Here is a 55837-nt window from a genome sequence, read left to right as displayed (position 1 = left end):
CGGTTTTGCAGCGCCGGAAGTGCGCGGCAATCCCAAGGCTCGTCAGGAATGGGCGGTCGAACAGGTGAAGATGGCGATCACCGCTTCGAAACATCTCGGCATCAAGGCGCATGCGACCTTCTCAGGCGCGCTTGTCTGGCCGTATCTCTATCCGTTTCCGCAGCGTCCGGCCGGTCTGGTGGAGACTGCCTTCGACGAACTGGCGAAACGCTGGACACCGATTTTGAACCATGCCGACGAAAATGGCGTCGATGTTTGCTACGAGATCCATCCGAGCGAAGATCTGCATGACGGCATTACCTTCGAGATGTTCCTGGAACGCGTGAAAAACCATCCGCGCGCCAACATGCTCTACGACCCATCGCATTATGTGCTGCAGTGCCTCGATTATCTCGACAACATCGACATCTACAAGGACCGGATCAAGATGTTCCACGTCAAGGACGCGGAATTCAATCCGACCGGACGGCAGGGCGTTTATGGCGGTTTCCAGAGCTGGGTGAACCGCGCCGGCCGCTTCCGCTCGCCGGGTGACGGGCAGGTGGATTTTGGCGCAATCTTCTCGAAAATGGCGGCCAACGATTTCGATGGCTGGGCCGTGGTCGAGTGGGAATGCGCGCTGAAACATCCGGAAGATGGAGCGCGGGAAGGGGCCGAATTCGTCAAGGCGCATATCATCCGCGTGACCGAATACGCGTTTGACGATTTTGCCGCGGGCGGTACGGACGAGGCGGCCAACAGGCGGATGTTGGGGCTTTAGGGGCCGGTTGGCCTTCACACAGAAGTTGTGGCTTGTGGTTTGCCCCTCACCCTAACCCTCTCCCCGTCATTACGGGGAGAGGGAACGTGCCTCGATTGGGACGGAGAGATTGCGGCTTGTGTCCTTCTCCCCGCTAGCGGGGAGAAGGTGCCGGCAGGCGGATGAGGGGCAGCTCCGCAGAACATTTCAAGGAGAGATTTCATGGCAATCGAAGGAAAACAGGAAGATACCCGCGAGCCGCGGATCCGGCTCGGCATGGTGGGCGGTGGTTCGGGCGCCTTTATCGGTGCCGTGCATCGCATGGCGGCGCGGCTGGATGATCAGTTCGAGCTCGTCGCGGGAGCGTTGTCGTCGACGCCGGAAAAGGCGTTGGTCTCGGGGCGGGAACTCGGGCTCGATGCGTCGCGCACCTATGGTTCCTACAAGGATATGGCGATCCGTGAAGCGCGGTTGAAGGACGGCATCGAGGTGGTGTCGATCGTCACGCCCAACCATGTGCATTTCGAAGCTGCCCGCGAGTTTCTGAAGCGCGGCATTCATGTCATCTGCGACAAGCCGCTGACCTCCAATCTGGCTGACGCCAAGAAGCTGAAGAAGCTTGCCGACGAAAGCGATGCGCTGTTCATCCTGACGCATAACTATACCGGTTATCCGATGGTGCGGCAGGCGCGCGAGATGATCGCCAATGGCGATCTCGGCAAGCTGCGCGTGGTGCAGGTCGAATATGCGCAGGATTGGCTGACCGAGGCTGCCGAACAGACCGGTGCAAAACAGGCGGTGTGGCGCACCGATCCGGCGCAGTCGGGTGCCGGCGGCTCGACCGGCGATATCGGCACGCATGCCTATAACCTTGCATCCTTCGTTACCGGACTGACCCTGGAGAGCCTTGCGGCTGATCTCGACAGTTTCGTGCCGGGCCGGAGATTGGATGACAATGCCCATGTGATGCTGCGTTTTGCCGAAGGCGCGAAGGGCATGCTCTGGTGCAGCCAGGTGGCGCCAGGCAACGAGAACGGGCTGAAGCTGCGCGTCTATGGCGAAAAGGGTGGGCTGGAATGGGCGCAGGAGAACCCGAATTATCTCTGGTTCACGCCATTCGGTGACCAGAAACGGTTGATCACCCGCAATGGCGCGGGAGCAGGGGCCGCGGCGGGGCGCGTCTCGCGCATCCCGTCGGGTCATCCCGAAGGCTATCTGGAAGCTTTCGCAACGATCTACACGGAGGCCGCGCGTGCCATCCATGCGAAGAAGAAGGGTACGAAGCTCGACAAGGCGGTGATCTATCCGACCGTGGATGACGGTGTGAAGGGTGTCACTTTCGTTGAGGCCTGCGTTGCGTCTTCGAAACGGAACGGCGCTTGGGTCAAGCTCTGATTGTGCTCGGACTCGGATGGCAGGACTTACCGGTTCTGCCATTCGCCTTGCTTTGGTCGGTTTCAGCCGATAGATGACTGATCGTCAGCAATACCAACAGGATGTGTGCCGCAATGGATTTCATCTCGATCGCAACGCCGCTTTGCCTTGCAATCCAGGGAAATCATATCCATGCCTGCTTCCATCACACTTTCCAATCTTACGTGGTCCACGCCTGACGGCCGCAATCTTTTCTCCAATATCGATCTGAGCTTTTCGGCTGAACGCGCCGGGCTTGTCGGCCGCAATGGCGTCGGCAAAACGACTATCCTGAAGCTCATCGCCGGGCAGATTCAGCCGCAGACCGGCTCTATTTCCGTTCATGGCAGCATCGGCATGATGCGCCAGAGCGTGCAGCTCGATGATGACCAGACGATCGCGGCTCTCTTCGACGCAACTGCCGATCTTGCGCTGCTGAAAAGGGCGGTTGCCGGTGACGCAACTATCGAGGAGATAGGTATCGTCGATTGGTTCGTCGAGGAACGTATTGCCTCCGCACTTTCCGGTGCCGGTCTCGATGTGAGGCCGGAGACTCATCTTTCATCCCTTTCCGGTGGGCAGCGCACTCGGGCGGGACTTGCCGCGCTCATTTTTCACAAGCCGGATTTTCTGCTGCTGGACGAGCTGACCAACAATCTCGACAGGGACGGGCGTAATGCCGTTATCGATCTTCTGTCGCGCTGGAGGGCCGGGGCGATCGTGGTCAGCCATGACCGTGAGCTTCTCGACGGCATGGATGCGATCATCGAACTGACGACGCTTGGCGCCAGGCGGTATGGAGGCAACTGGAGCCGGTTTCGGGAGCGCAAGGCGCTGGAACTGGCGGCAGCCGAACAGGATCTGGCGGATGCGGAAAAGACGTTCGACGAGATCGCCCGCACTGCCCAGGTTCAGGCGGAACGCAAGGCGCGCGGGGATCGTGCCGGCAAGCGCAAGGCTGATCGAGGCGACATGCCGCGCATCGTGGCTGGCGGATTGAAGATGCAAAGCGAGGTCACCAGCGGCGAGAATGCCCGGCTGGCGGCGCGGCGCAAGCAGCGGGCATCGGAAGCGATAACGGAAGCGCGGCAGAGGATCGAGATCCTGCAGCCGTTTTCGGCGCATATCGCTTCGACCGGGCTTCCCGTGGCCAAGACCGTGTTGCGGCTCGATCATGTGAGCGTCGGCTATGGCGAAGGGGCACCCGTTCTGTCGGACATTTCTTTCGATCTGGTCGGGCCGGAACGGGTCGCCATTGTCGGTTCCAACGGTTCAGGCAAGACGACGCTGATCCGGGCAATAACGGGTGCGATCGCGCCATCCGAGGGCACCGTGTCCATCTTCACGGATTATGCATTGCTTGATCAGACTGTCAGCCTGCTCGATGCGGGAACGAAGATCCGGGACAATTTTCGTCGCCTTAATCCGGATGCCGACGAGAATACTTGCAGGGCGGCTTTGGCCCGCTTCATGTTTCGGGCGGACGCGGCATTGCAGGTGGTCTCAACGTTGAGCGGTGGCCAGATGCTGAGGGCGGGGCTAGCATGCGTGCTCGGCGGGAAAAATCCTCCGCCATTGCTCATTCTGGATGAGCCGACCAATCATCTGGATCTCGATTCCATCGCGACGGTGGAGCGCGGACTTTCGGCTTATGACGGAGCGCTTCTGGTCATCAGTCATGACGAGGTGTTTCTGGATGCGATCGGCATCACGTGCAGGCTGGAATTGCCTGCGCGAACAAAAGGCTGAGGGGGTGCCTCAGCCTTTTCGACGTTCTTACTTGCTCTTCATCTTGGCATCGACGCTGACCGGGCCGGGACCGGCGGCGAAGATATAGAGGAAGATGAAGCAGAACAGGATGGCCGCTACGCCGCCGTTTTGCGCCGGATAGATGCCGCGCGGAAAATGGCCGATGAAATAGGCGAAGGCCATCAGGCCGGAAAGGACGAAGGCTGCATAACGCGTCTTGAAGCCGATGAGTACGCATAAGCCGAGCACCAGTTCCAGCATGCCGGCGATCCAGGACATCGAACCTACCGGCGGCACGCTCTGGGCAGCCGGGAAATGCAGGATCTTCTGGGTGCCGTAGCTGAACAGGACCAATGCCGAAATGGCACGGAGCAGGCTCAGGAAATACGGCTGGGAGCGGTCGAGGTTTTGCAACATGGGTGTTTCCATTTGATTCCAATGGAACGCTTCATCCTTCGCCAAATATTGCAGCGCAACACAACTCGGTTGAAATCGTCGTGATCAGTCGGAAATCTCAACGAAACATTGAACCCAGTCGCAGAACGAGCTTACGATCGAAGAGATTGGATTTGTCGTACATCCAGGTCAGGGCTTCTGTCGTTGACCAAGCCTTCTTGTAGGGGCGTACGGTAGTCAGCGCGTCGAAGACATCGCAGACGGTGCAGATGCGAACAGCGGTGCTGATCTGTTCGGCCTTCAGGCCAAGCGGATAACCGCTCCCATCCAGTGTCTCGTGATGCAGGCGGCAGACATCGAGGATGAGATCCGACACGCCGCCGAGCTTCTTCATGTGGCGATATCCGATTTCGGGATGGTTGCGGATCACACGCTTTTCGGCAGCGTTCAGTTCGCCCGGCTTATTGAGAATAGCATTGGGGATAAGCAGCTTGCCCAAATCGTGCAAAATGCCGGCTCGGCCGATCTCGTCGACCAGGGCTTCGTCGAATTCCAGCAGGACCGCCATCTGCGCCATCAGGCCGGCAACGGAGACCGAATGTAGATAGGTTCCCTTGTCCTTGGTTTTCAAGCGTGTGACCTGCATGAAGAGGTCGGGGGCGGCTTCGACGGCCCGGCGAGCCAAGGCAGCCGATTGGGTGATCTGCTCCATGTCGACCCTGCCGGAGACCATGTCCGTCACGCCTTGGCGCATGGTGGTCATGGCGTAGTCTACCGCCCTGTCGGTATGGGTTGCCGTTGGCTTGTCGAGTGAGGCAAGTTTCGCGTAACGCGGCGGCGCGCGTTCGAGGAGAGCTGTTGCGTCGATACGGCTTTTCTGGCGACTGACAAGGATGTCTGTAGCGGAGGAGTGGAGGATCGCCTTCATATCCTCTTCGGAGTCGAGCATGAACCGCCGCCGGGAGAACTCACTGCTCGGGCATTCGACCGATTCTATAAAAAGGCCGGGCTGGACAAGATTTTTCGGTAATCGAAGTATCACGCCACTCAATTCCTCGAATTGTGAGGATATTTGGCGCTATCGAGAATGAATAAATCACCTATTTGGGTGATGCCGCAGCTTTATTTTTGTCTGTTGGTGAAGAGTTTATTAGCGGAGGTTGCGGTTTCGTCGTGGGTGAATCCGAATCCTTCACTTCAGATGCTTTCTCTCGTCGCTGTGATGGGAAACAGTTGCCTGACGCGAGGTGAGTAGCTCCGCCACCTTAAGATGGCGGAGCCGGATGCAATCAGTGCGTTGCCGCGTCGCGAACAGCCTTGACCTCGGCCGCCGAAACGCTTGGTGCCTTGTTGTGCCAGCCTTGTCGCAGGAAGGTGGCAAGCGTTGCGACCTCTTCGTCGGACAGGCGGTTGTCGTAGCCCTGCATGCGCAGCTTCATCGGGCGGTCAGCCGTTGAAGGCAATTCCGCGCCGTGAAGGATGACGCTGATCAGGCCCTTGGGCGATTTTGCCGTGACGAGCGAGTTGCCGTCCAGTTCCGGGAAGGTCTCGCCGGCGCCCTTGCCATTGACGATATGGCAGGCAGCGCAGTTGTCGAGATAGAGGCGGGGGCCGAGCGGCATGTCGGGCTTGGCGTCCGTCAGCAGCTTTTCCGTCTCGGTTACCTCAGGCTTTGCCGAAGCGGCCGAAACATTTGCCGGCGCGGTCCCGATCTTCTTGAGATAGGTGGCGATCGCCATGTTGTCCTCATGCGTAAGGTACTGGAGCGAGTCGCGCACGACCAGCATCATTTCGCCGGTTGCCGAGGAATGGGCGTTGCGGGCAGTCGCGAGATAGGCAGCGGTCTGCTCGGTGGTCCATTTCTGCGGGCCGCTGTCCGGACCGCGAAGGTCAGGTGCGGTGTAACCGTCGATCTCGCCACCGGAGAGGAAGGCCTTCGACGTGTCGTCGATACCATCCTGCGCCATGAACAGGTTGCGCGGGCTGTGGCAGGCGGCGCAGTGGCCAGCACCTTCCACGAGATATTTTCCGCGGTTGAACTGCTCGTCCGCGCCCTGAACCGGCTTGAAACCGGCCGGATAGCTGGCAGCGAGCCAGTTCCAGGCTCGCAGGCCGAAGCGCATGTTGAACGGGAAGGCGAGCTTGGTTTCCTCGACCTTGCTGGAGACCGGTTCGACCTGATGCATGAAGTAGTCGTAGAGGGCGACAATGTCCTCTTCCGACATCTTGCGATAGTTTTCATACGGCATGGCCGGGTAGAGGTGCGTACCGTTCGGGGTCACGCCATCGTAAAGGGCCGCGCGGAAATCCGCGAGCGACCAGTTGCCGATGCCGGTTTCCTTGTCAGGCGTGATGTTGGTGGTCCAGATCGTGCCCATCGGGCTTTCGATGGCGCGGCCACCGGCGAAGGGCTTGCCACCCTCCGACGTGTGACAGGCCATGCAGTCGCCTGCGCGCATGACATATTCACCCTGGCCTTTGGCCGGCTTGAAGTCTGCAGCGAGCTGGGTGACCGGGCCGGTACGCTGCACCGGCACGAAGATGAAGGCGAGAAGGGCAGCAACACCCAGAACGACGAGGACGCCGAGAACGCGAATGAGTTTTTTCATTGTTTCTCTCCTCACACCAGCGGACGCGGGTTCGGCAGGTAATCCTTGCGGATATGTTCTGCCGCCCAATAGGCGAGGCCACCGACCATGCCGGTCGGGTTGTACTGCGTGTTCTGCGGGAAGGTGTTGGCACCCATGACGAACAGGTTATGGCAATCCCAGGACTGCAGGTAGCGGTTCAGAACCGAGGTCTTCGGATCGTCGCCGGTGACAGTGCCGCCGGTATTGTGCGTGGTCTGGTAAGGACGGACGTCGAACATGGCGCCTTCCTTCTTGAAACCTTCCTGCAACGTCGTCGGGTTCATCGACTTGGCGACCGGTTCCATCTTCTGCTTCATGAACTGCGTCTGGCGAATTTCATTCGGATGCCAGTTATAGGTCATGCGCAGCATCGGACGGCCGTGGCGGTCCTTATAGGTCGGGTCGAGGTCGAGATAGTGACCGCGATAGGACATGACGGAGCCGTGGGCGCCGATGTTCATCGCATGGCCGTACCATTCGCCGATGCCCTTCTTCCAGCCTGCGCCCCAGCTCGGAGTGCCTGCCGGCAGCGGCATCGTGTGGCCGGGCTGACCGTTGGTCTGGCCTGCACGCCAATAGGCGCCGCCGACAAAACCTTCCTTGGCGAAGTCGATATTGTCGATACCGAAATCGTCGATGCAGAAGCCGTTGGCGCCGGTGCCGATGAATGGGTTGAAGTTCTCGTCCTTGAAGAACAGCGTGTAGCCACCGGTGATCTGGTAGGCATAGTTCCGACCGACGACACCTTCGTTGGTGTTGGGGTCATAAGGCTGGCCGATACCCGAAACGAGCATCAGGTGGACGTTGTTGAGCGCAAACGCGGTCAGGATGACCAGATCGGCCGGCTGGAAAACTTCCTCGCCGGTCTTGTGGTCGAAATAGGTGACGCCGGTGACGGTCTTGCCGTCGGCGGCCTTCTCGACACGCAGAACTTCCGAATTGACGCGGTATTCAAAATTCTTCTTGCGCTTCAGGGCATCGATGATGGCCGTCTGCGGGGAAGACTTCGAATAGTTGTAGCAGCCGTAACGTTCGCAGAAACCACAATGGTTACACGGGCCCATCTGCATGTTGTATTCGTTCTTGTAGTCCTTGGAGGCAATGCCGCCCGGCGACGGGAACGGATGGTAACCGGCAGCCTTGGCAGCGTCGCGGAATTTGACGCCATCCCAGGTCGAAGGCATGGCCGGCATCGGGTATTCGTCCGAACGCGGTGCCTCGAACGGGTTGCCGCCCTCGACGATCTTGCCGTTGATATTGCCGGCCGTACCGGAAATGCCGGCAACCTTTTCGAAGCGGTCGAAATGCGGCTCGAGCTCTTCATAGGTCATCGGGTAGTCCTGGATCGTCATGTCTTCCGTCATGACGCCTGCGCCGAACTTTTCGATCACGTAGGACTTCAGGCGATATTCCGACTGCATCGGACGCCAGTTGAGGCCGTTCCAGTGGGTGCCAGCGCCGCCGACGCCGGTGCCGAGCAGGAAGGTGCCGAGGCTGCGGTAGGGCAGGGCTTCTTCGTCCAGCGAACGGCGGATGGTGACCGTCGTATTGGCCGGCTTTTCCATCATGCCGTAACGGATGCCGTATTTCAGCTCGTCGATCATGTTCGGATACTGGAAGTCGGGAACGGTCGCCTGATCGTGACCGCGTTCCAGCGCCAGAACCTCTAGGCCTTCATTGGCAAGCTCGATGCCCATGATCGCGCCTGTCCAGCCGAAGCCGACCAGAACAACGTCTTTTTTCTTCTCTGTACGTGCCATGATCGTTAGCCCCTTTCGCCGGAGATCGAGACGGGGCCAAGCGGATACTTGACGTTATGCTTGCCAACCCACTCCTTGTAGGAGCCGCGGGCACCCGGGAAGCCGATATATTTCCACGCCGCCATGCCATGGTTGCCGCCATACATCGGGTCGGAGAAATATCCTTCCTTGGTGTTGGCCAAGAGGATACCGAAAAATTCGCGCAGTTCCGGCTTGATCTTCATCTCGTCCTTCTGGAGCGAGGTCAGAGCCTTGTCCTGGGTTTCAGCATCCAGTTCGGCAAAGATCTTGCCTTGGGTGGTCTTGCACCAGTCGTCGAAGAGCGGGATTGCCTGCTGGTAGATTTCCAGCGGGCTGAGAGGCGTTTGCCAGCCGCGCAGCGGGCTTGCCGCCGGCTGATAGGGGCCGACCATGTACCAGTCGGAAGCCTTGCCGTAATCGCCGGCCAGCTGCTTGTCGATGAAGACGGGAACGCGCGTTTCGATCGCGCCGGGGCCATCGCCGTCCGACGGGATAAGTCTTGCTACCGCTGCCATGACGAAAACCCACTCACTGGGCTTGAGACAGTCCGGTTTGTATTCTGTGAGGGCGACGGGTTCAGGTTTCTGTTCGGCCTTGGCCGGAACGGCGATACCGGCAATAGCAGCGGTCGCCGCCGAGGCTTTCAGGAAACCTCGACGGGACGGCAGGCCCGGAATATCTCTCATTGTTCACTCCTTCGTGGCTGAGGGGGACAGCCATTGAAATCCAAGCGAGGCCTCCGAGACGGGGAGGGCGTCACTATGACACCTGCGCTCTATCGCCGCAGACGGAGTGCTTCAAGGATCGAAAGGCTAAATTTCGCCCAATTTTCGCCAGGATTGAGAATGTTTTTCTACAAATGAATATCTATCGCTAAAATTGTACGTCTTATTGATTGTATTTTGGAATTTGTAACTCATTTTTGCGGCAAAAAATCTATCTTTACGTGTGTTGCGCCAGACTTATGCGGTGCTTGAGAGGGTACGGGCAGCCACCTGTGGATGTTTTGCCGGTGCCTTTGCGCGGCATCGTTGCCCCTGCAAAGCGCCGTAATATCTGTTATGGAGGTCGGCATCATCAGGACGCGAGTTCTGATTTCCGTTGCCCGATGCGCCATCATAAAGAGGACAGCCTGCTCATGACCGATCCGAAGATTTTCGCGGCGCGTTTCCCCGGTGACTTTCTCTTCGGAGTGGCAACTGCCGCCTTCCAGATCGAAGGTGCGACCAAGGTCGACGGGCGCAAGCCGTCGATCTGGGATGCTTTCTCCAACATGCCGGGGCGGGTGTTCAACCGCGACAACGGAGATGTCGCCTGTAACCACTACAATCGCCTGGAAGAAGATCTTGATCTGATCAAGGAAATGGGCGTTGAGGCCTATCGGTTCTCTATTGCCTGGCCGCGCATCATTCCGGAAGGCACCGGCCGCATTAACGAAAAGGGTCTGGATTTCTATGATCGGCTGGTCGATGGCTGCAAGGCGCGCGGTATCAAGACCTATGCGACGCTGTATCACTGGGATCTGCCGCTTTCACTGATGGGAGATGGGGGCTGGACGGCACGTACCACCGCTTACGCTTTCCAGCGTTACGCTAAGGTCGTCATGGCCCGGCTTGGTGACCGGCTGGACGCTGTCGCGACGTTCAACGAGCCGTGGTGCTCCGTATGGCTTTCGCATCTTTACGGCGTGCACGCGCCGGGCGAGCGCAACATGGAGGCGGCACTGGCCGCCATGCACACGACCAATCTTGCACATGGTCTTGCCGTCGAAGCGATCCGGCATGTGACGCCGAACGTGCCGGTCGGGCTGGTGCTCAACGCCCATTCCGTCATTCCCGGTTCCGAGACCCCCGAGGACAAGGCTGCGGCCGAGCGGGCCTTTGATTTCCATAACGGGGCCTTTTTCGGCCCGGTGTTCAAGGGGGAATATCCTGCATCCCTCATCGAGGCGCTCGACAGCCAGATGCCGAAAATCGAGGAGGGCGATCTTGCGATCATCAGCCAGAAACTCGACTGGTGGGGGCTCAACTATTACACACCGATGCGCGTGACCAACGATTCGGCCCAGGAAGCGATCTACCCCGCCACGCAGGGAGCGCCCTTCGTCAGCCAGAAGGTGACGGATATCGGTTGGGAAATCTACGCGCCGGCGATGAAGTCGCTGGTGGAGGATCTTTACCGTCGTTACGACCTGCCGGACTGCTACGTGACCGAGAACGGCGCTGCCTATAATATGGGGCCGCAGAAGGGCGAGATCAATGACCAGCCGCGACTGGATTATTATGTCGAACATCTCTCGGTCGTGGCGGATCTCGTTTCGGACGGTTATCCGGTGAAGGGTTATTTCGCCTGGAGCCTGATGGACAATTTCGAATGGGCTGAAGGTTACCGCATGCGCTTCGGCCTCGTTTACGTCGATTACGAAACCCAGGAACGGACGATCAAAAAGAGCGGAAAATGGTATCGCGAACTGGCGTCGCAATTTCCCGGCGGAAATCATCGGGTGGCTTGATAAAAGCCAGACGTAATAGGGGCTTAGGAAGAGTTTTTCGCTCGCTCGCCAATAATTGAAATTCCATCCCTAGGAATTAGGGTAGGGCCGGGGCATTGATCTGCCACCAACAAGGCTGCTAGGCCTTTTCCAAGAGAAAGCCGATCGAAATGCTCCGGAAAGTCACCTGTCATCGAATGTGCCGTCTGGGCGCGTGATCGAGCGGTATTCTCGCCGCCAAGAATGACCTGACTTAACTCGTGAGTTTCAAATGACCATCCAACATGCCGCGACAGCTGTCGCGCCGTCCGTCCGAGCGGAGGGAATAGACCAGGGGGCGTCTTCCGGCACTCCCATGGTTTCCTTCGAGGGCGTTACGAAGCGCTTTGGCGGTACGGGCGGCCAGCCCGCTTTCACGGCCCTTGACGGGATCGATTTCACCGTTGCACACGGCGCGATCACCGGCATTATCGGCCGCTCGGGCGCCGGCAAGTCGACGCTTATTCGTCTGGTCAATGGGCTTGAGAAGCCATCATCCGGCAAGGTCATCGTTGATGGTACGGAAGTCGGCGGTCTGCCTGAATCAGGCCTGCGGGATCTGCGTCGCCAGATCGGCATGATCTTCCAGCACTTCAATCTTCTGTCGTCGCGCACGGCCTATGACAATGTCGCGCTGCCGCTGGAAATTGCCGGCGTCGATGCCAGGACGATCAAGGCCAAGGTCGGGCCGCTGCTCGATCTCGTCGGTCTCGGCGACAAGGCCCGCAGCTATCCTTCCGAACTCTCGGGCGGCCAGAAGCAGCGTGTTGGCATTGCCCGCGCGCTGGCGACCGATCCGAAGCTTCTGCTTTCTGATGAAGCCACTTCGGCACTCGACCCGGAAACGACCCAGTCGATCCTCGAGCTTCTGAAGCGCATCAATGCCGAGCTTGGCCTGACCGTGCTTCTCATCACCCACGAGATGGAAGTGGTGAAGACGATCGCGACCGATGTTGCGGTGATCGACAAGGGCCTGATCGTCGAATCGGGCCGGGTCTTCGACGTCTATGCCGGCCCGAAACACGATACGACGCGGACACTGCTCGCTTCGTCTCTGGCGCTGCCGGAATGGCTGCGGACAGGTATCAAGCATTCCCCTTCGGCAGGCGACCGGGCGCTGGTGCGGCTTGTCTTCTTCGGAGAGACCGCTTTCCAGCCACTGACTGGCCGGCTCGTTGCCGAGCTTGGTTCCGACGTCAACATTCTCGCAGGCGGGATCGAGGAGATCGGCGGCAAGCCTTTCGGTTCCCTGGTCGTATCCTATTCCGCCGACCCCGCCGTCATCGAGCGGGCCAATCGCTTCTATGCCGAAACCGGCCTTTCCACGGAGGTGCTCGGTTATGTCGCCTGATATGATGCTGAACCTGATCCTGAAATCACTTGGTCAAACGCTGCAGATGGTTGCCGCCGCCGGAGTGATCGGTTCGCTGATCGGTCTGCCGATCGGCATCTTCCTGGCTACCAGCGGTCGGGGTGAGCTGTTCCCGGCTCCGACGATCAACCGCATCGTCGGCCTGATCATCAATGCGGCGCGCTCCACGCCCTTCATCATTCTCGTTGTTGCGATCATTCCGTTCACGCGACTGATTACAGGCACGTCGATCGGTACCTATGCGGCGATCGTGCCGCTGACGATCGCGACCATTCCCTTCTTCGCACGTCTCGTCGAGGCGGCGATCCGGGAGATCGACAAGGGGCTGATCGAGGCGGCCCGCGCCATGGGCGCGACACCGACGCAGATCGTCTTCAAGGTCCTGCTTGCGGAAGCCCGCCCTTCACTGATGGCGGCACTCACCATGACCATGGTCAGCCTTATCGGCTATTCGGCAATGGTCGGTGCTGTTGGCGGCGGCGGTCTCGGCGACCTTGGCATCCGCTACGGCTACCAGCGCTTCATGCCGGAAATGATGCTCGCCGTTGTCGTCGTGCTGATCGTACTCGTCCAGCTCGTCCAGAGCGCCGGCGATGCACTAGCCCGTCGTTTCGATAAACGTAACCGCAAGAACTGAGTGTTTCAGAGGGACAAGATAATGAAGAAACTGATTGTTGCGGCCACTCTTGCCGCTCTCTTCTCCACCGGTGCGGCGCTTGCTGAAACCAAGAAGGTCGGCGTGACGCCCGGTCCGCATGCGCAGATCGTCGAAAAGGTAAAGGAAGTCGCCGCCAAGAAGGGACTTCAACTCGATGTCGTTGAGTTCTCCGATTATGTCGTGCCGAACCAGGCGCTGTCGGATGGCGATATCGACATCAACTCGTTCCAGCACCAGCCTTATCTGGACAACCAGGTGAAGGAGCGGAAGCTCGATCTCGTGAGCGTGGCGAAGTCGGTCAACTTCCCGATGGCCGGTTACTCGAAGAAGATCAAGGCTCTGTCCGAGCTGAAGGACGGCGCATCGGTTGCCATCCCAAACGACCCGAGCAACGGTGCGCGCGCGCTTCTGCTGCTGGCCGACCAGAAGCTGATCACGCTCAAGGACGGTATCGGCGTGAAGGCCTCGGTTGCCGACATTAGCGAGAACCCGAAGAAGCTCAACATCGTCGAACTGGATGCCGCCCAGCTGCCGCGCTCGCTCGATGACGTCGATCTCGCCGCCATCACCACCAATTACGCGCTTGCCGCCGGCCTCAACCCGAAGACCGACGGGATTTTCCAGGAAAGCACCAAGGCTCCTTATGTCGGCGTCATCGCCGTTCGCGCCAAGGACAAGGATGCCGACTGGGTGAAGACCTTCGTCGAGAGCTATCACAGCGCGGAAGTGTCGGCCTTCATCGAAGAGAAGTTCAAGGGCGCGATCACGCCGACCTGGTAAGCACCAACGAATTGCGTTTCCGGCCACCTCCCAAGATACGAGGCCGGGAACGCCATAAACCCAATAAAATCGTGAGGAAACATCCAATGAAGAAGCTCGTACTCGCCGCCGCATTTGCGCTTGCTGCTGCAAGCTCGGCACTTGCCGAAGACATCAAGGTCGGCGTCACGCCGGGTGAACACGCCAATATCATGGAAAAGGTTGCCGCCGTCGCCAAGACCAAGGGCCTCAACATCGATATCATCGAGTTCTCCGATTATGTCGTGCCGAACCAGGCGCTGAACGACGGCGACATCCAGGCCAACTCGTTCCAGCACCAGCCCTATCTCGACAACCAGATCGCCGACCGCAAGTTCGATCTCGTTGCCATCGGCAAGACGATCACCACTCCGATGGGCGTCTATTCCAAGAAGGTGAAGAGCCTCGACGAACTGAAGGACGGCGACACCGTCGCCATCCCGAACGACCCGACCAATGGCGGCCGTGCGCTGCTGGTTCTGGCTTCGAAGGGCCTGATCAAGTTCAAGCCGGATGCCGGCATCAAGGTTACGCCTTCGGATATTATCGAGAACCCGAAGAAGATCGAATTCTCCGAATTGGACGCTGCCCAGCTGCCGCGTTCGCTCGATGACGTCGATGCCGCCGTCATCAACACGAACTACGCCATGGAAGCCGGCCTGAACCCGAAGAAGGATGCGATCGCCATCGAAGGCGAAAAGTCACCCTACGCCAACATCATCGTAGTACGCTCCGCCGACAAGGACGCTCCCTGGGCTAAGACGCTGGTCGAAGCCTATCACGACGAAAGCATCCGCAAGTTCATCAACGATGAATACAAGGGTGCGCTGATCCCGTCCTGGTAATCTGCTGCGAAGCAAAATATTGATCTGTTACAGCCCCTTACGCGAGAGAATGCGTAAGGGGCTTCTTTTTGACGTGGTATCTTCCACTTCAATCTTAACTGTATCTGAAGGAATACTCGCGATAAACTTCTGGTTTAGAGAGGGGTTCTATGGGGCTGTTATCATTCCGTTTCCGACGCCCCGTGAACGTTGGGCGCAAGTCTGCCGTGACTTCGATGCTCGGCGCCTTCGCCCTTGTCGTTTTTCTCGTCACCGTTTTCATTCTCACAGCTGTCAACCGGATCACCGACCACACCAACAATCTCGATGAGCAGCGGTCGCGTGCGACCACCAGCGGTGCCGTTCGGACCTTTCAGGATCAGCTTCATGCGACGCTGAACGACTATGCCGCCTGGGACGATGCGGCGAATTTCGTTTATGCGCCGGACGGGCAGGACTGGATCGTCAGTAATTTCGGCGACATGACCGTCAACAGCGATCTTTTCGACGTTGCGATGCTGCTGGACACCCATCGCAATGTTTTGATGGCCTATCAGGATGGTCATCCGGTCGATTGGGCGCCCGGCGACTATTTCGATTCATCGCTCTGGACACTTTTCGACAAGGCGCAGTCGGCCGGCCCGGAGAGCGTGCCGGAGGCGATCGGATTTATCGCTACCAGCAAGGGTGTTTCGGCGATCGGTGTAGCTCTTATCCGCGAGAAGTCGGGTGCTATCGACGTGTCTCCGGAAAACCGGCGCTATCTGGTTTTCGCACGCCATCTGAATGACGAGAAGGTTGCGGCACTCGGGGAGACTTATGTCATCGGCGGGTTGCATTTCGTCGGTGCAGATGAGGCGCTGCCCAATGCAGTCGAGATTCGCAACGTGCATGGTCGGCTTCTGGCAAAGCTTGGCTGGACGCCGCGCAAGCCGGGGGACATCAGCTATCTTCAGGTCCGCTCACTGGTTTACAGCGCGGTGGCCATGGTCGGGCTTTTCTTCCTGCTTCTGCTGGTTGCCGGAACGAATACTCTCAATCGACTGAAAGCTGATGAGGCCTCGGCGCGCCGTCTTGCGATGACCGACAGGCTGAGCGGTCTGCTCAACCGTACGGGGTTCTTCATGGCTCTCGATGACATGGTGGAGGAAGGCGCGCGCAGCGGGCAGAGCGTGACTATGCTTTATCTCGATCTCGACGGGTTCAAGGAAGTCAACGATGCCTATGGGCATGGTACCGGCGACACGCTGATCCGCAGCGTTGCGGCAGGGCTGAGGATCCTCGTGGGCGACGGGGCAGTGCTTGCCCGGGTCGGCGGAGACGAGTTTGCCATCGCAGTTCTTTCGGACGATCCGGGCCGTGAAACGGCGATGCTATGCGAGCGCATTCTCGGCTTTTTCGAGGAGCCCTTTACCATCGGTGAGCGGGTGGCCGTGATCGGGACGAGCATCGGCATCGCGATATCCGAGCGCGGCAGCGTTAATGGTGGAGAACTGGTCCGGCGCGCGGACATGGCGATGTATCGGGCCAAGGACAGCGGGCGCAGCCGCTTTGAGTATTACACGCCGGACATGGATGCCGAGCGGGAGGAGCGCCACAGGCTCGAAATTGACCTCAGGATCGCCATCGAACGGCAGGAGTTGACCGTTGTCTATCAGCCGGTGGTCTCTGCTCAGGATGGCAGGATCGTCGGGGTGGAGGCGCTGGCCCGCTGGAACCGCAGGGGCTATGGCGCGGTCTCCCCGGATGTCTTCATTCCGATCGCCGAAACCTCCGGCCTGATCGATCAGCTCGGTCTCTTTGTGTTACATCGTGCCTGCGAGACGGTGAAACGCTGGCCAGGCCTCAAGCTGTCGGTCAACATCTCTCCAGGGCAATTCCGCGACCCTGCGTTTCCGCAGAACGTTGCCTACGTACTTCGCCAGACCAAAGCTAGCCCCGCAGACATCACGTTGGAAATGACCGAAGGCTATTTCATCCAGAATGCCGACCGGGCGAAAACCTCGATGGCCGAGCTGCGGCGACTGGGCGTTCATATCGCACTCGACGATTTCGGCGCCGGCTTCTCGAGCGTCGGTTATCTCCGCCAGTTCGGTTTCGACCGCATGAAGATCGACAAATCGCTGATCCATGCACTCGATCAGGAACGGAGCGCGGTCGACCTTCTGCATGCGACGGTAGCGCTTGCGCGCTCGCTGGATATCCCAGTCACCGCCGAAGGTGTTGAGACAGATGCCCAGGTGCTGCAATTGCGGCTGACCGGCTGTGACCAGTTGCAGGGCTACCTGTTCGGTCAACCGATGTCGGCTGACGATATTGACAGCGTTTTCCGGCGCGATGAGCGCAGAGCGATATTTTCGCTGAGGTAAGGTTCTTCCTCGCCATTCATAGATGCCGCGGAACCTTGGCTTTGAGAAGCTCCACGAGCCTTGGATCCATGAACTGATAGTCATCGGGAATGTCGAGGCAGACAATGCGTGTGCCGTTCAGCGCGGCCCGGTATCGCGATTGAAGCTTGGCGCGGTGGGCGCGCTCCATCACGAAAATGATGTCGGCCCATTCGACGAGTTCGTGGGAAAGCGGGTTTTCGGCGTCGTTATTGGTCCCCGCCGAAGATGTCTCGACACCTGGCCAGTCGGCGAAGACCTGTTCTGCTGTCGGGCTGCGCAGCTTGTTCTGGCTGCAGACGAACAACACGTTTTTCACCGACCGGTCTCTCAGCTGCCGATATGCTTGACGCCACGCTTCTTGGCGAGGGCGATCTGGTGCTGCCGCTGGCGGTAGCGCAGGCGGTCGGCTTCGCTGCGCGTGTCATAGCAGTTGGAGCAGGAGACGCCTTCCTCGTATTTAGGAGAGGTGATCTCTTCTGCGGTGATAGGGTTGCGGCAGGCGTGGCAAAGCTTGTGATTGCCCTCTTTCAGGCCATGCTCGACCGAGACGCGTTCATCGAAGACGAAGCAGGCGCCTTCCCACAGGCTTTCCTCTTCCGGCACTTCCTCAAGATATTTGAGGATGCCGCCCTTCAAGTGATAGACCTCCTCGAAGCCTTCTTCCTTCATGAAGGCCGTCGCCTTTTCGCAGCGGATGCCTCCGGTGCAATACATGGCGATCTTCGGCTTGTTGTGCAGGCCGGTATTGTTGCGCACCCAGTCCGGAAACTCGCGGAAGGTCTTCGTATTCGGATCGACGGCACCCTTGAAGATGCCGATCGCGGTTTCGTATTCGTTGCGCGTGTCGATCAGGATCGTCTCGGGATCGGAAATCAGCGCGTTCCAGTCCTTCGGATCGACATAGGTGCCGACGATTTTGTTGGGGTCGATATCCTCGACGCCCATGGTGACGATCTCTTTCTTCGGCCGAACCTTCATGCGCAGGAAAGGCATCTTCGATGCGCGGCTTTCCTTGTGCTCCAGATTGGCGAATTCCGGCTGGGCGCGCAGATGGGCGAGCAGGCGGGCGATCGCATCGTCGGTGCCGGCAACGGTGCCGTTGATGCCTTCGCGGGCAATCAGCAAAGTACCCTTGATGCCGTTCTCGTCACAGAAAGCCTGAAGCGGCTCACGAAAATCCTCAAAACGCTCGAAACGGGCGAAGTGATACAGCGCCGCAACGAGGAAGCCATTGGTTGTTCCGTCGGTCGCCCGGGACCGAGATGTGATCTGATTGTCTGTCATGGGGCTCAAATACAGCGCTATCGCGCGCCACGCAACGCGGATTCTTCCTCCACCTTTCGAGGCTCAGCCGCGTTCCTGTTGGTCTTGCCGGAACTGGTTCCTGCCGCTCTCTCCCAAAGGAGTGCGATCAGGGCGGCCTCTTCCTTCGGTGTCTCTGCCAGCAGGCCTTGAGCCTTCTCCATCGCATCGCGCCGCAGCGTCTGCTGGCGATTGATGATTGCCGCGAGCAGGCGTGCAAGCCTGTCGCCACTGCCGAACAGGTTGGGCTCCTTGTCCGCCAATTCGGTCAGGACCGAGAGATCGTGCTCGTGGCCCAGAAGATCCACCAGCGTCTTGCATTCGTTCTGTTTCGCCTGCATCGCAGAGGGCCAGATCTCACGCAGAAGCGACAGGTGCATCCAATAGGCCTGCCCGCTCTTGCGCAGCTCGTGATAGCTTTCGGCGCCACCCTGCTTCTCGCATTCGCGCACCGCGGCATGGGCTTTCGCCAGCTGCTTCCTCCAGGCCTTTCCAAGGTGCTTTGCCGTCTTGCGCGGGGTATCTGAAAGGTTCAGGGCATCGAGCGCGTCGATCGCTTCGCGGCAACCCTCGATCGCTGAGGCGATCTTGGCGGGAAGGTCATGTTCTTCCGCAGCGATGCGATCCCTGCGGGCGGTGAGTGTCGTTCGTGCCGTTTCGAGCGCGGTTTTTTCTTCGGGAGAGGCCGCGAAGTCTGCCAGATAGGTTACGGTTTCGACAAGGGCGGTCGCATCGCGTACGGACGAGAGTTGCCGGGCGATATCGCGGATCCTGGCATTCTCCTGCCTGCGGAAATCAGGAGCATCCGGCTGGATGAGCCGGTAGAGGGAACGAACACGCTTGAAGCGCTTGCGGGCGTCGTGAATGGCTTCGTGCGGGCCGTCGGGCTGATCTTCGAGATAGCTGATCGCTTTCGAAAGCTGCTGCCGGGCGACGGAACAGAATTCGGCGGTGAAGGGTTCAGACGGCCGTAAACGGTAAGCCATGCACGAGTTCCTCGCTCAGGTCTTCAACTGCCATGTTGACGTTCGAATAACGCCGGTCACCGGTGATTTCCTTGCCTATCCAGTCGGGGAGGGGCGGCCGGTCCTTCTCGCTGGCAATCTCGACCTCTGCCACGACCAGACCGGCATAGGCGCCGGCATAGACGTCCACCTCCCAAGTATAGCCTTCATAAGGAACGAAGTAGCGGGTCTTTTCCAGAACGACGCCGAGGGCTTGCTCTGCCATTTCCTTGGCATCGGCAAGCGGGACGTCATATTCGAACTCGTCGCGGGCGAAGAGGTCGCGGCCGATCTTGATCGTCAGTTTCGCCCTTTCGCCATCCATGATGCGAACACGAACGGAACGATCCTTGCCGGAAGAAATGTAAGCCTGCAGGAAGCTGGAGGATGACGAGGCGCCGGAGCGCCAGCCGTCGGTTCTGACCAGATACTTACGCTCGATTTCCTTCGCCATGTCATCTACACCTGTCTTGGAACATCGGCAGCAACCTAGTGCAAACATGACGATTGGAAAATGCGTTCTGTCGCACCGCCCGGTTTTTTCTCGACAATGACCGTGCCGACGTTTATTTCCGGGCCATATTTTCAATCGTTTCAGGGAGAACGTGCATGGCTAGCAAAACCGAGAAAGTCCTTTCCATCCTCAAATTGCAGCCGGTCGTTCCGGTGCTGATCGTCGATGACGCCAAGTCGGCAGTTGATCTAGCCAAGGCACTTGTTGCCGGCGGCCTGCGAGCCATCGAAATCACCTTGCGCACGCCGGCGGCACTCGATGCCATCAAGGCGGTTGCTGCCGAAGTCGAAGGCGCCAATGTCGGTGCCGGCACCATTTTGAACTCGAAGGATTACGAAGCCGCCGTCAAGGCCGGCTCCACCTTCATCGTCTCGCCGGGCGTCGCACCGAGCGTTCTTGCCGCCGCCAAGGATTCTGCCGTTCCGCTTCTGCCGGGCACGGCAACGCCGAGCGAAGTCATGACACTGCGCGAAGCCGGTTATGACGTGATGAAGTTCTTTCCGGCCGAGCAGGCTGGTGGCGCCGCCATGCTGAAGGCCTGGTCCTCGCCGCTTGCAGGTACGTTCTTCTGCCCGACCGGTGGTATCTCGCTGAAGAATGCCAAGGATTACCTGTCGCTGCCGAACGTCGTTTGCGTCGGTGGCTCCTGGGTTGCTCCGAAGGAACTGGTTGCTGCAGGCGACTGGGCCGGCATCACCAAGCTCGCATCGGAAGCCTTCGCACTGAAGGGTTGAGATCACCGGGATTTTTCCCGGAGTATTCTGACAATTTCGTTATCGATGACGCGGGAAAATTGTTTTCCCGCGTTTTCGTTCTTATCTCCCACTCGAAATTCAACCGATAGGAGATATCGATGTTCGACGCGAAAAAGCTTCTCGACCAGTTCCTCGGGTCACAGGTTCCCGGGCGCTCGGGAAGCGGCAAATCCGGATCCGCCTCGGGATGGGCCGGGCAGGTGACGGACATCGCCAAGAATAATCCTCTGAAGACGGCCGGTATCGCTGCCGCCATTCTCGGCACCAAGACAGGCCGCAAGCTTGCCGGCAACGCGGTGACGATCGGCGGCATCGCCGCTGTCGCGGGCCTCGGTTATCTCGCCTACAAGAATTACAAGTCCGGGCAATCGCCGCAGACCGCGCCGCAGCCGCAGCCGAGTGCAGCCGAGCCGATTGCGCTGCCGCCGCCGGATTCCCCCTTCAGCCTCCAGTCGCCACAGCTTTCCAATGATTTCGCGTTGACACTCGTCCGGGCGATGATCGCTGCCGCCAAGGCTGACGGCCATATCGACCAAGCCGAGCGCGCCAATATCATGGAAAAGATCCATGCTGTCGATCTCGGGGCGGAAGCCGAAGCCTTCATTGCCGAGGAACTCGCCAATCCGGTCGATATCGACGATCTGGTGGCTGCTGCACGTACCGAGGAGCAGAAGGTCGAACTCTATACCGCAACAAGGCTGACGATCGATCCGGATACGAGGGCGGAGCGCGGTTATCTCGATATGCTTGCCGGCCGTCTCAATCTGCCCGACGCCTTGATCGACCATATCGACGCCACGGTTTCGTCGGCCAAGGTTGCGTCTCCGGCAGTTTAAAGAAGACACGGAATACGCGTATCGGTTGTGTTTTGTCGGAACAATTCTGGCTCCAGGTGCTTTTGTCGGCATTGAAAGGAGAAAGACGATGATGGAAACCGAGAAAATTCCGACCGATATCTGGCTGAAAGTGATGTGCGCGCTGATGATCAACGCCGTGCTCTTCGGCGCCGGCGTCATCACCGTTCTTTCGGTGCCGAGCTTTGCCGATCAGGCGAAATATCTGATCCCCGTGGTGATCGTAGCGAGCTTCGTGATCACTCCCTTGCTGTGCGGCTTTGTCGCTCGTCGCATGCGGATCAGAAACTGGAAGGCAGACCAGTGGCGCGAAGGGGATCTGATATCCGGATAACCTGGATTGACAGGAACGGGGGGCCGGTTCAGACCGGCTCCCTTGCCGGTCAGCCGTCTGCCCCGCCGATGCGGCGGCGGAAAAGGCCTTCAAGCTTTTTCCAGATGCTTTCGGGTTCGGGTGAGCCGATCATAAGGCGGCCTTCGCGGGTGATTGAGATTACCGCTCCCGTCGACCATTCTCCGCCATGATCGATGGTTATGAGCTTGTTGCGCGCCGCATCCTGAAAGAACGTTTCCGCCCCCAGAAATTCGTATTCATCTTCGGAAAGACAGAGGCGTCCCGAGCTTTCGGCGACATGGCCCAGCAATGTCAGCAGGCGAGGGTCTGTCGGAGATTTTTGCGGCAGGTTTACGGGCATCTTTTGCACCCCAAAATCTCAGCCGAATTTAAATCCATCCTTGACCAACAACAATATATCTGCCGAGCCAAATATTGATTGATGATAAATTGGGGACGAGGCACTCGCCCTCCGGCTCCACGCCCAGTGGCAGGTGTGGCATTGCCTTTGGGAGATCCCTGACTTAATCGTCGGGTAGCGAAACAAGGCCATTCCGATGCAAGATCTGAAAACCTATAAAGTTGCAGCTCCCAAGCCCGTTACCTTGACTGGCCGGTTCGTCACGCTCGAACCCTATGATCGCGACACGCATCTGCAGGCGCTCTGGGAAGCTCTGGGCGGCGAGGGGATCAACGATCTGATCCGGTATTTCCCTAACGAGGATTACGCCACGGCGGGCGAGTTCGGCGCATGGGTTGAGGGTGCGCAAGCCAATCTCAATTTCATCACGCTTGTGGCGCGGGAAAATGCGACCGGCAAGATCGTCGGGATGGCAAGTTACATGCGGCCCGATCCCAAAAATGGTGTCGTTGAAGTCGGTTCGGTGGCGCATGGCGAAGCGATGAAGCGTTCGCCGATGGCGACCGAACTGCATTACCTTATGGCAAAACATGTGTTCGAGGATCTCGGCTACCGCCGTTACGAATGGAAGTGCCATAACGAAAATGAGCCGAGCAAAAGAACGGCGATCCGTTATGGCTTCACCTTCGAAGGCGTGTTCCGTCAGCATGTGATTTCCCGCGGTGCCAACCGCGATACGGCATGGTTCTCGATGATCGACAGCGAGTGGCCTCTCATCAAGGCGGCATTCGAAGCCTGGCTTGCGCCGGAGAATTTTGATGCCGACGGTAGCCAGAAGCGGCGGCTGGAGGATATCCGCGCCGAAATCGCCAGCGCTTGAGGGTATGAGCATGAAGCCGGAGACGAGATCGCAGATGATTGCCGCGGCGCTGATCATGATCGGCGCCGTGGTGGTCATCTATTTCCTGCCGTCTCTGGTGCTTTGGATCGGCCAGTATTCGCCGGCGCTTGCCTTTATCGTCGGCGCGATCCTGCTGCTCGGTTTCTTCTGGATTTTCTGGCTGAGGGCGCGGTATCAGCGTCGGCGTTGACGTTACGCCTGTAGCGACGCGCCTAGCAGCGAGAGTCCCACCAGCAGAACGAAAAGCGCGCCGCCGATCTCGATCGCATGGCCGACGCGGCGGCCTGTTTTTGAACCGGGTCCAGCAACCTTGAGAGCTATATCCTTGGCGCCGACCGCGAGTGAGGCGAGGATCGTAACGGTGATCGCCGTGCCGAGCGACATTGCCAGCACCGACAGGATGCCGCCGAGATAAAGGCCGTTCAGCAGCGAAAAGCTCATGACGAGAATGGCGCCGGAGCAGGGGCGCAGGCCGACTGCGATGATCGCCGACCAGGCTTCCTTGAGACTGAAATCCTTGCCGTCCAGCATTTTCGGATCGGGCATGTGGCTGACACCGCAGGCCTCGCAATAGTCGCCGTCGCCTTCATAGTCATGGTCGTCGACTTCGACCGCCTTGAAATTCAGGCCGGTAGAGCTGCGGCTTGCGGCGGGTCCATCGAACAGTGTGCCGGTTGCGGGGGCGGCGTCCGGGACACGCACGACCCGTAGTTTCAGCGCGCGAAGCTTTTTCACCAACAGCCAGGCGCCGAAGAGGGCGACCATGGCGAAGCTTGCGACTTCCATCGCCCATGTCGCCTTTGTCATGGTGATGCCCGAGCCGCGCAGGACGACGAAGGCGGCGCCAACGACGAGGATCGCGACCATCCCCTGGAGAAGCGCCGAGATAAACGAGATGGCAACGCCGCGGCGCAGTTCCACTTCATTGGCGATCATGTAGGAGGAAATGACCGCCTTGCCGTGACCGGGGCCGGCGGCGTGGAAGACGCCATAGGCGAAGGATAGGCCGATCAGGCCTGCCAAGGCGGAAGGGTCTTCCCGCATCGCTTTCAGCGAGCCGGTCAGGGCGCGATAAAAGGATTGCTGGTAGTAATTGATCCAGCTGAGATAGGGTGCGAACGGCCCGCCGACAGAGAATGAAGGTTCCGCCGAACCGACCCCCAGGGGCGACTGGGCGTGAACGGCGCTGGCGAGATAGAGGCTGGCAAAGGCCGCAGCGGCAAAGGCTGCCGCTACACCGAGCCTTGGAGATTTCAGCATGTCAGCTCCAGACGGGTCGCAAACATTTTCGACATGTCGGTTCCGGTCGGATCGTTGAAGAATGCGTCGGTCAGCGAGGCGCTGTTTTGGGAGAGGACCTCGTCGGGATCCGGACGGATGACTTTGTGCTGGCATTTGGCGAAGGCGGGGCCTTCGGCCACCAGGTCCTTGTCGGTCGGAAAGTCGATCGCGGTATACATGGTCGGGTCGTAGATACCGAAGGTCAGCCTGCCCTTGAGCGGCATCGGCTTGTCCGGTTTGACCGAGAAGAAGACGAGGATCTGCCCATCCTTGAAGGTGACGTGGATCACGTCCGGTTTTTGCACGCCGACAGTCGCGCCATTCACCGTCAAAGTGGTGAAGTAGTGGTAGTCGCCAAGCGAAGTGCGCATCGTCTCGCCGAGTTCCGCCAGCTCGCTTTCGTCCAGTTTCAGATCGGTGTTCTTGTCGAAATCCAGCAACACGCTGGACGAGAAGACCTCGTCGAAACGCCAGACATTGCGCAGCTCCTGCACCATGCCATCCGGCCCGCCCATTACTTCCAGCCGCGATTCGACAAAAATGTGGGGGTGGGCCGAGGCGGCATAAGGCAGCGTGCAGGCTGCAAGGGCAGTGATGATCGCAAGTCTTTTTTTCATTCGGTCCGGCGCCCTATATTCGTCCCGTGTCATCTGGTCAGCCTGCTGTGCCGTTGAAATGGGACGGAATTTCGACTCACATGTTACACAATTACTGTGACATCTACTGCGTCATCGCGCCTGGCGGAACCAGTTGGCGAGGTAATCGACGAAGCTTCTGACCTTGGCCGGCAGATAGCGGCGATGCGGATAAACGGCGTAGATGCCGCGATCCTTGATGATGTAGTCATCGAAAAGCGTGACGAGCTCGCCGGACTGGATATAGGCGTTGGCGATGAAATCCGGGATGATCGCGACGCCGAGCCCCGCGCGAGCGGCCCGCAATGTCGCCTGCGGGCTGTTGACCTCGATCGGGCCTGACACGCCGACGGATAAAGTCGAGCCGTCCTTTTCGACGAAACGGATATTGTTGTGCCCGCGCGTGTTGGTATCGATGATAAAGGGGACATTGCTCAATTGCTGCGGATGTTCCAGCGGACCGTATTGCGCGACGATATCGGCGGTCGCGACGGCATGTACACGGAAATCATTGAGCTTTTTTGCGATCATGCCGGAATCTTCCAGACGGGTGATGCGGATGGCCAGATCGAAATTTTCCTCGATCAGATCGACGAACCGGTCGTCAGCGACGATTTCCAGCTGAACATCGGGATGAGCCTTGGCAAAATCGATCAGCGACTGGCCGACATCGGCATCGATAAAAGTGCGCGGCACGGAAACGCGCAAGCGGCCTTTCAGGTCCGCATTGCCTTCGCGCACCAGGTCGGCAAGGTTGTCGATCTCCTTCAGGATATCCGAGGCACTGCGGTAATAGGTGTGGCCGGCTTCGGTGAGGGAAAACTGACGCGTCGTGCGGTTCAAAAGCAGCGCGCCGAGATCATCCTCCAACTCGCGGACATATTTGGAAAGAAGCGCCTTGGAGCGGCCGGTACGGCGCGCGGCGGCGGAAAAACCCTCGGCTTCGACCACATCGATGAAGGCGCGCATGCGGGTGAGGGTGTCCAAGGGATGTCTCCTGAATATTGAACGAAAGCGGCTGCTTCGTTCGATGTTTATGGACCAATGTAAAAATATGGTCGAGCGTAAAAAATCTCTTGATTATGACTGCGAATATTCTTATTTCCCGCTTTGCCCAAAGTCGCACGTGCCCATGGGTGTCCGCCGACCCTCGAATTGAGATCTATCTCTAAGGTGAGGTCATCGGTAAGGTACCTGGAACTAACCCCTCCAGTCGCTATTCCGGCCAACCGGAAAATGCGAGGACATCTGAAGCAACGACGGTGCGGGCCTTTCTAGTCTCTGCAGGCTTTCCATCAGCTTGCAATTCTGAAGAGGCACACCATCATTGCCGGAAGTGCGGTAGGGACAACCCTCCAATCCAAGGCAGACAAAGCCGGATCAAAGCTCGTGGCAGGGCGTTGGTCTACATATCGCGCGGTAAAGCGTGCTCACGGTACCAGTGTCTCCAACTACTGGCGCCGAGCGCATTCTTATCCGTCCTTTGTCCTCCGGTTCGTAGCCGGAGCTTTGAGATTTCGAAGGGACTGACCCATGACCACTGCTCGCATCCTCGACTTCATCAAGACCCGACGTCCGGAAGGTCCGTGCCTCGTTGTCGATCTCGATGTCGTTCGCGACAATTTCCATGCGTTCCGTCATGCCCTGCCGGACAGTTCCATTTATTACGCGGTCAAGGCAAACCCGGAACCGGCAATCCTCAAGCTGCTCGCCTCTCTCGGCTCGAGCTTCGATTGCGCTTCCGTCGCCGAAATCCAGATGGCTCTCGACGCCGGTGCAACTGCCGACCGCATCTCCTTCGGCAACACGATCAAGAAGGAACGCGATATCGCCCGTGCACACGCACTCGGCGTCGGTCTCTTCGCTGTCGACAGCCATGAGGAAGTCGAAAAGATTTCCCGCGCTGCGCCGGGTGCCAAAGTATTCTGCCGCGTTCTTACCGATGGCGAAGGCGCCGAATGGCCGCTGTCGCGCAAGTTCGGCTGCGTGCCGCAGATGGCCGTCGATGTTCTCGTCTACGCTCACCAGATGGGTCTTGAAAGCTACGGCGTGTCCTTCCATGTCGGCTCGCAGATGACCAAGGTCGATGCCTGGGATTCGGCTCTTGCCGATGCCAAGCGCGTCTTCGCATCGCTGGCCAAGCAGGGCATCGTCCTGCAGATGGTCAACATGGGCGGCGGCTTCCCGACCAAGTACCTGCGCGACATCCCGAAGGCCGAGGAATACGGCCAGGCGATCTCCAACTCGCTGCGCAAGCACTTCGGCAACAACCTGCCGAAGACGATCATCGAGCCGGGTCGCGGCATGGTCGGCAATGCAGGCGTCATCAAGGCGGAAGTCGTGCTCGTTTCGCGCAAGTCGGACAATGACAACCACCGCTGGGTCTTCCTCGACATCGGCAAGTTCGGCGGTCTCGCTGAAACCATGGACGAGGCTATCCGTTACCCGATCCGCACCGAGCGTGACGGCGACGAGATGGAGCCTTGCGTGCTTGCCGGACCGACCTGCGATTCGGCTGACGTCATGTACGAAAAGAACATGTATCCGCTGCCGATCTCTCTTTCGATCGGCGACGATGTTCTGATCGAAGGCACCGGCGCCTACACGACGACCTATTCGGCCGTCGCCTTCAACGGTTTCGAGCCGCTCAAGGCATACGTTATCTAAGGCACTTCTGCCGACAGTTTCGCGGTTCCCGAACCTCCAGCCGGGGGCCGCAAATCCACAACGAAACCTCGATACCGTCTGAAACGGTTTTAAGTGCGGGAGGCCCAGATATGGCCACTGTTCTTGATTCTGTCCGCGCATTCTTTGCGCCGAGCCAAACCTACACGATCGACATGGAAACTCCGGCCGATGTCGTCGCGCGCGAGACATTGCTCGATCGCGCCATGGGCACCGAACGCCGCAAGAAGTCGTCTGAAAAGATCCGCCGCAACCGCCTCCCGGCGGAAGGTCTGGCGCTGGTCGCCCGCGATGGTGACGGCCACCTGATCGGTACGGTTCGCCTGTGGAACATCGAGGCGGGCATTTCGCCGGAAGGTAATCCGATCGAGGCGCTGTTGCTCGGCCCGCTCGCGGTCTCCGCGGATCAGGAAGGCAAAGGCATTGGTGGGGCGCTGATGCGTGCCGCCATTGCAGAGGCGTATAACCGTGGCCATGGAGCCATCCTGCTGGTCGGCGACGCTCCCTATTATGAGAGATTCGGCTTTTTTGCCGAGAAGACTGCGCATCTCGTCATGCCAGGCCCTTTTCAGCGCGACCGTTTTCTGGCGCTGGAACTGAAGGCAGGCTGGCTTGAAGGTGCAGCGGGCATGATCGTTGCGAGCGGTCGCAAGCTGGCCTGAAATAGAATTGTTCAGCAAAAAGGCCTCGTGGCCGCTCCGATCATCCCGAAGCCCCGCCTCCAGTTCCGGAGGCGGGGCTTTTCCTTTGCGGCATCTCGTGGAGCTAGAGGAAATCAGCGGCGCATCGCCACTGCGTCATTTAGGCAACAATCGCCGCCTCCTTGATTAGTGGATGAGTACACTTGATCTCGATCAAGTGTCTGCAACTGCACGAGTTTTAGACCTTTTCCAGAAGATTTAGGCAGGCTGGAAGGAGAGGTTTTATGACAATCAGCAGCAGGAACTATGCGCGTTGGATGGTGGGGATCAGCGCGGGCTTTTTCGCATTCGGGGCCGCAGCCGCGGACATGGCGCCCGCCCAGGTCGCGCCCGTTGCAGAAGAAGTGATTTCCTCTCCGAGCCCGTGGCAGATCCGTGTACGCGCGCTTGGCGTCATCACCAGGGATAGCGGTTCGGTTGATCAGAGCAGCGCTTACGGGCTGGAATATAGCGATACAGTCATTCCGGAACTGGATATCAGCTACTTCTTCACCGACAACATTGCCGCAGAACTGATCCTCGGCACGACCTATGCCAAGATCAACACGACCGGTGCTGCAGATCTGGATGTGGGCAAGGCCTGGCTTCTGCCGCCGACGCTGACGCTGCAGTATCACTTTACCGATTTCGGCGCGTTCAAGCCGTATGTCGGTGCGGGCATCAATTACTCGATGTTCTACAATCAGTCCGACAAGGGTGGCTTCAAGAACCTCGACGTCAAGAATGACTTCGGCTGGGCTCTGCAGGCTGGTTTCGACTACATGCTCGACGAGCATTGGGGTATCAATTTCGACGTGAAGAAGATCTTCCTCGAAACGGATTGGAAAGTTGATAACAGCCCGCTGGGTGTTCCGCTTTCGGGCAAAGCCAAGATCGATCCGTGGCTGATCGGTGCAGGTGTGACCTACCGCTTCTGATAGAAGAAAAGGGCGGGGGTATTAGTGCGGCGCGATTTTATCGCGCCGCTTTTTTATTTTCAGTCGAGAGTGTTCAGGTCCCGGCCGGTGCGCGATAGGCTTCAGGAATGACGAAAATCTCGTCGGCACGGCCATAGCCCCCATCCTTGACTTCCTCGATCAGCACCATCGTGTGGGGGCGGGCGGCCTCGCTCATGTATTCGACCAGCATATCGGTCGTACGGTGCACGATCTCTCGCTTCTGGGCCTTGGTCAGTGCGCCTTCCGGGGTCTTGATATTGACGAACGGCATCGGGGTTTTCCTTCCTATTCGTTTTTCAGATCATGCCGCCATTGGCGCGCAGGATCTGGCCGTTGACCCAGCCGCTTTCCGTGCTTGCCAGGAACGAGACGACAGAGGCGATATCGTCAGGCTGTCCAAGGCGACCGAGCGGGATGTTGCGTATGATGTTCTGGACCAGCTCTTCCGACTTGCCGGTCATGAACAATTCGGTTTCCACCGGGCCGGGAGCGACGGCATTGACGGTGATGCCGCGTTTGCCGAGTTCCTTGGAGGCAACATGGGTCATGGCTTCGACGCCTGCCTTGCTGGCGGCATAGGGGCCGTAACCTGGGCCATACATGCCGACGACGCTGGACGAGAAATTGATGATCCGGCCGCCCTCGCGCAGCCGCTTGCCGGCCTCGCGAATGCCGTAGAATGTGCCGGTGAGGTTAATGGTGATGTGCCGGTCGAATTCGGCGTCATCCGTCTCCATCAGCGGAGAGAGCTTCATGACGCCGGCATTGTTGACGAGGATATCGACGCCGCCGAAACTTTTCTCTGCCGCGTCGAAGAGCGCTGTGACGCCAGCTGATGTGCCGACATCCGCCTTGACGGCGATAGCCTTGCCGCCAGCTGTTTCGATTTCGCGGACGACATCATCGGCTGCAGACTGGCTCGATGCGTAATTGACGACGACGGCAAGTCCATCCTTGGCGAGGCGCAGAGCCAGAGCCTTGCCGATCCCCTTGGAGGCGCCGGTGATGATTGCTATGCGGTTCGTGTTGTCGGTCATGGTAATTCTCCTTTTCTGATCGTGAAGATATGCTGATCTCCAGGGAGAACAATGGTGCCCGTTTGACATGACAATTTGTATGTGATGAACAATTACCATGGACAGATTATTGCGCATGCAGCTTTTCGTGCGGGTGGTGGAACGGGGCAGCTTTCTTGCGGCCGCCGCCGATCTGGGGCTCGCCCGCTCCACCGCCACTCAGGCGATCAAGGCGCTGGAGGCCGATGTCGGCGCGCGACTGCTCGAGCGGACAACGCGGCATGTGGCGGTGACGCTGGATGGTAGCGCATTTTATCAGCGTTGCTTGTCGATCCTTGCCGATGTGGATGAGGCGGAGGCGATCTTTCGGGATGCGAAGCCGCAGGGCATTCTGCGGGTGGATGGGCATCCGATGCTGACCCAGACCTTTCTTCTGCCGCATCTGAGGTCGTTTCTCGATCGCTATCCGTTGCTGGAGATCCAGTTCGGGCAGAGCGATCGGTTCGTCGATCTCGTGCGCGAGGGCATCGATTGCGTGATCCGGGCGGGCGAAGTGAGCGACAGTTCGCTGATCATGCGCAGGCTCGGCTCGATCCGCGAGATGACCTGCGCTAGCCCTGACTATGTCGAGGCCCGTGGCATGCCGAAAACGCCGGACGAGCTGGATGGGCATCAGGCAGTCGGCTTCATTTCTTCACGCACCGGGCAGATCATGCCGCTCGAATTCATGGTGGGGGAGGCCGTGCGCTATGTGACCCTGCCGGCGCGCGTCACCGCCAATAATTCTGATACGGTCATGGACCTTGCCCGCCGAGGTTTTGGCCTGATGCAGGCGCCGCGCTATCACCTGCAGCGGCATGTCGAGGACGGCACGCTGGTTGAAGTCCTGCCGGATTTTCCGCCGCCGCCCACACCGCTTTCCGCTCTTTATCCGCAGAACCGCCAGCTCTCGCCGCGCGTGCGGGTGTTCATCGATTGGGTCGCGAAGATATTTGCGGAAGCCGACATCTGAGGAAGCACAAAGCCTGAAAAGGCTCACAGAGATTCATTTCGGCGTGAGGCTGCTGGTTCCGCCTTATTGCAGCAATCGCATTACCCTATCTCTCAGATCATGATCACACGCCGTTCTGCACTTCTGTCCGCTCCGTTTCTGTTTGCCGCTGGTCGCGCATTTGCGCAGCAGCCGGTGCCGCAACCGCCCGAGACACTGAAAACTGTTCTCGATCAAGCCGCCGAGCTCGAGCCGCTGAAGGTGGTTCTGGTTTATCGGGGCGGAGAGCCGCTGGCCGAGCGAGCTTTCAACGGGCGTTCGCTTACCGCTTCGAGCAATATCAAGTCGGCGTCGAAATCGATCATTTCCTGCCTTGTCGGTATCGCCATCGACCGCAAGCTTCTGGAAGGGACCGAGCAGAAGATCGCGCCGATCCTGAAAGCCGATCTGCCGCGCAATCCCGACCCGCGCCTGCACGAGGTCACGATCGGCAATCTGCTTTCGATGCAGGCGGGGCTGTCGCGGATGTCGGGGCCGAATTACGGGCGTTGGGTGGCAAGCCCGAACTGGGTGCGTTTTGCTCTGTCGGAACCGTTCGATGGCGAGCCGGGCGGCGAAATGCTGTATTCCACCGCCTCAACGCATCTCCTTTCGGCCATTCTTACCCGTGTCGGGTCCAAGTCGACCTTGGCGCTGGCGCGCGACTGGCTGGAGCCTGTCGATGGTTTCAGGATCGGTGCCTGGGAGCGTGATCCGCAGGGCATCTATCTGGGTGGAAACCAGATGGCGATGTCCGCCCGCTCGCTGATGGCTTTTGGTGAGCTTTACCGCAATGGCGGCAGGACCGGGGAGGGGCGGCAGGTCGTTTCGCAAGGCTGGATCGACCAGTCATGGATGCCACGTACCAATTCCCGTTTCTCGGGCGATGCCTATGGCTATGGGTGGTTCATGCGAGAGATCGGCGGGGAAGAGGTCAAGTTCGGATGGGGTTATGGCGGGCAGATGGTCTATGTCATCCCGTCACTCGCCATGACGGTAGTGATGACGTCGAATGAAAGCGGCCCGTCTGCGCGTAATGGTTATCGTGACCAGTTGCATGATCTTCTGGCGGATATTATCCGCGTCACGCCTGTCTGATCGCCATTCGACAGATCAATATCGAATAAAAGCCGGAATATTAGGGTTACCTGTTCATCATGCAGCGGGCATTCCATTGCATTATCGGCGCCTAATATTAAGAGTGAATTCACAACCAGAGCGAGTAAGTTGGCTGCAGTTGGTTTTCGAATTCCTCTCCGGGAGCAACACCGGCCTCACGTCATTAGCGTGGGCCGACGCTTTCCCGTGGGGTGGGTGGGGGAAGTATGGAGCCCCCACCCATTCTTTGCTGTTACTCTGGCCCTGCGAGGAGCTATGCGCTGATGTCGATCACACCGCAGTCGCCAGCTTCAGATGCGAAGGAGAGCAGCTTGCCGCTGGCGCTCCAGCTCAGGCCGGTGATCGCGCCCTTGCCCGGGCGTCGCAGCAGCGCTTCCTTCTCGTCGGCGATCCTCACACCAAGGATCATGCCGTCGATGAAGCCGATGGCGAGAACTTCTTCCGCAGGGTGGAAAGCGACCTGGGTGACCATGATATTGGCGCGGGTGCCGAGTTCCATCGGGGCCTTGCCCATCGGGCCGTCCTTCGATGAGAAGGGCCAGACGATGGCGGCGGGTGCACCCGAGGAGGCGAGCCACTTGCCCTTTACCGACCAGGACAGTGATTTCACCTTGGCGGGATAACCGGTCATGCGCATGTGGCGGTTTTCGCCGGCCTTGCCGTCGAGCTTCCAGCCATGCAGCGCGTTTTCCTGCATCGTGGTGACGAGGAAACGGCCGTCCGGCGAAAAGGTGACGCCGGTATGGGCACCTTTCCAGTCCAGATCGGCTGCCGGTGCGTTGGTGCCGACCCAGTGCAGCGAGACGCCATTATAGCGGGCGGCGGCGATCCGGAGGCCCTTGTTGGCGAAGGCAATGCCCTCGACACTTCGCTCCTCGGTGAATTCCTTGACCGAACCATCGCCCTGTCGCACGACGCTCGTCTTGCCGACGGCATAGGCAACGGCATTCTGCGGACCGCCAGCGATGACGCTGATCCATTTGCGCGGCACTTCTGCAAGTACGGTCGTTTCGCCATCATGGCCGATGCGCACAACCTTGCCGTCTTCGCCGCCCGAAAGCAGGGTGGCGCTGAAGGGATCGCGAATGCAGGTCAGAAGCCCCTGATGCGCCTCGGTGACCTTTTCGCCGCCATCGAGGCGGTGAATGCTGCCGGCAGCTGTGGCAAAAAAGGGAATGTCGCCCAGGAAATGCGTGGAGACGACGTGGCCTTCAATATCGAGCGGTGCAACTGTCGGCATCAGGCGGCCATCATTCGAGACATTGGTTCACTATCCATATGGTTTTCGGGCGCCGTTTCCGACGCCCGTTTTTCTATATTGAAATCTGCAGCCGATGTCAGGCCGGTGTCTTGGCGGTTGCCTGGCAGGCGAGGAAGCTCTGCTCGATCTTGGCGAAATCCAGATTGCGGCCGATGAAGACGAGGCGGCTTTCGCGCTTCTCGCCATCTTTCCACGGACGCTGGTGATCGCCCTCGACGATCATGTGAACGCCCTGGATGACATAACGCTCATCATCACCGGCAAAGGCGATGATGCCCTTCAGGCGCAGGATGTTCGGGCCTTCCGTCTGGGTGATCTTCTGGACCCAGGGGAAGAAGCGATCCGGGTTCATTTCGCCGCCACGCAGCGAGATCGACTTCACCGTGATGTCGTGGATCGGCGACATGGAATCATGATGGCCATGGTGGTGGCCGTGATCATGGTGATGATGATCGTGGTCATGATCATGATCATGATGGTGGTGATCATGGCCGTGGTGATGGTGGTCATGATCGCAGTCCGGACCGCAGACGTGATCCTCGTGGTCATGATCGAGGAAGTGCGGGTCGTTTTCGAGTGCGCGCTCCAGATTGAATGCGCCTTGATCAAGCACGCGGGAGAGATCGACGCCGGAGCGGCTGGTCTTGTAGATGCGAGCCGTCGGATTGATGGCGCGCACGACATCCTCGACGATCGCCAGTTCTTCCGGCGTGACGAGATCGGTCTTGTTGATGAGAACGACGTCGGCAAAAGCGATCTGGTCTTCGGCCTCACGGCTGTCCTTCAGGCGCAGCGGCAGATGCTTGGCGTCGACCAGCGCGACCACGGCGTCGAGTTCGGTCTTGGCGCGAACGTCGTCATCCATGAAGAAGGTCTGGGCGACCGGGACGGGATCGGCAAGACCGGTCGTCTCGACGATGATGCCGTCGAAACGGCCCGGACGGCGCATCAGTCCTTCGACCACGCGGATCAGGTCGCCGCGCACCGTGCAGCAGACGCAGCCATTGTTCATCTCGTAAATCTCTTCGTCCGACTCGACGATCAGGTCGTTGTCGATGCCGATCTCGCCGAATTCGTTGACGATGACGGCGTATTTCTTGCCGTGGCTTTCGGAGAGAATGCGGTTGAGAAGCGTCGTCTTGCCGGCGCCGAGATATCCGGTCAGCACGGTAACGGGAATGGGCTTTGCTGCTGGAGCTTCGGTGGTCTGGTCGGTCATAGGGAAACCTCGAAGGTTAAAGGCTTGCGCCGAATGGCATTGGCACGGGGCGCCAGAAATCGTCCGCTCCATATAAGGGTAAGGCAGAGCGAGTTCAAAGGGTTTCGATGTTATAAAATCACGTCAGGAAACGGATCGAGATATAGCAGATGTGATGTCGGTCCGGGCGAAGTCATCTCCTATATAGAGGAGAGGACATTCGAACTCGTTGGCGGTGGCATAGGCAAAACAGTCGCCGAAATTGAGAGAAGCTTTATGGAAGCCTTTGCCCCATCGAGCATAGGCCACGGCCGCCCTTTCTGCTCTGATGTCGTCGAGCTCTATTACGGTCAGAGGAAGTCGATCGATAAGGGACGTCAGACCTGATAAGCAGTCTTTTCCTCGCGCTACGATCAATGCTTCGGTCAAGGTTGCCGCGTTGATGAGCACTTGGGTTTGATCTGCGAGAACCTCCCGACATGCAAGAGCTTCCGGTTCGTTATTTACGATCGTGATCAAAGCGGACGTATCTATAACGATCATTCGGGAAGGCCGTCCTCGCCATAAAGAAAATCCTGGCTTCGTGCAGCTGAGGTTCGGTCAGACGATTTTTTCGGTGCCATTGCCCTGATTTCATCGATGAGGGCGCGGCGTTCTTCTGGAGATGAGGGCGGTTTCAATGGCACGATCTGCGCCACTTTTTGACCGCGGCGCGTCAATACCACTTCTTCACCGGCCTCGGCTCGATGAAGAAGTTCGGTGAGACTCGCTTTGGCATCGCTTACGGAGATTTCCATCGATACTTTCCATAATGGTCCATGTATATGGTCTAGTATGGCTGTTGCTTGGAAAATCTCAAGATAATTCTCCGACGTCAAACCGTGTCACATCCTCCAGCAGCTCAATGATCCCCTTCACCGCATGGGCGACCAGTTGTTCGCCGCGTTCTGCAGTTGCAGCCGACGCATTGCCGGCGACGCCGATGGGGTTGAGATCCGACATTTTCCAGCCGAAAGCATGTGGTCCGTAAGCGCGTAGATGGGTGAAATCGCGGGCGAACTCGGACTGTCTGGAGGTGAAGGGTTGGGCTTTTGGCATATCTACCCTATTCGGCCATAACGCCAGCATGACGGAGGTCTCGATGTCGCCGCCGTGTATGTCGATTGACTTGTCCTGTGGGCTGATCCAGCCCTGCGGCTGGCCGAAACGGGTCCAGCTGGTGGCGACTGCGAGCATGCCGAACCTGATGCGGGCTTCGGTGGCGACGATCGTCATCAGCGGCGAATTTCCGCCATGGGCGTTCAGCATGACGAACTTTTTGATACCTTGATTATTCATCTCTTCGGCAATGCCGAGCCAGCGGTTGACGGCTTCGTCGAAGGCAAGGGTCCGGGTGCCGGCGACATGCATATGTTCGACCGAATAGCCAACGGGTTCAGTAGGGAGAAATGTGATGGGGAGCGTCGGCGGAAGCGCCGGGATGAGTCGCTGCACGAGACCCTCCGCAATCAGCGTATCGGTGTCGAAAGGCAGGTGCGGACCATGCTGTTCGTGGGCGCCCAGGGGCAATACCGCGATCCAGTCGCGTCTTTCTGTGGACTCAAGTGTCTGATCATTGTCACAAAAGCGCGGTTTGGGATGCGACATCTGGCGGTGGTTTCCCGGTTTCGTTATGGATAGCGCGCATTACTATAGTGGCGACCTTCACCAAGCAAAGCGGGCAGGACCGATGAGCAAGAAAAAGGGCGAGAAGAAAGCGAAATCCGGCAAGAAGAAGGAGCTTGCAGCTCTTTCGGCGGCTGATCTCGCACCGGCGATCACCCGGGCCGCCCGCTCGGTTCGTACTGCGCTCAGCCGCAGCATTTCCGATAGCGGCCTTTATGCCGGCCAGGACGGGGTTATCCTCGCACTCTCGGAAGACGACGGGCAGACGCCCGGTCAGCTGGCCGCGCGGCTCGGCGTGAAAGCGCCGACCATGACCCGCACGATCGGGCGCATGGAGGCGCAAGGTTTCGTCGAGCGCAGGGCTGATGGCCATGACGGACGGCTAACCAAGGTTCATCTTACGGAAAATGGGCTGAAGAGCGTTGAGTCGATCGGGCAATCCGTTGCCGATTGCGGCGCGATGGCCGTGCGAGGTTTTTCCGAAAAGGAGGTGCGCACGCTTTTGAAGCTGCTGAGGGCTGTGGAACACAACCTGCAGCCGGAAGCCGACGAAGACTGACGGGCCTCCGGCTCATTCCCCGCCTATTGTGCTTGCAAATTAAATTGTTTATTTAAAAATTTTAGTTTGCAAGGCCGGCGCCAGAAACCGGCTTTCAAGAAAAGCAATCCGGAGGGGTTATGGCGCAGAAGGTAAAGCTTTCTACGATTGCAGACAGCCTTGGGCTTTCGACTGCAACAATCTCATTGGCACTCAGGGACAGCCCGCTCGTCGCAGCTGATACGCGCGAGAAGATCAAAGAGCAGGCACGCGCACTCGGTTATATCTACAATCGTCGCGCTGCCAGCCTCAGAACGTCGCGTTCCGGCATTATCGGCGTTGTCGTGCATGACGTGATGAACCCGTTTTACGGCGAAATCCTCAAGGCGATCGAGACAGAACTCGACCGTAGCAGCCACACATTCATTCTCTCCAACCATTACGACTCGGTCGAGAAGCAGCGCACCTTTATCGAGACGCTGCTGCAACTCGGCGGTGACGGCGTTATCATGTCGCCGGCGATCGGCACGCCGGTCGAGGATATCAGGCTTGCGGAACAGAACGGCATGCCGGCCATTCTGGTTGCCCGTACGATGGATGGCGTCGACCTGCCGACCTATCGTGGCGACGACAGCTACGGCATCTCGCTTGCGACAAATCACCTGATCGGACTTGGTCACCGGGTGATCGCGATGATCGGCGGTACGGACCAGACCTCCACCGGTCGCGACCGTTACCAGGGTTATGTCGACGCGCTGCGCAAGGCCAACATCGATGTCGATCCAAGCCTGCGCATTCCGGGTCCGCGTACCATGCAGGGCGGGTTCGAGGCCGCTGTGAATTTCCTCTCTCTGCCGCAAAAGCCGACGGCGGCCGTCTGCTGGAATGATCTCGTGGCGATCGGACTGATGAACGGCATCGCCCGTGCAGGGCTCATTCCCGGACAGGATATTTCCGTCACCGGTTATGACGATCTGGAGCAGGCGTCGATTTCGACGCCGTCTCTGACCACCGTTTCCAACCAGCAGGCGGATGTCGGCCGGCTTGCGGCACGTGCGCTGCTTGACCGTCTGGCCGGAAGCCACGAGCCGGATGGCCTGCACCTTATCAAGCCGGAAATGCGCATCCGTCAGTCGACATCGCCCTACAAGCCGCTTCGCGATCTCGCCAAGGCCTAAGCGAATTATGCGGCTGCGCCTGCTGCCGTTGCCTTGCGGGCAGCATAGGCGCGAACGGCATCGCCGAACGCTTCGAAGAGGGCGCGGGACGGCGCGTCCGTCTCGGCCCAGTATTCCGGGTGCCACTGCACGCCGACGGCAAAATTCTTCGCATCGATAACAGAGACGGCTTCGACCGTGCCGTCCTCGGCGCGGGCTTCCACCTGCAGTCTCGGCGCCGTTTCGGAAATTGCCTGGCGGTGCAGCGAGTTTACCTGCACTTCGCCTGCTGTTCCGAGATAACGGGCGATGCAGGACCCTTCCGCGATAATAACCGGCTGGCGGATGGCATACATGCCGTCGCGTTCCGAAACATCGGGTTTGCGATGATCCCAGATGCCCGGCTGATCCTGGATTTCACTTGCCAGCGTTCCGCCGAGAGCAACATTCAGTTCCTGGATGCCCCGGCAGATAGCGAGAAGCGGAATGCCGCGTTCAATGGCGCGGCGAATGAGTGGCAGCGAGGTCGCGTCGCGGCCGTGATCGAACGGCCCGTCGGCTTCGGTTGCCTCTTTCCCGTAAAGCGAAGGATGGACGTTGCTGACGGCTCCGGAAATCAACACGCCATCGACCCTGTCGAGAATGGCATCGGCATCATTGCCTGTTTCGAAAGCCGGCACGATGAAGGACATGACGTCGGCCACTTTCAGCGCGGCCGACACATACTGGTTCGGGGCGGCGTGCCAGATGGCACCTTCGATGTCACGAATATCGGCCGGGACGGCGACGATGGATTTCGGCAGATGGGAGGCCATGGTAGTTCCGAATTGATGGGACGAAGCCAGAGAAACAGAGAACGCCGCCAATTGCTAGAGGAATTGAGGTGGCAAAACCAGCCGCAGTGTGACGAGAAATAGATGCAAGGATCTATGGCGTCACCGACCAAATTATCTTCTCATTTCTTGCGCTATGTCATGAAGCGATCTGCTCTTCGGGAGGAGGTTACAGGTGGTCCAATCAAAAGGAGACCTCTCATGTTTGCCGCTCTTTCGCCCTATGTCGCTGGCCTTGTCATTCTCTGGTGGCTGGCCGGTGCCTACGTCATTCCACGCGATTTCATTCGTGTGCAGCGGAGCAAGCGCGCTGCAGAGAGTGAGAAGTTCCTCCACGGGTAAGTGTATCCAGTACGGAGCTTTCCTGAATAAATCTGTGGCTGCCGAAATAATGGGCATATCCTGCTGAAAACAATTTATAATTAGAGTTTCGAACACTACAGACGAAAGTCTAATTCGTTATTGGCACTTCAACCCCTCGTTTGCGTTTCCCCTCGCTTGCAAGCCTTTAGGCAACATGTTTACCTCATCGATGGTGTCCGGCGGATTGGAGGATGCGCCGGAAGTCGATCGTGATCGGGAGGATATTCATGGATCGTCGTCAGTTCTTCAAGAAAGCTGCAGTCACCGGAGCGGGCGCGCTTGCCGCCGGATCTCTGGCTGCACCTGCAATCGCTCAGGCCAATCCCAAGATTACATGGCGTCTCACGTCGTCGTTTCCAAAATCGCTCGATACGATCTATGGCGGCGCGGACGACATTTCCAAGCATGTCGCGGCGGCTACGGATGGCAACTTTACCATCCAGCCTTTCGCCGCCGGCGAAATCGTACCCGGCTTGCAGGCGGCTGACGCAGTCACGTCCGGAACGGTCGAGATGTGCCACACCTGCTCTTACTATTTCGTCGGCAAGGATCCGACATTTGCGATCGGTACGGCAATTCCGTTCGGCATGAATGCGCGATTGACCAATTCCTGGTTCTACCAGGGTAACGGCAACACGCTGATGAACGAGTTCTATGCCAAGCACAACATTTACGGTCTGCCGGCCGGTAATACCGGGGCGCAGATGGGGGGCTGGTTCCGCAAGGAAATCAACACCGTCGACGACTTCAAGGGCGTAAAGATGCGTATTGCCGGGATTGCCGGCAAGGTGCTCGAGAAACTCGGGGCCGTGCCGCAGCAGATCGCCGGCGGCGATATCTATCCGGCCCTCGAAAAAGGCACGATCGATGCTGCCGAGTGGGTGGGGCCTTACGACGACCACAAGCTCGGTTTCTTCAAGGTTGCAAAATACTATTATTACCCGGCGTTCTGGGAAGGCGGGCCGACGATCCACTCCTTCATCAACCTCGACAAATGGAACAATCTGCCGAAGCAGTATCAGGCGGCGCTGACCGATGCCTGCGCGTTTGCCAATACCAACATGATGGCGAAATACGACCAGAAAAACCCGACCGCGATCAAGCAGATCGTCTCGCAAGGCACGACGCTGCGGCCCTTCAGCCAGGATATCCTTGAAGCGTGCTACAACGCCGCGCTCGAAGTCTACAAAGAGATCTCGGCAACGAATGCGGACTTCAAGAAGGTCTATGAGGATCAGGTCGCCTTCAAGAAGGAGGGGTACTTGTGGATGCAGTTGTCGGAATACACGTTCGACACGTTCATGATGATCCAGCAGCGTAACGGCAAGCTCTGATCATCGGCCTCTGATTTTGAGAATAAAGAAACCCCGGAGCTAGGCTTCGGGGTTTCTGCGTTCCGGATAAGAAAAGGCCCGGTTCGATGCCGGGCCTTTGATATTAGTTGAATTTCGGTGGTTCGGACAGATTGGGAGCAGCAGGTTGGGCCGGCGCGCCGTCCATGGGCGGCAGGCCGAAGTTCGGCATGCCATTTCCGCCGCTGTCATTGCCAAAGCCCGGAACCTCGATCTTGATCGTGTTCAAATCCACATCCGGTGCCTTGTCCAGCCAGTAGGTGACGGATTCTGGCCAGAAGATGATGATGGCGACGAGGATGAGCTGCATGCCGAGCCATGGGATCGCACCTAGATAGATATCCTTGGTCTTGACGGTCTTCGGCGCGATCGAGCGCAGGTAGAAGAGTGCAAAGCCGAAGGGCGGGTGCATGAAGCTCGTCTGCATGTTGACGCAGAGCAGGACGCCGAACCAGATCAGGTCGATGCCGAGCGACTGGGCGACGGGCGCCAGAAGCGGCAGGACGATGAAGGCGATTTCGAAGAAATCGAGGAAGAACGCCAGGAAGAAGATGAAGATGTTGACGAAGATCAGGAAGCCGAGCGCGCCGCCTGGAATGTGAGAGAGCAGATGCTCGATCCACAGGCCGCCGTCCATGCCCTGGAACACAAGGCTGAAGCAGGTCGCGCCAACCAGGATGAAGACCACCATGGAGGTGATTGTCATGGTGGAATGCATGGCCTGCTTGATCAGATCCCAGGTCAGGCGGCGATGCAGGGCGGCAAGTACCATGGCGCCGACAACGCCGAGAGCACCGGCTTCCGTCGGAGTTGCAAGACCGAGGAACAGCGTGCCGAGCACGAGGAAGATCAGCACGACCGACGGCACCATGCCCCAGAGGACACGCATGACGAGGGCTGCATTCAACTCGCCGCGCGCCTCCGGTGGGAGAGGCGGGACATCCTTCGGGCGGACGATCGACAGGACGAAGATGAAACCGAGGAAGATCAGGACCTGGAGGATCGAGGGCCCGATCGCGCCGAGATACATGTCGCCGACCGAACGGCCGAGCTGGTCTGCAAGCACGATGAGAACGAGAGACGGCGGGATGACCTGGGTAATCGTACCTGACGCAGCAATAACGCCGGTCGCGAGCCTTGGATTATACCCGTATTTCAGCATGATCGGCAGCGAGATCACGCCCATGGTGATGACCGATGCCGCGACGGTGCCGGTAATTGCACCGAGAATGGCGCCGACGATGATCACCGCATAGGCAAGGCCGCCCGGAATGGCGCCGAACAGCTTGCCCGTGCCCTCCAGCAGATCCTCCGCCAGGCCGCAACGCTCGAGGATTGCCCCCATGAAGGTGAAGAACGGGATGGCAAGCAACAGGTCGTTGGAGACGATGCCGAAAATGCGCAACGGCAGCGCCTGCAGGAAAGCGAATTCGAAGTGGCCGGTGGCAATGCCGAGCAGACCGAAAAACAGGCCGACTGCCGACAGAGAGAAGGCGACCGGAAAACCGTAGAGCATGAAGATGATCATGCCCAGGAACATGGCTGGCGGCATTATGCCGAATGCGAACATGGCTTAATCCCCCGGTGCCTTATTGAAGCGGTTTTTCGTAGGTCGTGTCGACCTCAAGGGTGCCCGTAAGCCCCGCGATCCGCTTGATCAATTCGGAGAACCCCTGCAGCGCGAGCAGCACGAAACCTGCGACAATCACAAGCTTGACAGGCCAGCGAAGAAGGCCGCCGGCGTTGGAGGACATCTCGCCCTGCTGGAAGGAGAGAGAAAAAAACGGCCAGGAAAGCCATGCGAGATAGAGGCAGGCCGGAATGAGGAAGATGATCAAGCCGAGCGTATCGATCCACAGTCGCGTGCGATCCGAAACGGCGCCATAGATAAGGTCTACGCGTACATGTTCATTCAGGCGCAACGTATGCGAGGCGCCGATCAGCACGATGAAGGCGAAGAGATACCACTGGATCTCAAGCCAGCCATTCGAGCTGTAGTTGAACATGTAACGGATGAAGGCGTTGCCCGCGCTGATCAAACAGCAAGCCAGCACGAGGTAACCGGAAAATTTTCCCAGCACTTCGCTCAAGCGGTCTATTAGGCCGCTAAACCGTAATAACAGTCTCATTCGTTCCCACTCCCAACAGGTCCTTTTATCCCGCCTGTTCTTTGGTGGCGATGTAAACGAAGGTCTAAGGAAAGAAAAGCGGAAACGACTAACTCGAATTGGCGGCGGCCCTCCAGGCGGCGGCTCCGAAATGCTTCCGGCGTCGATCCTTGCGCTGAGAAACGTTGTTTTCGGCATCTAGAATACGGCGCTCTTGCTTTACGTTTCGTTGAACACGTTTGGATGTTCACCCCCCAAAGTCGAAGGGGTTAAACCGAGCAACAATCAAATCTTAAAAGATTTTCTTCAGTGTCGCGCGAAAGCCAAGGGAATGAGACCCGGTGGAGACCCGATGAAGGATTTGGAAGCGAAGACGCTACCGACAGAGCTGTATCTGCCGTTCGTCGAATCGCTATTCAAGAACCGTGGAACATTATGGACTGGAATGGTTGTCCATATCCTGTCCTGCGCGATCATTTTTGCTACGACCGGTTCCCGATTCTATCTCCTCATGATCGCGGTGTTCATCACCGTATTCGGCTATCGCATCTACTGGTTCCGTCGGTTCAGCCTGATCGACCACAGCCAGCTTTCCAAGAGCGAAATCGAAGCGTGGGAATCGCGCTATGTTCATGGCGCGGCTGCCACCGCGTTCGTGCTCGGCATTGGTAGTGCCTATGCGGTCCTTGTGCTCAAGGATATGCTGGCGGCATTCATGTGCATCGCCGTCACGATGGCCTCGATGGTCTCCATCGTTGGCCGAAATTACGGTTCCGCCCGTGCGGTCGCGCTCCAGACAATCGGCTGCTGCTTGCCGCTGGTCCTCGCCTGCCTGCTGACGGGAGACATCTATCTCGCCCTGATCTCGCTTTTCCTGATCCCGTTTGGGTTGACGACGCAATCCATGGCGAAGGGCGTGCGGGAATTCCTCTACGAAAATGTGCTGGCCTCGCGGGAAATGACGCGGATCGCCGACCAGCTCGATATAGCACTCACTACAATGACCCACGCCTTGATCATGCTCGATGCAGATGGTCGTGTGCAGGTAATCAATCGTCGTGCCTGCGAGCTTCTTGATCTGCCGGACGCGGACGAGCTGAAGGGGGCCGCATTCATCACCGTCTTGCGACGAAGCGGCCAGTCGCTTTCGGATGATATCCTGAAAAAGATAGGACAGCTGTCTGCGGGGCAGGCGGGCAAGACGCTCCTGTGTTTAAAGGAAACCGTCTATCTCGAATTCTCGCTCAGCCACCGCACAGACGGTGGCGTCGTCATGTTGTTCGAAGATGTCAGCGCGCGCGTGGCAGCCGAAGAAAAGATCCTGCATCTGGTGCGCTACGATACGCTGACGGGATTGCCGACGCGCGGCTACTTCGCCGAGCTTGCAGCGCGGCATCTCAGAGAGGCCAATACCGACCTCTTTGCTGCCTTTGTCATCTTTGACGTCGACGGGTTCAAGCATGTCAACGATATGCAAGGCCATGTTGTCGGCGATCGACTTCTTGCCGCGATATCCGACCGGCTTGTGCATGAAGCGGGCGAGGAGATCATCGTCGGCCGGTTGGTTGGCGACGAATTTGTAATTTTTGCCACCGGAAGGGATCGCGCTGCTCTGGAAGTTCGTATCAACGGCATCCAGACCGAAATTCAGGGAAGCTATCGTGTCGACAGGCTCGACCTGCCGGTATTCGTAAATGCCGGCGGAGTGATTCTCGAAGATCAGGACTTCGACATGGAAGCCTGGCAGATCAAGGCGGATCTGGCTCTCAACGACGCAAAGTCGGTTGGCAACGGAACGTTGACGATGTTCCGGCCGGAAATGGACGCCCGTTATGTGGCGGAACAGCGGCTGAAGGCCGATTTGCGTCTGGCGATAGAGCAGGGAGACCTGACCGTCGTTTATCAGCCGATGTATCGTCCGGACGGCTCTGAGATGGAATGCTGCGAGGCATTGGTTCGCTGGTCGCATCCGGAGCGCGGCTTTATCGGTCCCAACATCTTCATTCCGATGGCCGAGAGCATGGGGCTGATTTCCGAGATCACCAGGTTCGTGCTCGAACGTGCCTGTGCGGATTGTGTTTCCTGGCAGAATGGCATCTCGGTTTCGGTCAACCTGTCCATCCACGATCTCCGTGGTGGTCAGATCGTGCCGCTGGTGGCAGACATACTGGCACGTTCCAAGCTCGATCCGACGCGCCTGCACCTGGAAGTCACCGAAAGCTGCTTTATGGACGAACCCGTGGTTGTCAGCACGACACTCGGCAGGTTGCGCGCAAGCGGTGTGACGATCGCTATCGATGATTTCGGCACGGGGTTCTCAAGCCTCAGCTATCTCGATTCCCTGCCCATCGACATCGTCAAGATCGATCGTGCCTTCGTGCGAGATATCGGCACCGAGCCGCGTCGCCTGAAGCTCCTCAGCGGTATCGTGCATCTGTCGCGCGAACTCGATCTCAGGATCGTTGTGGAAGGCGTGGAGACGTTCGAGCAGCTTGAACTGGTCAAGAAGCACCGGTTTGCAGATCTCATCCAAGGCTACATTTTCTCCCCGCCGATTCCTGCAAATGCGATCGCGGAACTTAGCCAGAAGACCGCTTCTGCCCGCAAGCTTGCCAGCCGACAAAATCGCCGCGACAAGGGCGCAGAACCGCGCGCTTTCGGTACCGCGGGCTGATCAATCCTCTCGTCTCATTTGCAAACGAACCGACTAATGTAGGGTGTTCTGAAATGCTACGGTTAACCTGTTGTTAACCATAAGTTTTAAAAGACTGTTAATCATGATCTTCGTCATTGCGATCACGCCCCGTTTCAGGGTTAATCAATCGTTAATAGCGATGGGTAGCCCAAATGTCAGTGGTTCAGAGTTTTTCAGACAAAGCATTTTCCGAAAAACTGCTCTCGGCACTCGACCATATCGAGTATCGACGCATTGAGGGACACGAGGATTTCGAGGATGTGGCGCGCTTGCGCTACAAGGCCTACAAGGCCCAGAACGTGTTGCCTGTCGGGGCGAGCCATCTCCTGGATGAAATCGATTTCGTCCCGCATGCCTATGTCTTCGGTATCTATTACTACGAAGAGCTGATCTCGACTGTACGGGTACATCACGTCACGTCGGAGCATCGGACCTGCCAGTCGGTCGGCGTCTTTCCCGATGCGGTGAACAATCTGCTTGATGCAGGGCTGACATTCATCGATCCGGCCCGTTTTGCCGTTGATCCGGATATTGTCGGTGAATTGCCGGCCATTCCCTACATCACGCTTCGCCCGTCGATCATGGCGGCCATTCACTTTGATGCCGACCGGGTTCTGCAGCACATCCGGCCGCCGCATGCAGCCTTCTACCGGCGGGTCTTCCTCGCAGACACGATCGTGCCGCCGACGATTGCTCCCATATATGGGTTCGAGCTGACGCTGCTGGCATCCAGGGTTCGCGAAGTGCGTCCGCAGCTGATGCGCCGCTTCCCGCTTTTCCAATCGGAAGCCTATGAGCGGCGCCTGATGTTTGCCGAGCGGCCGATGGTTCTGTCGCCACCGCTAACGGTGCTGCCAACAGCGCGGTTTGCCAGCAGGCCGACTTCGCCGGAAATGGCATTTCTTCGCTGATTTCGCTTGGGCAGCGCCTCCGCCAACTAATCTCGCAAGCCATTGCACTCGACGGTTGTTCGTGTATTCCTGATATAGCCCGATACTTAAGCGGGCCGCAGGGAGAGTTGGGCTATCAGATCAACGGTAGCCGGATATGCGGACACCAGGGAGAGGCTCATGGACGATCATCACAATGGACCAGTAGAGATTGGCGCGCCGATGGATCACATGGCGCATGAGCAAACTTACGAGTCATTTCTGGCGGCTGCCAAGTGGGGGGCGATGACCATTGCCGCCTTGCTGATTGCCATGGCTGGTGGCTTCTTTGGTGGCCTAGGGCTGATCGGCGGTCTGGTCCTGTTCGTCATCCTCAACATTATCGGCGTTTTTCTGCTGCGATAGAGGCTTGCTGGTGCCGCTGATCCAAGCGGCATGCAGGTCGTCCGGATACTGGAAGAGGCGTTGGCGACGGGTTCGTCTCGTCGTTCAATATCAATGAACAATCCGTTTCGGCCAATCCGGCACTCGCGGACTAACAGAAGTTACTCCGGCATGCCATGTAAGCGTCAATAACATTCACACGCTTATGCCGGAGTGCCTCATGAAGAAGATCGGATTTCTCTCTTTCGGCCATTGGACGCCGTCACCCCAGTCGCAGACCCGCTCGGCTGGCGATACGCTTCTGCAGTCGATCGATCTTGCCGTTGCTGCTGAAGAGCTGGGTGCCGACGGCGCCTATTTCCGCGTTCACCATTTTGCCCGTCAGCTCGCTTCGCCTTTTCCGCTGCTTGCGGCTGTTGGTGCCAGGACCAGCAAAATCGAGATCGGTACAGGCGTTATCGACATGCGCTACGAGAACCCGCTTTACATGGCGGAAGATGCCGGCGCTGCCGATCTCATTTCGAAGGGGCGTTTGCAGCTGGGTATCAGCCGCGGTTCGCCTGAGCAAGTCATCGATGGATGGCGATATTTCGGTTATGAACCGGAAGAGGGAAAGACGGACGCGGATATGGGGCGCCGCCATGCCGAAGTCTTCCTTGACGTCTTGAGAGGGCAAGGCTTTGCCAAGCCCAATCCGCGTCCGATGTTCCCCAATCCTCCGGGCATGCTCCGGCTTGAGCCGCATTCGGAAGGTCTGCGTGAGCGTATCTGGTGGGGTGCCGGTTCGAATGCGACCGCCATATGGGCCGCGCAGAAGGGGATGAACCTGCAGAGCTCGACCTTGAAAGATGACGAGACCGGCGAGGCCTTCCACATTCAGCAGGCCAAGCAAATCCGCGCCTATCGTGAAGCATGGAAGGAGGCCGGCCATGATCGTGAGCCCTGTGTTTCGGTCAGCCGCAGTATCTTTGCTCTGGTTGATGATCGCGACCGGGCCTATTTCGGTCGCGGTGGCAAGGAAGAGGATTCCATCGGCTTCATCGACGAGAAGACGCGGGCGATCTTCGGTAAGTCCTATGCTGCAGAGCCGGATGTCTTGATCGAGGAGCTGCGCAAGGACGAGGCAATTGCCGAGGCTGATACGCTGCTGTTGACCGTGCCAAACCAATTGGGCGTCGAATACAACGCCCATGTGATCGAGGCCATCCTGAAGCATGTTGCCCCGGCTCTCGGTTGGCGCTGAAGCTCATTCGATCAGCCCAGAACTAACAATGCCGCCCGAAATTCTCGGGCGGCATTGTTTTTTGGGTCTCAAAGATTAGACGTCCTGCCTGTCAGGCGCCGCCGCTGCGGGTGCGCGCTGCGCCATCGACGGCTGGTTTGTAGTTCGGGTCGAGCCGGACGGCGTGCGAATAGGACTTGTAAGCGCGAGCGCGGTCACCGCGACGCTCGTAAACCAATGCCTGGTTGGCCCAGGATTCGGCGATCTTGTCGTTTAGTTCGATCGCACGGTTGAAGTCGGCGAAGGCATTGTCGTCGTCGTTCAGAGCGACATAGGAAATGCCGCGGCCGTTATAGGGTTCCGGCGCGCTTGACGACAGCGAAATGGCCTTGGAGAAATCCTCGATCGCCTGGGCATGCTGACCGCGGACCTGATAGATCAGGCCGCGATTGTGATAGGCACGACCATCGGTCGTATCCAGCTGAATCGCTTTGTTGAAGTCGTTGAACGCTTCGTCGTTGCGGCCGGCCTGGCGATAGATATTGCCACGGCCGATATAGGCGACGTCATAATTCGGGTTGATCTGCAGCGCGCGGTTATAATCGTTGGCCGCATCGACCGGCTTGCCCATGTTGCGATAGACGAGCCCCCGGTTGGCATAGGCCTGATAGAACTGCGGATTGAGTTGGATGGCGCGGTTGAAATCGTCCACTGCGCGCTTGAATTCGCCGGCGCGACCATAAGCGGAGCCGCGGCTGTTGTAACCTTCCGGGTCGGATGGGTTCGACTGGATGACCGATGACAGCGAGGCGATGTTTTCCTGCGAGCCTTGCGCGCGATCGACGCGAATAACGTCAGTTGTCGTCGGCCCCGTAGCGCATCCCGCCAAGCTCGCCATACCGACGAGCACGCCTGTAATCAGGGTGCGAGAGCGTAGTGTGGTCATGAGCGGCAGGGTGGAAGATTCGATTCCATCGGTAGCAACGGAAGTCTTGGCGGCCATCAGGCGCAGGTCCTTGTATCGGCAGGTTTGAGTCTCAATCGACCCGGTGCAATGAAAAAAGCGGCGGCGCCTAAGTCGCCCCCGCTCCATAATCACATAAAAGCGTCGAAAAGACGGCCGATTAACGAGCCGGACGCGGCGTGGACGGCAGCAGGCCTTCGCGCTGCATGCGCTTGCGAGCCAGCTTGCGAACGCGACGAACAGCTTCAGCCTTTTCGCGAGCGCGCTTTTCAGACGGCTTTTCGTAGTAATCGCGCATTTTCATTTCGCGGAAAACACCTTCGCGCTGCAGCTTCTTCTTGAGAGCGCGGAGAGCCTGATCAACGTTGTTGTCGCGGACAAGTACCTGCACGTGAAATCCCGTTCCTTTGGTTTGTTGTTCGCCTCAGTCACTGTCTGATTTCAAGGCGAAAAAATAGTGATGCCCGGCGAAAGGCCGTGCGATTGGTGAAGGCAGATAACAGATGAGTCTGCGGAAGTCCATATATGCCGACGCCGTTAATGTGAAAAATGGATGCAAGCTTCTCCGGATGCTTCAAAGCGCCTCTTCGGTCACGAGGCGCGCCCACCGTCTCAACATATCTATTTTGATGCGTTTATAAAAATATAAAACCATAGGTTGCGTTTCCGTTTTTGCTGATGCAGACTTCGCTTGCGTCAGGGCGCGCAGCAATTCGCATGTCATTTCACCATGAAGGGGAGGCTGGCTCGGCCAGCCCAGGGGCGAAGTATGTTCAGAAACATCATATGTGCGGGGTTGTTTATCGGTCTTGCCGGTTGTTCGCCGAATATGGCGGTCAAGCCGGTTCAATTCGGGGAAACCAAGGGTGTGGTCAGCGGGGCGAACTTGAGGCTGATCACGGAGAGACGGCGATCAGCCTATCCGAGCGTGGTATGCAGCGAGCCTAGTCCGGACTATGCCGTAGCATTCGGATCCAACCGGACGCTTAAGGTCACGCCGCCGGCGGGGTCGTCAGGTTCTACCGTAGAGACCGGATCCGAGACTTCCGAATTTGTCCTTGAAGGGGAGGGGCGCGCTGAGGCGGTGCTTGCGCTGAGGGACGGCCTCTACACTGCATGCCAGAGCTATGCCAACGGCATTATCGGGAAGGATGCCTATGCCATCATCCTCAGTCAGTATGGTAATCTGCTCCTTGGTCTTGTGGGCAAGGCTGGGGCCGGCGCGGTGCCTGCCTCCGGCCCCAATGCGGCGATGTCTGCCATGACTGTTGCGTGCATCAGCGGTCACGATGGATCGCGGCCGGGCTCAACCTCCAATTCGCTGCTTACGCATCAATTCTGCTCCAAGGTATTGCGGGCCGCGCTCGCGCGGTCGGGTCCCTCTGCCGGCGTCACCGTCAACCCGGCGAAAAAAGATGATCCGGTCAAAGCCAAGCCCGGCGGGAAAAGTCCCGATAAAGGGGCGGATGGCGAGAAAAAGGGTGAAGCTGCGAGATAACCCTTATCCTTGCGCGGCATTTTCCGTTGTGTCGAAACAATCCTCCGATGCGTCGCAATATGGCCATTGCGGCGCATATTGATTTGCGATGGGTATCGTCCTACCCAAGTCTCTGATGGTCGGATGACCAACGGAACCGAGCAAGGAAGAGGGGCGCGATGCGCAAATATTCGGTTTTCGCCATAGCCCGCGAGGCAATGCGCGCCCACAAGGGCTGGGAAGCGCAGTGGACGTCTCCAGAGCCACGTTCGAGCTATGATGTGATCATCGTCGGTGCTGGTGGCCATGGTCTGGGAGCCGCTTATTATCTTGCCAAGGAACACGGCATCACCAATATTGCGGTGATCGAAAAGGGCTGGCTCGGCGGCGGCAATACCGGCCGCAACACGACCATCATACGCTCCAATTATCTCTATGAAGAGAGCATGGACATCTACGAGCATTCCCTGAAGCTGTGGGAAGGCCTTAGCCAGGATCTCAATTACAATGTCATGTATTCGCCGCGCGGCGTGATGATGCTGTCGCACAACATCCATGACCAGCAGTCGTTCAAGCGGCACATCAATGCCAACCGTCTCTACGGCATCGACAATGAATGGATGACGCCGGAACAGGCAAAGGCTTTCGTGCCGGTTCTCGATATTTCCAAAACCGCGCGTTATCCGATCAACGGTGCAGCGCTGCAGCGCCGCGGCGGCACGGCCCGGCATGATGCTGTTGCCTGGGGGTTTGCGCGCGCTGCAGCGGATCGCGGTGTTCACATCATCCAGAATTGCGAAGTCACGGGTATCCGTCGCGGACCAGGCGGTGAGGTTCAGGGTGTCGAGACATCCAAGGGCTTTATCGGAGCCAAGAAAATCGGCGTATCGGCCGCCGGCCACTCGTCTGTCGTGATGGAGATGGCGGGCGTGCGCGTACCGCTTGCTTCCAATCCGCTGCAGGCTTTGGTGTCCGAGCCGATGAAGCCGATCTTTCCGTGCGTGGTCATGTCCAATACCGTGCATGCGTACATCTCGCAGTCCGACAAGGGCGAACTGGTCATTGGTGCCGGTACAGACCAGTACAATTCCTATAGCCAGACCGGCGGGCTGCAGATCATCACGCATACGCTGGATGCCATCTGCGAGCTCTTCCCGATGTTTCGCCGGGTGAAGATGATGCGTCAGTGGGGCGGGATTACCGACAACACGCCGGACCGTTCGCCGATCCAGGGTGTGACGCCGGTTCCGGGCCTGTTTGTCAATTGCGGTTGGGGTACCGGCGGTTTCAAGGCAACCCCGGGTTCGGCCAATCTCTTCGCTCATCTGATCGCCAAGGGCGAGCCGCACAAGCTGGCCGCTGGCCTGACGCTTGACCGGTTCCGCACCGGCCGCCTGATCGACGAAGCGGCAGCTGCCGCCGTTGCTCATTGATTGATAGGGGATAGACGATGCTTTTGATCCATTGCCCCTATTGCGAGGAAGATCGCTCGGAGTTGGAGTTTCGCTGGGCCGGCGAGGCGCATGTCGTGCGGCCGGAAAATATCGCGGCGATTTCGGACGAGGAGTTCGCCGAATTCTTCTTCCTGCGCAACAACGAAAAAGGCCTTACCTATGAACGGTGGCGGCATATCCACGGCTGCGGCCGTTTCTTTAACGCGGCGCGCGATACGGTGAGCGACAGGTTTTTGATGACATACAAGGCTGGCTTGCCGAAGCAGCCGGTGCCGGTGGCTGAGAAATTCGCCGCAATCGCCGAGGAAAAGTCCGTGGAAACCTGGGAACAGACGGAAGGAGACGCGAGATGAGCGCTTCCTCCAATTCCGGCGCGTTCCGCATCAAGGGTGCGGGACGTCTGACGCCCGCCCGCACGGCCCGCTTCACCTTTGATGGCAAGAGTTATACGGCGCTCGAGGGCGATACGGTTGCTTCCGCGCTTCTGGCGCATGGCGTGCATCTTCTCGGCCGCTCGTTCAAATATCACCGCCCGCGCGGCATCCTGACTGCTGGCCCGGAAGAGCCGAATGCGCTTCTCGACGTCTCGCGTGATGCGGCTCGCCGTCAGCCTAATGTGCGTGCCACGGTGCAGGAAGTGTTCGACGGTGCGAAGATCTCTTCGCAAAACCGCTGGCCATCGCTGAAATACGATATCGGCGCCGCCAATGATGTGCTTTCGCCGTTCTTTGCCGCCGGCTTCTACTACAAGACCTTCATGTGGCCGAAAGAGGCCTGGCACAAGATCTACGAACCGATCATCCGTCGCTCGGCGGGGCTCGGTGTTTCGCCGACGGAGGACGATCCGGATCATTATGCCAGCCGTTATGTGCATTGTGATGTCCTGATCGCCGGTGCCGGTGTGGCGGGCTTGACGGCGGCACTGTCTGCTGCTGCGACGGGTAAAAAGATCATTCTCGTCGATGAGCAGCCGGAAGTCGGCGGGGCGCTGCATTACGACGCTTCGACGACGATCGACGGGCAGAACGGTTATGATTGGGCGCAGGCGACGGCTGCCAAGCTGAAGGCAATGCCGAATGTCACGGTGCTGACCCGCACGACGGTATTCGGCTATTACAATCATGGTTTCCTCGGCCTGGTCGAACGGGTTACCGATCACGTTGCCAAGCCGTCGAAGGATGCGCCGCGCGAGCGCCTGTGGCAGGTGCGGACGAAAAAGGTGATCCTGGCGACCGGCTCGATCGAGCGGCATATGGTGTTTGCCAATAATGATCGTCCCGGCGTCATGCTGGCGTCTGCGGCGCGCAATTTTCTCAACCATCACGGCGTGGCGGTCGGCAATAATGTCGGTGTCTACACCGCTCACGATTCCGCCTATGAAGCGGCGTTCGACCTGAAGCGTGCCGGTGTCTCGATCGCCGCGATCGTCGATAGCCGCGACAAGCCGGGTGACGCGGTGCTGGCGGAAGCCCGCAAGCTCGGCATTGATGTTCTGACGGGGCATGCCGTGGTCGACACGTCGGGTCGTCTGCGGATCAATTCGATGACGGTTGCCCGCAACGGCAATTTCGATCGCCGCAAGATCAAGGTGGATGCGCTGATTGTCTCCGCAGGCTGGACGCCGTCCGTGCACCTGTTCTCGCAGTCGCGCGGGAAGCTGAAATTCGACGAGGCCAGCCAGCGCTTCTTGCCGGATGTCTATGCGCAGAACTCGGTGTCGGTCGGTGCCTGCAACGGTACGGATGATCTCGCCGAACTGATCGACGAGGCGATTATGGCCGGCGGCGGCAGGTTGGCGCTTTCGGGCGAAAACCGGTTCGAGTGGACTGGTGGCATGATCGGTGCGGCTGAAGGAGCCGGCCCGGACCATGCCGTAAAGGCATTCGTTGACTTCCAGCACGACGTGACAGCCAAGGATATTCGTCTTGCCGTCCGCGAAGGCATGCATTCGATCGAGCATATCAAGCGCTTCACCACCAATGGCATGGCCTCCGACCAGGGCAAGCTGTCCAACATGCATGGTCTGGCAATCGCTTCGGAGATGCTCGGCAGACCGATCCCGCAGGTGGGTCTCACCACATTCCGCGCGCCCTATACGCCGGTGACCTATGGCACGCTGATCAACCATTCGCGCGGCGAGTTGTTCGATCCGGCGCGCAAGACGCCGATGCATGCGCTCGAAGAGGCGGAAGGTGCCGAGTTCGAGGACGTCGGCAACTGGAAACGCGCCTGGTATTTCCCCAAGCGCGGCGAGGATATGCACACAGCCGTCAGCCGTGAGTGCAAGACGGTGCGCGATGTCGCCGGCATTTTCGATGCCTCGACGCTCGGCAAGATCGAAGTGGTCGGGCCGGATGCGGCAGCGTTTCTCAATCTGCTTTATACAAACGCCTGGGATACGCTGAAGCCGGGAAAATGCCGTTACGGCATCATGACCCGCGAGGACGGCTTCATCTATGACGACGGCGTCGTCGGGCGTCTGGCGGAAGACCGTTTTCATGTGACGACCACGACCGGCGGTGCGCCGCGGGTGCTCAACCATATGGAAGACTATCTGCAGACGGAATTCCCGCATCTGAAGGTGTGGCTGACCTCGACGACCGAACAATGGGCGGTGATCGCGGTGCAGGGGCCGAAGACGCGAGAGATCATCGAGCCTTTCGTCGAGGGGCAGGATCTTTCCCACGAGGCCTTCCCGCATATGAGCGTTGCCGAGTGCACGGTCATGGGCGTTCCGGCGCGGCTGTTCCGCGTATCGTTCACCGGCGAGGTGGGTTACGAAATTAACGTGCCTGCAGATTACGGGGCAGCAGTGTGGAAGGCGATCTGGGAACGGGCGCAAAGCATGGGTGCCTGCCTCTACGGCACCGAGACCATGCATATTCTGCGCGCCGAGAAGGGCTATCTCATCGTCGGACAGGATACGGACGGAACGGTGACGCCGGATGACGCGGGTTATGGCTGGGCCGTCTCCAAGAAGAAGACGGACTTTGTAGGTATCCGTGGCCTGAAGCGCCCCGACCTTGTGCGCGAAGGTCGCAAGCAACTCGTCGGGCTTATGACCAAGGACCCCAAGGAAGTGCTGGAGGAGGGTGGGCAGATTGTTGCCGATCCGAACCAGCCGAAACCGATGACCATGCTCGGTCACGTCACCTCGTCCTACTGGTCGGAAAATCTCGGCCGCTCGATCGCGATCGCGCTGGTTGCCGGGGGACGGTCGAGGATGGGCGAGACGCTCTATGTGCCAATGGCCGACAAGACGATTGCCGTCGAAGTGACTGACATGGTGTTCTTCGACAAGGAAGGAGGCCGCATCAATGGCTGAGCTCGATTCCAGTATCGCAACCCGTAGCCTTCCACTTTCCGGCGTTCACGGCGGTTCTGCCACTGTGCGGCTGGAGCCGGCGCAACCTGCCGAGCGGATCAATCTGCGTGTAGGCGCCGAGGATGTGTCTGCATTGTCTGCAGCACTTGGCCTCGACCTGCCGGTGAAGCCGAAGACGTCCTCCTCTGCTGACGGGCGCACTGCGCTATGGATCGGGCCGGATGAGTGGCTGGTGTTTGCA

The 55837-nt window shown here is 58.6% G+C and carries 57 protein-coding genes (2 of these 57 cut by a window edge); 32 read left to right on the top strand and 25 right to left on the bottom strand.

What is annotated here, in order from left to right; translation table 11 throughout:
- From JZX87_RS01650 to JZX87_RS01640, 3 genes are all read left to right on the top strand, one after another.
- On the top strand, positions 1 to 760 hold the 3' portion of the coding sequence (locus JZX87_RS01650; protein WP_206823201.1) for a sugar phosphate isomerase/epimerase family protein. The gene continues 293 nt to the left of window position 1, outside the view; 760 of the gene's 1053 nt are visible here — the last part of the coding sequence; its start codon lies off the left edge, out of view; the stop codon is at positions 758 to 760.
- A 201-nt stretch (positions 761 to 961) separates the two neighbouring features.
- Positions 962 to 2134 (top strand): Gfo/Idh/MocA family protein, encoded by a 1173-nt coding sequence (locus JZX87_RS01645; protein WP_206823198.1) that lies wholly within the window; start codon positions 962 to 964, stop codon positions 2132 to 2134.
- Between the two features lie 171 nt (positions 2135 to 2305).
- The gene (locus JZX87_RS01640; RefSeq protein WP_206823195.1) at positions 2306 to 3901 is read left to right on the top strand and encodes an ABC-F family ATP-binding cassette domain-containing protein; all 1596 of its coding nucleotides are present in this window, start codon (positions 2306 to 2308) and stop codon (positions 3899 to 3901) included.
- A 27-nt stretch (positions 3902 to 3928) separates the two neighbouring features.
- Here JZX87_RS01640 and JZX87_RS01635 read toward each other — a convergent pair whose 3' ends face one another.
- From JZX87_RS01635 to JZX87_RS01615, 5 genes are all read right to left on the bottom strand, one after another.
- Positions 3929 to 4318, bottom strand: coding sequence for a DoxX family protein (locus JZX87_RS01635; protein WP_206823193.1), 390 nt, complete (start codon positions 4316 to 4318; stop codon positions 3929 to 3931).
- A gap of 97 nt (positions 4319 to 4415) precedes the next feature.
- Positions 4416 to 5339, bottom strand: a complete 924-nt coding sequence (locus JZX87_RS01630; protein ID WP_353654151.1) for an HD-GYP domain-containing protein — start codon at positions 5337 to 5339, stop codon at positions 4416 to 4418.
- Between the two features lie 247 nt (positions 5340 to 5586).
- The gene (locus JZX87_RS01625; protein WP_206823188.1) at positions 5587 to 6906 is read right to left on the bottom strand and encodes a cytochrome c; all 1320 of its coding nucleotides are present in this window, start codon (positions 6904 to 6906) and stop codon (positions 5587 to 5589) included.
- Between the two features lie 11 nt (positions 6907 to 6917).
- Complete coding sequence (locus JZX87_RS01620; protein ID WP_206823186.1) at positions 6918 to 8687, bottom strand: GMC family oxidoreductase; 1770 nt, start codon at positions 8685 to 8687, stop codon at positions 6918 to 6920.
- 5 nt (positions 8688 to 8692) lie between these two features.
- On the bottom strand, positions 8693 to 9394 hold the full coding sequence (locus JZX87_RS01615) for a gluconate 2-dehydrogenase subunit 3 family protein (protein ID WP_206823185.1): 702 nt from the start codon (positions 9392 to 9394) through the stop codon (positions 8693 to 8695).
- A 452-nt stretch (positions 9395 to 9846) separates the two neighbouring features.
- Here JZX87_RS01615 and JZX87_RS01610 point away from each other — a divergent pair, with 452 nt between their 5' ends.
- The 6 genes from JZX87_RS01610 (at position 9847) to JZX87_RS01585 (ending at position 17259) form a co-directional block, all read left to right on the top strand.
- Positions 9847 to 11220, top strand: a complete 1374-nt coding sequence (locus JZX87_RS01610; RefSeq protein ID WP_206823183.1) for a GH1 family beta-glucosidase — start codon at positions 9847 to 9849, stop codon at positions 11218 to 11220.
- A 334-nt stretch (positions 11221 to 11554) separates the two neighbouring features.
- Entirely contained in the window at positions 11555 to 12589 is a 1035-nt protein-coding gene (locus tag JZX87_RS01605) for a methionine ABC transporter ATP-binding protein (RefSeq protein ID WP_286194100.1), read from the top strand.
- Positions 12579 to 13247, top strand: coding sequence for a methionine ABC transporter permease (locus tag JZX87_RS01600; protein ID WP_183990688.1), 669 nt, complete (start codon positions 12579 to 12581; stop codon positions 13245 to 13247). Before JZX87_RS01605 ends, JZX87_RS01600 begins: the two co-directional genes overlap by 11 nt.
- Before the next feature lie 21 nt (positions 13248 to 13268).
- Positions 13269 to 14048, top strand: a complete 780-nt coding sequence (locus tag JZX87_RS01595; protein ID WP_206823178.1) for a MetQ/NlpA family ABC transporter substrate-binding protein — start codon at positions 13269 to 13271, stop codon at positions 14046 to 14048.
- Positions 14049 to 14134: 86 nt separating this feature from the next.
- Entirely contained in the window at positions 14135 to 14911 is a 777-nt protein-coding gene (locus tag JZX87_RS01590) for a MetQ/NlpA family ABC transporter substrate-binding protein (protein WP_148143321.1), read from the top strand.
- Between the two features lie 149 nt (positions 14912 to 15060).
- Positions 15061 to 17259, top strand: coding sequence for a bifunctional diguanylate cyclase/phosphodiesterase (locus tag JZX87_RS01585; protein ID WP_206823176.1), 2199 nt, complete (start codon positions 15061 to 15063; stop codon positions 17257 to 17259).
- Between the two features lie 16 nt (positions 17260 to 17275).
- Here JZX87_RS01585 and JZX87_RS01580 read toward each other — a convergent pair whose 3' ends face one another.
- From JZX87_RS01580 to JZX87_RS01565, 4 genes are read right to left on the bottom strand one after another with little or no spacing between them, the layout of a single operon-like run.
- Positions 17276 to 17596 (bottom strand): low molecular weight protein tyrosine phosphatase family protein, encoded by a 321-nt coding sequence (locus JZX87_RS01580; RefSeq protein ID WP_206823174.1) that lies wholly within the window; start codon positions 17594 to 17596, stop codon positions 17276 to 17278.
- Between the two features lie 11 nt (positions 17597 to 17607).
- Positions 17608 to 18564, bottom strand: a complete 957-nt coding sequence (trhO, locus tag JZX87_RS01575) for an oxygen-dependent tRNA uridine(34) hydroxylase TrhO (RefSeq protein ID WP_206823172.1) — start codon at positions 18562 to 18564, stop codon at positions 17608 to 17610.
- 17 nt (positions 18565 to 18581) lie between these two features.
- Positions 18582 to 19568: a CHAD domain-containing protein gene (locus tag JZX87_RS01570; RefSeq protein ID WP_206823169.1), complete on the bottom strand. Its 987-nt coding sequence runs from the start codon at positions 19566 to 19568 to the stop codon at positions 18582 to 18584.
- The gene (locus tag JZX87_RS01565; RefSeq protein ID WP_148143335.1) at positions 19543 to 20040 is read right to left on the bottom strand and encodes a CYTH domain-containing protein; all 498 of its coding nucleotides are present in this window, start codon (positions 20038 to 20040) and stop codon (positions 19543 to 19545) included. Before JZX87_RS01565 ends, JZX87_RS01570 begins: the two co-directional genes overlap by 26 nt.
- Positions 20041 to 20195: 155 nt before the next feature.
- On the opposite strand from JZX87_RS01565, the gene JZX87_RS01560 reads away from it, so the two are divergent.
- From JZX87_RS01560 to JZX87_RS01550, 3 genes are all read left to right on the top strand, one after another.
- Positions 20196 to 20834, top strand: a complete 639-nt coding sequence (locus JZX87_RS01560) for a 2-dehydro-3-deoxy-phosphogluconate aldolase (protein WP_148143337.1) — start codon at positions 20196 to 20198, stop codon at positions 20832 to 20834.
- A 119-nt stretch (positions 20835 to 20953) separates the two neighbouring features.
- On the top strand, positions 20954 to 21691 hold the full coding sequence (locus tag JZX87_RS01555; RefSeq protein ID WP_148143340.1) for a tellurite resistance TerB family protein: 738 nt from the start codon (positions 20954 to 20956) through the stop codon (positions 21689 to 21691).
- An 88-nt stretch (positions 21692 to 21779) separates the two neighbouring features.
- Positions 21780 to 22043 carry a hypothetical protein gene (locus tag JZX87_RS01550; RefSeq protein WP_286194019.1) on the top strand — a complete coding sequence of 88 codons (264 nt, stop codon included), beginning with the start codon at positions 21780 to 21782 and terminating at the stop codon, positions 22041 to 22043.
- 49 nt (positions 22044 to 22092) lie between these two features.
- Here JZX87_RS01550 and JZX87_RS01545 read toward each other — a convergent pair whose 3' ends face one another.
- Positions 22093 to 22404: a hypothetical protein gene (locus JZX87_RS01545; RefSeq protein WP_206823166.1), complete on the bottom strand. Its 312-nt coding sequence runs from the start codon at positions 22402 to 22404 to the stop codon at positions 22093 to 22095.
- A gap of 196 nt (positions 22405 to 22600) precedes the next feature.
- Here JZX87_RS01545 and JZX87_RS01540 point away from each other — a divergent pair, with 196 nt between their 5' ends.
- Positions 22601 to 23284, top strand: coding sequence for a GNAT family N-acetyltransferase (locus JZX87_RS01540; protein WP_206823163.1), 684 nt, complete (start codon positions 22601 to 22603; stop codon positions 23282 to 23284).
- 10 nt (positions 23285 to 23294) lie between these two features.
- Positions 23295 to 23495, top strand: coding sequence for a hypothetical protein (locus JZX87_RS01535; RefSeq protein ID WP_148143347.1), 201 nt, complete (start codon positions 23295 to 23297; stop codon positions 23493 to 23495).
- Positions 23496 to 23497: 2 nt separating this feature from the next.
- Here the strand turns inward: JZX87_RS01535 and JZX87_RS01530 are convergent, their stop codons facing one another.
- The 3 genes from JZX87_RS01530 to JZX87_RS01520 all read right to left on the bottom strand — a co-directional run bounded on the left by JZX87_RS01530 (position 23498) and on the right by JZX87_RS01520 (position 26208).
- Positions 23498 to 24565 (bottom strand): nickel/cobalt transporter, encoded by a 1068-nt coding sequence (locus tag JZX87_RS01530; RefSeq protein WP_206823161.1) that lies wholly within the window; start codon positions 24563 to 24565, stop codon positions 23498 to 23500.
- Positions 24559 to 25203 (bottom strand): DUF1007 family protein, encoded by a 645-nt coding sequence (locus JZX87_RS01525; protein WP_206823158.1) that lies wholly within the window; start codon positions 25201 to 25203, stop codon positions 24559 to 24561. The genes JZX87_RS01530 and JZX87_RS01525 overlap by 7 nt, the downstream gene beginning before the upstream one ends.
- Before the next feature lie 111 nt (positions 25204 to 25314).
- Positions 25315 to 26208: a LysR family transcriptional regulator gene (locus JZX87_RS01520; protein WP_148143353.1), complete on the bottom strand. Its 894-nt coding sequence runs from the start codon at positions 26206 to 26208 to the stop codon at positions 25315 to 25317.
- Positions 26209 to 26754: 546 nt separating this feature from the next.
- Here JZX87_RS01520 and odc2 point away from each other — a divergent pair.
- The 3 genes from odc2 (at position 26755) to JZX87_RS01505 (ending at position 29524) form a co-directional block, all read left to right on the top strand.
- On the top strand, positions 26755 to 27888 hold the full coding sequence (odc2, locus tag JZX87_RS01515) for an ornithine/lysine decarboxylase (protein WP_206823155.1): 1134 nt from the start codon (positions 26755 to 26757) through the stop codon (positions 27886 to 27888).
- A gap of 110 nt (positions 27889 to 27998) precedes the next feature.
- Complete coding sequence (locus tag JZX87_RS01510; RefSeq protein ID WP_206823152.1) at positions 27999 to 28568, top strand: GNAT family N-acetyltransferase; 570 nt, start codon at positions 27999 to 28001, stop codon at positions 28566 to 28568.
- Between the two features lie 296 nt (positions 28569 to 28864).
- The gene (locus tag JZX87_RS01505) at positions 28865 to 29524 is read left to right on the top strand and encodes an OmpW/AlkL family protein (protein ID WP_286194099.1); all 660 of its coding nucleotides are present in this window, start codon (positions 28865 to 28867) and stop codon (positions 29522 to 29524) included.
- 73 nt (positions 29525 to 29597) lie between these two features.
- On the opposite strand, the gene JZX87_RS01500 is transcribed toward JZX87_RS01505, so the two are convergent.
- Positions 29598 to 29816: a tautomerase family protein gene (locus JZX87_RS01500; protein ID WP_206823147.1), complete on the bottom strand. Its 219-nt coding sequence runs from the start codon at positions 29814 to 29816 to the stop codon at positions 29598 to 29600.
- Positions 29817 to 29841: 25 nt separating this feature from the next.
- The gene (locus JZX87_RS01495) at positions 29842 to 30582 is read right to left on the bottom strand and encodes an SDR family oxidoreductase (RefSeq protein ID WP_206823145.1); all 741 of its coding nucleotides are present in this window, start codon (positions 30580 to 30582) and stop codon (positions 29842 to 29844) included.
- A 97-nt stretch (positions 30583 to 30679) separates the two neighbouring features.
- Between JZX87_RS01495 and JZX87_RS01490 the strand changes: the two genes are divergently transcribed.
- Complete coding sequence (locus tag JZX87_RS01490; RefSeq protein WP_206823142.1) at positions 30680 to 31573, top strand: LysR substrate-binding domain-containing protein; 894 nt, start codon at positions 30680 to 30682, stop codon at positions 31571 to 31573.
- 99 nt (positions 31574 to 31672) lie between these two features.
- Positions 31673 to 32689 carry a serine hydrolase domain-containing protein gene (locus JZX87_RS01485; protein WP_206823138.1) on the top strand — a complete coding sequence of 339 codons (1017 nt, stop codon included), beginning with the start codon at positions 31673 to 31675 and terminating at the stop codon, positions 32687 to 32689.
- A 274-nt stretch (positions 32690 to 32963) separates the two neighbouring features.
- Here the strand turns inward: JZX87_RS01485 and JZX87_RS01480 are convergent, their stop codons facing one another.
- The 5 genes from JZX87_RS01480 to JZX87_RS01460 form a co-directional block, all read right to left on the bottom strand.
- Entirely contained in the window at positions 32964 to 33950 is a 987-nt protein-coding gene (locus JZX87_RS01480; protein ID WP_183821049.1) for a WD40 repeat domain-containing protein, read from the bottom strand.
- 97 nt (positions 33951 to 34047) lie between these two features.
- Positions 34048 to 35190, bottom strand: coding sequence for a CobW family GTP-binding protein (locus JZX87_RS01475; RefSeq protein WP_183821050.1), 1143 nt, complete (start codon positions 35188 to 35190; stop codon positions 34048 to 34050).
- A 123-nt stretch (positions 35191 to 35313) separates the two neighbouring features.
- Positions 35314 to 35712: a type II toxin-antitoxin system VapC family toxin gene (locus JZX87_RS01470; RefSeq protein WP_206823134.1), complete on the bottom strand. Its 399-nt coding sequence runs from the start codon at positions 35710 to 35712 to the stop codon at positions 35314 to 35316.
- Positions 35709 to 35966 carry a type II toxin-antitoxin system Phd/YefM family antitoxin gene (locus tag JZX87_RS01465; RefSeq protein ID WP_183821052.1) on the bottom strand — a complete coding sequence of 86 codons (258 nt, stop codon included), beginning with the start codon at positions 35964 to 35966 and terminating at the stop codon, positions 35709 to 35711. Before JZX87_RS01465 ends, JZX87_RS01470 begins: the two co-directional genes overlap by 4 nt.
- A 58-nt stretch (positions 35967 to 36024) precedes the next feature.
- On the bottom strand, positions 36025 to 36816 hold the full coding sequence (locus JZX87_RS01460) for a creatininase family protein (RefSeq protein WP_183821053.1): 792 nt from the start codon (positions 36814 to 36816) through the stop codon (positions 36025 to 36027).
- 82 nt (positions 36817 to 36898) lie between these two features.
- Between JZX87_RS01460 and JZX87_RS01455 the strand changes: the two genes are divergently transcribed.
- Both JZX87_RS01455 and JZX87_RS01450 read left to right on the top strand, forming a co-directional pair.
- Positions 36899 to 37393 (top strand): MarR family winged helix-turn-helix transcriptional regulator, encoded by a 495-nt coding sequence (locus JZX87_RS01455; protein ID WP_206823132.1) that lies wholly within the window; start codon positions 36899 to 36901, stop codon positions 37391 to 37393.
- Between the two features lie 119 nt (positions 37394 to 37512).
- Entirely contained in the window at positions 37513 to 38550 is a 1038-nt protein-coding gene (locus JZX87_RS01450; RefSeq protein WP_148143374.1) for a LacI family DNA-binding transcriptional regulator, read from the top strand.
- Between the two features lie 5 nt (positions 38551 to 38555).
- Here the strand turns inward: JZX87_RS01450 and JZX87_RS01445 are convergent, their stop codons facing one another.
- Positions 38556 to 39332, bottom strand: coding sequence for a gamma-glutamyl-gamma-aminobutyrate hydrolase family protein (locus JZX87_RS01445; protein WP_206823874.1), 777 nt, complete (start codon positions 39330 to 39332; stop codon positions 38556 to 38558).
- Positions 39333 to 39563: 231 nt separating this feature from the next.
- Here JZX87_RS01445 and JZX87_RS01440 point away from each other — a divergent pair, with 231 nt between their 5' ends.
- Together JZX87_RS01440 and JZX87_RS01435 are read left to right on the top strand one after the other, a co-directional pair.
- The gene (locus tag JZX87_RS01440) at positions 39564 to 39704 is read left to right on the top strand and encodes a hypothetical protein (protein WP_183685256.1); all 141 of its coding nucleotides are present in this window, start codon (positions 39564 to 39566) and stop codon (positions 39702 to 39704) included.
- 248 nt (positions 39705 to 39952) lie between these two features.
- Positions 39953 to 41059 carry a TRAP transporter substrate-binding protein gene (locus JZX87_RS01435; RefSeq protein WP_148143376.1) on the top strand — a complete coding sequence of 369 codons (1107 nt, stop codon included), beginning with the start codon at positions 39953 to 39955 and terminating at the stop codon, positions 41057 to 41059.
- 103 nt (positions 41060 to 41162) lie between these two features.
- On the opposite strand, the gene JZX87_RS01430 is transcribed toward JZX87_RS01435, so the two are convergent.
- Positions 41163 to 42647, bottom strand: a complete 1485-nt coding sequence (locus tag JZX87_RS01430; protein WP_148143377.1) for a TRAP transporter large permease — start codon at positions 42645 to 42647, stop codon at positions 41163 to 41165.
- A 19-nt stretch (positions 42648 to 42666) separates the two neighbouring features.
- Positions 42667 to 43206 (bottom strand): TRAP transporter small permease subunit, encoded by a 540-nt coding sequence (locus JZX87_RS01425; RefSeq protein WP_148143379.1) that lies wholly within the window; start codon positions 43204 to 43206, stop codon positions 42667 to 42669.
- Positions 43207 to 43537: 331 nt separating this feature from the next.
- On the opposite strand from JZX87_RS01425, the gene JZX87_RS01420 reads away from it, so the two are divergent.
- From JZX87_RS01420 to JZX87_RS01405, 4 genes are all read left to right on the top strand, one after another.
- Positions 43538 to 45859, top strand: a complete 2322-nt coding sequence (locus JZX87_RS01420) for a putative bifunctional diguanylate cyclase/phosphodiesterase (protein WP_206823130.1) — start codon at positions 43538 to 43540, stop codon at positions 45857 to 45859.
- Positions 45860 to 46032: 173 nt separating this feature from the next.
- Entirely contained in the window at positions 46033 to 46791 is a 759-nt protein-coding gene (locus JZX87_RS01415) for an N-acyl amino acid synthase FeeM domain-containing protein (RefSeq protein WP_148143383.1), read from the top strand.
- Between the two features lie 159 nt (positions 46792 to 46950).
- Entirely contained in the window at positions 46951 to 47175 is a 225-nt protein-coding gene (locus tag JZX87_RS01410; protein ID WP_148143385.1) for an aa3-type cytochrome c oxidase subunit IV, read from the top strand.
- 199 nt (positions 47176 to 47374) lie between these two features.
- A complete protein-coding gene (locus tag JZX87_RS01405) occupies positions 47375 to 48397 on the top strand; it encodes an LLM class flavin-dependent oxidoreductase (RefSeq protein ID WP_183821056.1) in 1023 nt (340 codons plus the stop codon).
- Positions 48398 to 48488: 91 nt separating this feature from the next.
- On the opposite strand, the gene JZX87_RS01400 is transcribed toward JZX87_RS01405, so the two are convergent.
- Together JZX87_RS01400 and rpsU are read right to left on the bottom strand one after the other, a co-directional pair.
- Entirely contained in the window at positions 48489 to 49322 is an 834-nt protein-coding gene (locus JZX87_RS01400) for a tetratricopeptide repeat protein (RefSeq protein WP_246435794.1), read from the bottom strand.
- Positions 49323 to 49500: 178 nt separating this feature from the next.
- Positions 49501 to 49731 (bottom strand): 30S ribosomal protein S21, encoded by a 231-nt coding sequence (gene rpsU, locus JZX87_RS01395; RefSeq protein WP_112457677.1) that lies wholly within the window; start codon positions 49729 to 49731, stop codon positions 49501 to 49503.
- Positions 49732 to 50109: 378 nt separating this feature from the next.
- On the opposite strand from rpsU, the gene JZX87_RS01390 reads away from it, so the two are divergent.
- The 5 genes from JZX87_RS01390 to JZX87_RS01370 form a co-directional block, all read left to right on the top strand.
- On the top strand, positions 50110 to 50838 hold the full coding sequence (locus JZX87_RS01390; RefSeq protein ID WP_206823129.1) for a hypothetical protein: 729 nt from the start codon (positions 50110 to 50112) through the stop codon (positions 50836 to 50838).
- Between the two features lie 158 nt (positions 50839 to 50996).
- Positions 50997 to 52250 carry a sarcosine oxidase subunit beta family protein gene (locus tag JZX87_RS01385; RefSeq protein WP_183821059.1) on the top strand — a complete coding sequence of 418 codons (1254 nt, stop codon included), beginning with the start codon at positions 50997 to 50999 and terminating at the stop codon, positions 52248 to 52250.
- Positions 52251 to 52267: 17 nt separating this feature from the next.
- Positions 52268 to 52624, top strand: coding sequence for a sarcosine oxidase subunit delta (locus tag JZX87_RS01380; RefSeq protein WP_183990610.1), 357 nt, complete (start codon positions 52268 to 52270; stop codon positions 52622 to 52624).
- Positions 52621 to 55596: a sarcosine oxidase subunit alpha gene (locus tag JZX87_RS01375; RefSeq protein WP_206823127.1), complete on the top strand. Its 2976-nt coding sequence runs from the start codon at positions 52621 to 52623 to the stop codon at positions 55594 to 55596. Before JZX87_RS01380 ends, JZX87_RS01375 begins: the two co-directional genes overlap by 4 nt.
- Positions 55589 to 55837, top strand: partial view of a sarcosine oxidase subunit gamma gene (locus JZX87_RS01370; protein ID WP_206823125.1) — the 5' end (the start) only. It continues 324 nt past the right edge of the window; only the first 249 of its 573 coding nucleotides appear in the window; it begins with the start codon at positions 55589 to 55591; its stop codon lies beyond the right edge, outside the window. The genes JZX87_RS01375 and JZX87_RS01370 overlap by 8 nt, the downstream gene beginning before the upstream one ends.

Origin of the sequence: Agrobacterium sp. Ap1, from assembly GCF_017313375.1 — a bacterium.
In the GTDB taxonomy this organism is placed as follows: domain Bacteria; phylum Pseudomonadota; class Alphaproteobacteria; order Rhizobiales; family Rhizobiaceae; genus Neorhizobium; species Neorhizobium cellulosilyticum.
The sequence above is the reverse complement of the archived record's forward strand: the minus strand, read 5'-3'. Positions and strand labels throughout refer to the sequence as shown.

Excerpts from the sequence above, each read along its gene's own strand:
- JZX87_RS01600 (WP_183990688.1), top strand. The coding sequence starts at position 12,579 with ATGTCGCCTGATATGATGCTGAACCTGATCCTGAAATCACTTGGTCAA.
- JZX87_RS01440 (WP_183685256.1), top strand. The coding sequence starts at position 39,564 with ATGTTTGCCGCTCTTTCGCCCTATGTCGCTGGCCTTGTCATTCTCTGG.
- JZX87_RS01490 (WP_206823142.1), top strand. The coding sequence starts at position 30,680 with ATGGACAGATTATTGCGCATGCAGCTTTTCGTGCGGGTGGTGGAACGG.
- JZX87_RS01505 (WP_286194099.1), top strand. The coding sequence starts at position 28,865 with ATGGTGGGGATCAGCGCGGGCTTTTTCGCATTCGGGGCCGCAGCCGCG.
- JZX87_RS01620 (WP_206823186.1), bottom strand. The coding sequence starts at position 8,687 with ATGGCACGTACAGAGAAGAAAAAAGACGTTGTTCTGGTCGGCTTCGGC.
- JZX87_RS01590 (WP_148143321.1), top strand. The coding sequence starts at position 14,135 with ATGAAGAAGCTCGTACTCGCCGCCGCATTTGCGCTTGCTGCTGCAAGC.
- JZX87_RS01615 (WP_206823185.1), bottom strand. The coding sequence starts at position 9,394 with ATGAGAGATATTCCGGGCCTGCCGTCCCGTCGAGGTTTCCTGAAAGCC.
- JZX87_RS01540 (WP_206823163.1), top strand. The coding sequence starts at position 22,601 with ATGCAAGATCTGAAAACCTATAAAGTTGCAGCTCCCAAGCCCGTTACC.
- JZX87_RS01525 (WP_206823158.1), bottom strand. The coding sequence starts at position 25,203 with ATGAAAAAAAGACTTGCGATCATCACTGCCCTTGCAGCCTGCACGCTG.
- JZX87_RS01560 (WP_148143337.1), top strand. The coding sequence starts at position 20,196 with ATGGCTAGCAAAACCGAGAAAGTCCTTTCCATCCTCAAATTGCAGCCG.
- JZX87_RS01435 (WP_148143376.1), top strand. The coding sequence starts at position 39,953 with ATGGATCGTCGTCAGTTCTTCAAGAAAGCTGCAGTCACCGGAGCGGGC.
- JZX87_RS01450 (WP_148143374.1), top strand. The coding sequence starts at position 37,513 with ATGGCGCAGAAGGTAAAGCTTTCTACGATTGCAGACAGCCTTGGGCTT.
- JZX87_RS01545 (WP_206823166.1), bottom strand. The coding sequence starts at position 22,404 with ATGCCCGTAAACCTGCCGCAAAAATCTCCGACAGACCCTCGCCTGCTG.
- JZX87_RS01635 (WP_206823193.1), bottom strand. The coding sequence starts at position 4,318 with ATGTTGCAAAACCTCGACCGCTCCCAGCCGTATTTCCTGAGCCTGCTC.
- JZX87_RS01380 (WP_183990610.1), top strand. The coding sequence starts at position 52,268 with ATGCTTTTGATCCATTGCCCCTATTGCGAGGAAGATCGCTCGGAGTTG.
- JZX87_RS01510 (WP_206823152.1), top strand. The coding sequence starts at position 27,999 with ATGGCCACTGTTCTTGATTCTGTCCGCGCATTCTTTGCGCCGAGCCAA.
- JZX87_RS01460 (WP_183821053.1), bottom strand. The coding sequence starts at position 36,816 with ATGTCGCATCCCAAACCGCGCTTTTGTGACAATGATCAGACACTTGAG.
- JZX87_RS01535 (WP_148143347.1), top strand. The coding sequence starts at position 23,295 with ATGAAGCCGGAGACGAGATCGCAGATGATTGCCGCGGCGCTGATCATG.
- JZX87_RS01485 (WP_206823138.1), top strand. The coding sequence starts at position 31,673 with ATGATCACACGCCGTTCTGCACTTCTGTCCGCTCCGTTTCTGTTTGCC.
- JZX87_RS01375 (WP_206823127.1), top strand. The coding sequence starts at position 52,621 with ATGAGCGCTTCCTCCAATTCCGGCGCGTTCCGCATCAAGGGTGCGGGA.
- JZX87_RS01390 (WP_206823129.1), top strand. The coding sequence starts at position 50,110 with ATGTTCAGAAACATCATATGTGCGGGGTTGTTTATCGGTCTTGCCGGT.
- JZX87_RS01500 (WP_206823147.1), bottom strand. The coding sequence starts at position 29,816 with ATGCCGTTCGTCAATATCAAGACCCCGGAAGGCGCACTGACCAAGGCC.
- JZX87_RS01595 (WP_206823178.1), top strand. The coding sequence starts at position 13,269 with ATGAAGAAACTGATTGTTGCGGCCACTCTTGCCGCTCTCTTCTCCACC.
- JZX87_RS01475 (WP_183821050.1), bottom strand. The coding sequence starts at position 35,190 with ATGACCGACCAGACCACCGAAGCTCCAGCAGCAAAGCCCATTCCCGTT.
- JZX87_RS01430 (WP_148143377.1), bottom strand. The coding sequence starts at position 42,647 with ATGTTCGCATTCGGCATAATGCCGCCAGCCATGTTCCTGGGCATGATC.
- JZX87_RS01480 (WP_183821049.1), bottom strand. The coding sequence starts at position 33,950 with ATGCCGACAGTTGCACCGCTCGATATTGAAGGCCACGTCGTCTCCACG.
- JZX87_RS01565 (WP_148143335.1), bottom strand. The coding sequence starts at position 20,040 with ATGGCGAAGGAAATCGAGCGTAAGTATCTGGTCAGAACCGACGGCTGG.
- JZX87_RS01550 (WP_286194019.1), top strand. The coding sequence starts at position 21,780 with ATGATGGAAACCGAGAAAATTCCGACCGATATCTGGCTGAAAGTGATG.
- JZX87_RS01605 (WP_286194100.1), top strand. The coding sequence starts at position 11,555 with ATGGTTTCCTTCGAGGGCGTTACGAAGCGCTTTGGCGGTACGGGCGGC.
- JZX87_RS01465 (WP_183821052.1), bottom strand. The coding sequence starts at position 35,966 with ATGGAAATCTCCGTAAGCGATGCCAAAGCGAGTCTCACCGAACTTCTT.
- JZX87_RS01385 (WP_183821059.1), top strand. The coding sequence starts at position 50,997 with ATGCGCAAATATTCGGTTTTCGCCATAGCCCGCGAGGCAATGCGCGCC.
- JZX87_RS01425 (WP_148143379.1), bottom strand. The coding sequence starts at position 43,206 with ATGAGACTGTTATTACGGTTTAGCGGCCTAATAGACCGCTTGAGCGAA.
- JZX87_RS01570 (WP_206823169.1), bottom strand. The coding sequence starts at position 19,568 with ATGGCTTACCGTTTACGGCCGTCTGAACCCTTCACCGCCGAATTCTGT.
- JZX87_RS01610 (WP_206823183.1), top strand. The coding sequence starts at position 9,847 with ATGACCGATCCGAAGATTTTCGCGGCGCGTTTCCCCGGTGACTTTCTC.
- JZX87_RS01405 (WP_183821056.1), top strand. The coding sequence starts at position 47,375 with ATGAAGAAGATCGGATTTCTCTCTTTCGGCCATTGGACGCCGTCACCC.
- trhO (WP_206823172.1), bottom strand. The coding sequence starts at position 18,564 with ATGACAGACAATCAGATCACATCTCGGTCCCGGGCGACCGACGGAACA.
- JZX87_RS01420 (WP_206823130.1), top strand. The coding sequence starts at position 43,538 with ATGAAGGATTTGGAAGCGAAGACGCTACCGACAGAGCTGTATCTGCCG.
- JZX87_RS01625 (WP_206823188.1), bottom strand. The coding sequence starts at position 6,906 with ATGAAAAAACTCATTCGCGTTCTCGGCGTCCTCGTCGTTCTGGGTGTT.
- odc2 (WP_206823155.1), top strand. The coding sequence starts at position 26,755 with ATGACCACTGCTCGCATCCTCGACTTCATCAAGACCCGACGTCCGGAA.
- JZX87_RS01415 (WP_148143383.1), top strand. The coding sequence starts at position 46,033 with ATGTCAGTGGTTCAGAGTTTTTCAGACAAAGCATTTTCCGAAAAACTG.
- JZX87_RS01555 (WP_148143340.1), top strand. The coding sequence starts at position 20,954 with ATGTTCGACGCGAAAAAGCTTCTCGACCAGTTCCTCGGGTCACAGGTT.
- JZX87_RS01640 (WP_206823195.1), top strand. The coding sequence starts at position 2,306 with ATGCCTGCTTCCATCACACTTTCCAATCTTACGTGGTCCACGCCTGAC.
- JZX87_RS01455 (WP_206823132.1), top strand. The coding sequence starts at position 36,899 with ATGAGCAAGAAAAAGGGCGAGAAGAAAGCGAAATCCGGCAAGAAGAAG.
- JZX87_RS01645 (WP_206823198.1), top strand. The coding sequence starts at position 962 with ATGGCAATCGAAGGAAAACAGGAAGATACCCGCGAGCCGCGGATCCGG.
- JZX87_RS01495 (WP_206823145.1), bottom strand. The coding sequence starts at position 30,582 with ATGACCGACAACACGAACCGCATAGCAATCATCACCGGCGCCTCCAAG.
- JZX87_RS01470 (WP_206823134.1), bottom strand. The coding sequence starts at position 35,712 with ATGATCGTTATAGATACGTCCGCTTTGATCACGATCGTAAATAACGAA.
- JZX87_RS01400 (WP_246435794.1), bottom strand. The coding sequence starts at position 49,322 with ATGACCACACTACGCTCTCGCACCCTGATTACAGGCGTGCTCGTCGGT.
- JZX87_RS01530 (WP_206823161.1), bottom strand. The coding sequence starts at position 24,565 with ATGCTGAAATCTCCAAGGCTCGGTGTAGCGGCAGCCTTTGCCGCTGCG.
- JZX87_RS01410 (WP_148143385.1), top strand. The coding sequence starts at position 46,951 with ATGGACGATCATCACAATGGACCAGTAGAGATTGGCGCGCCGATGGAT.
- JZX87_RS01585 (WP_206823176.1), top strand. The coding sequence starts at position 15,061 with ATGGGGCTGTTATCATTCCGTTTCCGACGCCCCGTGAACGTTGGGCGC.